47 protein-coding genes and 2 pseudogenes (2 of these 49 running past the window's edge) are annotated in these 57,135 nt (G+C 61.1%); 7 read left to right on the top strand and 42 right to left on the bottom strand.

The genetic code is table 11. The annotated features are described in order from the left end of the window. The 7 genes from DXT77_RS15060 to argH form a co-directional block, all read right to left on the bottom strand. Positions 1–1,122, bottom strand: the 5' portion of a protein-coding gene (locus DXT77_RS15060) for an MmgE/PrpD family protein (RefSeq protein ID WP_119428193.1). It extends 231 nt beyond the left edge of the window; the window shows 1,122 of its 1,353 coding nt (coding positions 1–1,122); the start codon lies at positions 1,120–1,122; the stop codon falls past the left edge of the window. After that, positions 1,119–2,009, bottom strand: coding sequence for a polysaccharide deacetylase (locus tag DXT77_RS15055; RefSeq protein ID WP_119428192.1), 891 nt, complete (start codon positions 2,007–2,009; stop codon positions 1,119–1,121). The genes DXT77_RS15060 and DXT77_RS15055 overlap by 4 nt, the downstream gene beginning before the upstream one ends. Next, positions 2,002–2,847, bottom strand: coding sequence for a polysaccharide deacetylase (locus DXT77_RS15050; RefSeq protein ID WP_119428191.1), 846 nt, complete (start codon positions 2,845–2,847; stop codon positions 2,002–2,004). The genes DXT77_RS15055 and DXT77_RS15050 overlap by 8 nt, the downstream gene beginning before the upstream one ends. A gap of 150 nt (positions 2,848–2,997) precedes the next feature. Beyond that, positions 2,998–3,822 carry an ABC transporter substrate-binding protein gene (locus DXT77_RS15045; RefSeq protein ID WP_119428190.1) on the bottom strand — a complete coding sequence of 275 codons (825 nt, stop codon included), beginning with the start codon at positions 3,820–3,822 and terminating at the stop codon, positions 2,998–3,000. 39 nt (positions 3,823–3,861) lie between these two features. After that, complete coding sequence (locus DXT77_RS15040) at positions 3,862–4,626, bottom strand: amino acid ABC transporter ATP-binding protein (protein ID WP_096821469.1); 765 nt, start codon at positions 4,624–4,626, stop codon at positions 3,862–3,864. A gap of 20 nt (positions 4,627–4,646) precedes the next feature. Continuing rightward, positions 4,647–5,525 (bottom strand): amino acid ABC transporter permease, encoded by an 879-nt coding sequence (locus DXT77_RS15035; RefSeq protein WP_096821468.1) that lies wholly within the window; start codon positions 5,523–5,525, stop codon positions 4,647–4,649. Between the two features lie 61 nt (positions 5,526–5,586). After that, positions 5,587–7,014: an argininosuccinate lyase gene (gene argH / locus DXT77_RS15030; protein ID WP_119428189.1), complete on the bottom strand. Its 1,428-nt coding sequence runs from the start codon at positions 7,012–7,014 to the stop codon at positions 5,587–5,589. Positions 7,015–7,311: 297 nt separating this feature from the next. Between argH and DXT77_RS15025 the strand changes: the two genes are divergently transcribed. After that, positions 7,312–8,277, top strand: coding sequence for a LysR family transcriptional regulator (locus DXT77_RS15025; RefSeq protein WP_119428188.1), 966 nt, complete (start codon positions 7,312–7,314; stop codon positions 8,275–8,277). A 1-nt stretch (position 8,278) separates the two neighbouring features. On the opposite strand, the gene DXT77_RS15020 is transcribed toward DXT77_RS15025, so the two are convergent. The 10 genes and pseudogenes from DXT77_RS15020 to arnB all read right to left on the bottom strand — a co-directional run bounded on the left by DXT77_RS15020 (position 8,279) and on the right by arnB (position 19,270). Beyond that, positions 8,279–8,797, bottom strand: coding sequence for a GNAT family N-acetyltransferase (locus DXT77_RS15020; RefSeq protein ID WP_119428187.1), 519 nt, complete (start codon positions 8,795–8,797; stop codon positions 8,279–8,281). Positions 8,798–8,859: 62 nt separating this feature from the next. Beyond that, positions 8,860–10,458 (bottom strand): glycosyltransferase family 39 protein, encoded by a 1,599-nt coding sequence (locus DXT77_RS15015; protein ID WP_119428186.1) that lies wholly within the window; start codon positions 10,456–10,458, stop codon positions 8,860–8,862. Beyond that, positions 10,453–11,834 (bottom strand): annotated as a pseudogene (locus tag DXT77_RS15010) (UDP-glucose/GDP-mannose dehydrogenase family protein); the annotation flags it as partial. The pseudogene DXT77_RS15010 and the gene DXT77_RS15015, both read right to left, overlap by 6 nt. Beyond that, a complete protein-coding gene (gene arnF / locus DXT77_RS15005; RefSeq protein WP_119428184.1) occupies positions 11,831–12,244 on the bottom strand; it encodes a 4-amino-4-deoxy-L-arabinose-phosphoundecaprenol flippase subunit ArnF in 414 nt (137 codons plus the stop codon). The pseudogene DXT77_RS15010 and the gene arnF, both read right to left, overlap by 4 nt. Beyond that, positions 12,241–12,585 carry a 4-amino-4-deoxy-L-arabinose-phosphoundecaprenol flippase subunit ArnE gene (gene arnE, locus DXT77_RS15000; RefSeq protein ID WP_065257283.1) on the bottom strand — a complete coding sequence of 115 codons (345 nt, stop codon included), beginning with the start codon at positions 12,583–12,585 and terminating at the stop codon, positions 12,241–12,243. The genes arnF and arnE overlap by 4 nt, the downstream gene beginning before the upstream one ends. Next, a complete protein-coding gene (gene arnT, locus DXT77_RS14995; protein WP_119428183.1) occupies positions 12,582–14,231 on the bottom strand; it encodes a lipid IV(A) 4-amino-4-deoxy-L-arabinosyltransferase in 1,650 nt (549 codons plus the stop codon). The genes arnE and arnT (DXT77_RS14995) overlap by 4 nt, the downstream gene beginning before the upstream one ends. Beyond that, on the bottom strand, positions 14,228–15,112 hold the full coding sequence (arnD, locus tag DXT77_RS14990) for a 4-deoxy-4-formamido-L-arabinose-phosphoundecaprenol deformylase (RefSeq protein ID WP_085709968.1): 885 nt from the start codon (positions 15,110–15,112) through the stop codon (positions 14,228–14,230). Before arnD ends, arnT (DXT77_RS14995) begins: the two co-directional genes overlap by 4 nt. Then, a complete protein-coding gene (gene arnA / locus DXT77_RS14985; RefSeq protein ID WP_085709967.1) occupies positions 15,112–17,103 on the bottom strand; it encodes a bifunctional UDP-4-amino-4-deoxy-L-arabinose formyltransferase/UDP-glucuronic acid oxidase ArnA in 1,992 nt (663 codons plus the stop codon). Before arnA ends, arnD begins: the two co-directional genes overlap by 1 nt. Continuing rightward, complete coding sequence (gene arnC, locus DXT77_RS14980) at positions 17,100–18,122, bottom strand: undecaprenyl-phosphate 4-deoxy-4-formamido-L-arabinose transferase (protein ID WP_085709966.1); 1,023 nt, start codon at positions 18,120–18,122, stop codon at positions 17,100–17,102. Before arnC ends, arnA begins: the two co-directional genes overlap by 4 nt. Further along, positions 18,119–19,270, bottom strand: a complete 1,152-nt coding sequence (gene arnB / locus DXT77_RS14975) for a UDP-4-amino-4-deoxy-L-arabinose aminotransferase (RefSeq protein WP_119428182.1) — start codon at positions 19,268–19,270, stop codon at positions 18,119–18,121. Before arnB ends, arnC begins: the two co-directional genes overlap by 4 nt. A 466-nt stretch (positions 19,271–19,736) precedes the next feature. Here arnB and xerC point away from each other — a divergent pair, with 466 nt between their 5' ends. Then, the gene (gene xerC, locus DXT77_RS14970) at positions 19,737–20,582 is read left to right on the top strand and encodes a tyrosine recombinase XerC (protein WP_240789138.1); all 846 of its coding nucleotides are present in this window, start codon (positions 19,737–19,739) and stop codon (positions 20,580–20,582) included. Positions 20,583–20,589: 7 nt separating this feature from the next. Here xerC and DXT77_RS14965 read toward each other — a convergent pair whose 3' ends face one another. The 6 genes from DXT77_RS14965 to DXT77_RS14940 all read right to left on the bottom strand — a co-directional run bounded on the left by DXT77_RS14965 (position 20,590) and on the right by DXT77_RS14940 (position 28,640). Further along, positions 20,590–21,648: an ABC transporter ATP-binding protein gene (locus DXT77_RS14965; RefSeq protein ID WP_119428181.1), complete on the bottom strand. Its 1,059-nt coding sequence runs from the start codon at positions 21,646–21,648 to the stop codon at positions 20,590–20,592. Continuing rightward, positions 21,645–23,240, bottom strand: coding sequence for an iron ABC transporter permease (locus tag DXT77_RS14960; RefSeq protein ID WP_119428180.1), 1,596 nt, complete (start codon positions 23,238–23,240; stop codon positions 21,645–21,647). The genes DXT77_RS14965 and DXT77_RS14960 overlap by 4 nt, the downstream gene beginning before the upstream one ends. 3 nt (positions 23,241–23,243) lie before the next feature. Then, complete coding sequence (locus DXT77_RS14955; protein WP_119428179.1) at positions 23,244–24,257, bottom strand: iron ABC transporter substrate-binding protein; 1,014 nt, start codon at positions 24,255–24,257, stop codon at positions 23,244–23,246. A gap of 199 nt (positions 24,258–24,456) precedes the next feature. Further along, complete coding sequence (locus DXT77_RS14950) at positions 24,457–25,986, bottom strand: glycosyltransferase family 39 protein (protein WP_119428178.1); 1,530 nt, start codon at positions 25,984–25,986, stop codon at positions 24,457–24,459. After that, positions 25,983–27,695 (bottom strand): lipid IV(A) 4-amino-4-deoxy-L-arabinosyltransferase, encoded by a 1,713-nt coding sequence (gene arnT / locus DXT77_RS14945; RefSeq protein WP_119428177.1) that lies wholly within the window; start codon positions 27,693–27,695, stop codon positions 25,983–25,985. Before arnT (DXT77_RS14945) ends, DXT77_RS14950 begins: the two co-directional genes overlap by 4 nt. Positions 27,696–27,986: 291 nt before the next feature. Then, positions 27,987–28,640 carry a histidine phosphatase family protein gene (locus DXT77_RS14940; protein WP_119428176.1) on the bottom strand — a complete coding sequence of 218 codons (654 nt, stop codon included), beginning with the start codon at positions 28,638–28,640 and terminating at the stop codon, positions 27,987–27,989. 326 nt (positions 28,641–28,966) lie between these two features. Here DXT77_RS14940 and DXT77_RS14935 point away from each other — a divergent pair, with 326 nt between their 5' ends. Then, positions 28,967–30,277 (top strand): HAMP domain-containing sensor histidine kinase, encoded by a 1,311-nt coding sequence (locus DXT77_RS14935; protein ID WP_119428175.1) that lies wholly within the window; start codon positions 28,967–28,969, stop codon positions 30,275–30,277. Here DXT77_RS14935 and DXT77_RS14930 read toward each other — a convergent pair. The 5 genes from DXT77_RS14930 to DXT77_RS14910 form a co-directional block, all read right to left on the bottom strand. After that, entirely contained in the window at positions 30,238–30,786 is a 549-nt protein-coding gene (locus tag DXT77_RS14930; protein ID WP_119428174.1) for a membrane integrity-associated transporter subunit PqiC, read from the bottom strand. The genes DXT77_RS14935 and DXT77_RS14930 overlap by 40 nt on opposite strands. Positions 30,787–30,802: 16 nt before the next feature. Beyond that, positions 30,803–32,458 (bottom strand): intermembrane transport protein PqiB, encoded by a 1,656-nt coding sequence (locus DXT77_RS14925; protein ID WP_119428173.1) that lies wholly within the window; start codon positions 32,456–32,458, stop codon positions 30,803–30,805. Between the two features lie 96 nt (positions 32,459–32,554). Then, positions 32,555–33,856 (bottom strand): FAD-binding oxidoreductase, encoded by a 1,302-nt coding sequence (locus DXT77_RS14920; protein WP_119428172.1) that lies wholly within the window; start codon positions 33,854–33,856, stop codon positions 32,555–32,557. Then, positions 33,853–34,941, bottom strand: a complete 1,089-nt coding sequence (locus DXT77_RS14915; RefSeq protein ID WP_119428171.1) for a polyamine ABC transporter substrate-binding protein — start codon at positions 34,939–34,941, stop codon at positions 33,853–33,855. The genes DXT77_RS14920 and DXT77_RS14915 overlap by 4 nt, the downstream gene beginning before the upstream one ends. A 142-nt stretch (positions 34,942–35,083) precedes the next feature. Then, on the bottom strand, positions 35,084–36,442 hold the full coding sequence (locus DXT77_RS14910) for a glutamine synthetase family protein (protein WP_065257395.1): 1,359 nt from the start codon (positions 36,440–36,442) through the stop codon (positions 35,084–35,086). A 162-nt stretch (positions 36,443–36,604) separates the two neighbouring features. On the opposite strand from DXT77_RS14910, the gene DXT77_RS14905 reads away from it, so the two are divergent. Next, complete coding sequence (locus DXT77_RS14905; RefSeq protein ID WP_119428170.1) at positions 36,605–37,510, top strand: helix-turn-helix domain-containing protein; 906 nt, start codon at positions 36,605–36,607, stop codon at positions 37,508–37,510. A gap of 18 nt (positions 37,511–37,528) precedes the next feature. Here DXT77_RS14905 and DXT77_RS14900 read toward each other — a convergent pair whose 3' ends face one another. Next, on the bottom strand, positions 37,529–38,275 hold the full coding sequence (locus DXT77_RS14900; RefSeq protein ID WP_119428169.1) for an anti-sigma factor: 747 nt from the start codon (positions 38,273–38,275) through the stop codon (positions 37,529–37,531). Next, positions 38,268–38,780, bottom strand: coding sequence for a sigma-70 family RNA polymerase sigma factor (locus DXT77_RS14895; protein ID WP_119428168.1), 513 nt, complete (start codon positions 38,778–38,780; stop codon positions 38,268–38,270). The genes DXT77_RS14900 and DXT77_RS14895 overlap by 8 nt, the downstream gene beginning before the upstream one ends. A 154-nt stretch (positions 38,781–38,934) precedes the next feature. Between DXT77_RS14895 and DXT77_RS14890 the strand changes: the two genes are divergently transcribed. Beyond that, the gene (locus tag DXT77_RS14890) at positions 38,935–39,906 is read left to right on the top strand and encodes a metallophosphoesterase (RefSeq protein ID WP_119428167.1); all 972 of its coding nucleotides are present in this window, start codon (positions 38,935–38,937) and stop codon (positions 39,904–39,906) included. A gap of 14 nt (positions 39,907–39,920) precedes the next feature. Further along, entirely contained in the window at positions 39,921–40,229 is a 309-nt protein-coding gene (locus DXT77_RS14885; RefSeq protein WP_119428166.1) for a cupredoxin family copper-binding protein, read from the top strand. 46 nt (positions 40,230–40,275) lie between these two features. Here DXT77_RS14885 and DXT77_RS14880 read toward each other — a convergent pair whose 3' ends face one another. From DXT77_RS14880 to DXT77_RS14825, 12 genes and pseudogenes are all read right to left on the bottom strand, one after another. Beyond that, on the bottom strand, positions 40,276–41,325 hold the full coding sequence (locus DXT77_RS14880; RefSeq protein ID WP_119428165.1) for a hypothetical protein: 1,050 nt from the start codon (positions 41,323–41,325) through the stop codon (positions 40,276–40,278). Positions 41,326–41,355: 30 nt separating this feature from the next. Then, on the bottom strand, positions 41,356–43,173 hold the full coding sequence (locus DXT77_RS14875; protein WP_119428164.1) for a hypothetical protein: 1,818 nt from the start codon (positions 43,171–43,173) through the stop codon (positions 41,356–41,358). 3 nt (positions 43,174–43,176) lie between these two features. Beyond that, positions 43,177–44,469 (bottom strand): annotated as a pseudogene (locus DXT77_RS14870) (hypothetical protein). A 19-nt stretch (positions 44,470–44,488) separates the two neighbouring features. Beyond that, positions 44,489–45,409 carry a hypothetical protein gene (locus DXT77_RS14865; protein ID WP_119428163.1) on the bottom strand — a complete coding sequence of 307 codons (921 nt, stop codon included), beginning with the start codon at positions 45,407–45,409 and terminating at the stop codon, positions 44,489–44,491. Between the two features lie 65 nt (positions 45,410–45,474). Next, positions 45,475–47,844, bottom strand: coding sequence for a hypothetical protein (locus tag DXT77_RS14860; protein ID WP_119428162.1), 2,370 nt, complete (start codon positions 47,842–47,844; stop codon positions 45,475–45,477). Between the two features lie 10 nt (positions 47,845–47,854). Beyond that, positions 47,855–48,997, bottom strand: a complete 1,143-nt coding sequence (locus DXT77_RS14855; RefSeq protein ID WP_119428161.1) for a hypothetical protein — start codon at positions 48,995–48,997, stop codon at positions 47,855–47,857. Continuing rightward, complete coding sequence (locus DXT77_RS14850; protein WP_119428160.1) at positions 48,976–50,421, bottom strand: alkaline phosphatase family protein; 1,446 nt, start codon at positions 50,419–50,421, stop codon at positions 48,976–48,978. The genes DXT77_RS14855 and DXT77_RS14850 overlap by 22 nt, the downstream gene beginning before the upstream one ends. Beyond that, a complete protein-coding gene (gene eboE / locus DXT77_RS14845; RefSeq protein ID WP_119428159.1) occupies positions 50,411–51,643 on the bottom strand; it encodes a metabolite traffic protein EboE in 1,233 nt (410 codons plus the stop codon). Before eboE ends, DXT77_RS14850 begins: the two co-directional genes overlap by 11 nt. Beyond that, positions 51,640–52,524 (bottom strand): TatD family hydrolase, encoded by an 885-nt coding sequence (locus tag DXT77_RS14840; RefSeq protein WP_096821431.1) that lies wholly within the window; start codon positions 52,522–52,524, stop codon positions 51,640–51,642. The genes eboE and DXT77_RS14840 overlap by 4 nt, the downstream gene beginning before the upstream one ends. A 36-nt stretch (positions 52,525–52,560) precedes the next feature. Continuing rightward, a complete protein-coding gene (locus tag DXT77_RS14835; RefSeq protein WP_119428158.1) occupies positions 52,561–53,316 on the bottom strand; it encodes an EboA domain-containing protein in 756 nt (251 codons plus the stop codon). Continuing rightward, a complete protein-coding gene (locus DXT77_RS14830; protein ID WP_119428157.1) occupies positions 53,313–54,203 on the bottom strand; it encodes a UbiA family prenyltransferase in 891 nt (296 codons plus the stop codon). The genes DXT77_RS14835 and DXT77_RS14830 overlap by 4 nt, the downstream gene beginning before the upstream one ends. Next, entirely contained in the window at positions 54,200–56,074 is a 1,875-nt protein-coding gene (locus DXT77_RS14825; protein ID WP_119428156.1) for a 3-dehydroquinate synthase, read from the bottom strand. The genes DXT77_RS14830 and DXT77_RS14825 overlap by 4 nt, the downstream gene beginning before the upstream one ends. Positions 56,075–56,808: 734 nt before the next feature. Here DXT77_RS14825 and DXT77_RS14820 point away from each other — a divergent pair. After that, on the top strand, positions 56,809–57,135 hold the 5' portion of the coding sequence (locus DXT77_RS14820; protein ID WP_119428155.1) for a GntR family transcriptional regulator. 342 nt of this gene lie beyond the right edge of the window; only the first 327 of its 669 coding nucleotides appear in the window; it begins with the start codon at positions 56,809–56,811; its stop codon lies beyond the right edge, outside the window.

Genomic DNA, 57,135 nt, shown 5'->3' with positions numbered 1-57,135 from the left:
GCCATCCTCCGACAGACGCTCATCCACTTCAAGGCGAATGCGCGTCAGCCATTGCGCAATGCGCGGATCGTTGCGCGGCTGTTCATCGTAAGCCTCGAGCCGGCAATGACCATGCACCAGTCGCGCGGCGAGGGCGTAGGGCAGACTCATCTGCGCGGCGGCCAGACTGCGGGTGTCGCGACTGCCGCACATGTCGAGCAGAAACCCGCACAAGTTCACCTGGACGTCTTCCACCTGATCGGCGCCGACTTGCAGTTGCTCCAGCAACAAACCGAGCGCATCGATCGCCGAGTGGGTGCCACGACACGCTGCGTAGGGTTTGATCGAGCAGCGCGCGAGCTTCCAGACCTGTCCCAACCCGGCGTCCAATGCATCCGGTTGCGCGCTACCCGGTGCGAGGGTCTTGAGAAATCCACCCCAGACATCATCAAACAATACCGACGGCCCACTCACACCTTCGCGAGCAAACCGCGCCGCGAGCAAGCCGCCTTCGGCAGCGCGTCCGCTGTGTAGTTTCTTGCTTTGCGAACCGTCGTGGATGAACGCCCATAACCCGCCGCTGAAACTGCCGGAGATGCCCAGCGCCGATACGGTTTGCGCTGCATCCAGGGCAAAGATCCGTGCACAGGCCGCCGCCGCGCCGAACACGCCGCAGGTGGCTGTGGAGTGCCAGCCGGCGCCGTTGTGGGCCGAATAACTGCCGCAGGCTTCCAGCACCCGCCGGCCGATTTCGTAGCCGATCACCACGGCGGTGATGAACTCGCGACCGTCCACCGGCCGATCCACCAGCGACAGCACCGCCATCACCGCCGGCAGCACCACCGCGCCGGAATGATCGCAGCCGCCGGTGTCGTCCAGCTCCAGCGCATGGGCGCCGATGCCGTTGAGCAACGCCGCATGCCCGGCGCCGACACGCAGTGATGAACCCCAGACCAGTGCGGTGCCCGGTTCGGCGCCGAACACCTGCCGCGCCTGAAGCGCCACCGCACTGTCGGCCCCGGCCAGCGCTGCGCCGAAGGTGTCGAGAATGTGCCGCTTGGCTTGTTCCACCAACGCCGGGGGCAGATCTTCAAAGCGGGTCTCGACGCAAAACTGCGCCAGCCGCTGCATGCGTTCAGTCATACGAGGTAGTCCCGATAATGGCGCTCATACACTGACGCCGGGTGATCCTGCGCGACCGGCGCTGCCGATTGCTTCCACCATTGTGCGACTTCGGCGCCGGTGGCGATCCAAACGTCGTCGTGCTGTTGAATGCCTTGCAGCAAATCACGCAATACGCCGATACGCCCCGGCGTGGCGATGATTTCCGGGTGCAGGCGCAACATGTAGCACAGGCCGAAGCGGTGGAATCCGGCAAAGTCCATTTGCAGGTTGCCCAGGGTGTGGCTGTAGGAGGCGATTCGCGATTGCGCCGGCGGTACGGCCGGGCTCAGGTTGAAGGCGAAGTAGGGTTCGTCTTCCAGTTCGTAATGCAGCGGCAGCTCGACCACTTCGGGCGCGGTCGGGTGCAAGAACGGCAGATCATCGCCACGCCATGACGAGGACCAGCGAATGCCTTGATCTTTCAAGGCTTCGATGAATCCTGGGGCACCATTACCGGCAGGAATCCGGAAGCCGGTTGGACGGATGCCGGTCAAGGCCTTAAGCGCCGCACACCCTTTGGCGACTTCCGCGCTTTGCGCTGCCAGATTCAGCGTGTCGTAATCCTGATGGCGGTAACCGGCGCAAGCGATCTCATGGCCGTCAGCCTGGATGGCCGCGATGTGCTGCGGATTTTCCTCGGCGACGATGCCGGGCACGAACCAGCTGCTGTGCACGCCGAGTTCCCTGAACAGGCCAAGCAGGCGCTCGACACCCCGTTGCGTGCCGTAGCGCCACACCGAGAGCGTCTTGTCACGCCCGGCAACTTCCGGGGCCTGAGTGAGAATGCCGTGAATGTCGTTGTAATCGACAGTCAGCACCACCGCGCAGCGTTTGCCGGCGGGCCAGAGATTGTTCGCGTCAGCCATGGTGATGCTCCTTCAGCCACCAGCGGGCGACGTCGCGGCAAGTGGCGAACCACACGTCATCGCGCTGGCGCATGTGCTCGAAGAGTTTCTCCAGCAACAGGATGCGCCCCGGTTTGCCGGTAATTTTCGGGTGAAACAGCGTGGTCAGGCACAGGCCTTCGTCCATCGCGCCGTCGTACTCGCGCTGCCAGTTGTCGAGGGTCAGTTCATAACTGGCGGTGCGGTCGAGCCCGGACGGGAAATTCGGTGCGCGGGTGTAGGCGAGCGAGGCGTAGTCGTCCATTTCCCAACGACCGGGGATCTCCACCAGCCGCGTGTCGTGACCGGGGACGTTGACCAGATATGGCCGATCATCGCCGCGCATGCTGCTGGAATAGATGACACCGTTATCGGCCAGCATCGCCGGGGTTTCGGCGCGCCAGTCGCCGGACGGGGTGCGAAACCCCTCGGCGCGGATGTGCAGGTACTGCCAGAAAATATCGCGAGACTTGTTCATCACGGCCTGCTGCTGGTCCAGCGTCAGGGCGTAGAAAGATTCGTGCTTGTAGCCGTGGTAGGCGACTTCATGGCCGCGTTCGACGATGGGCTGGCATTGTTTCGGCCAGTTTTCCACGACCCACGCGGGGACGAAGAAGGTGGTCGGGATCTTGAAAGCGTCGAGCAGATCCAGCAGACGTGGCAGGGCGCGGTAGGGGCCGTAGCCGCCGAAACCGAAGTATTCCGGTTTGTGCCAGATCGAACCGTTGAGCATCGCGTCGCCGGTCGGGCCATCGAGATCGAAGGCCAGGGCGAGGCAGGCTTTGTGCTGGTCGGGCCAGGTGGGTTGCAAGGAGGACATCGAGGGCGCTCCAACTGTCTGAAGATGGGCACCTGACCTGTGGGAGCGAGCCTGCTCGCGATGACGGATTGACTGGCGACATCAATGTTGAATGTGCCGGCCTCATCGCGAGCAGGCTCGCTCCCACATAGGGTCGCGGTGCCTGCAGGATTACTTGCCCGCGTTAATGGTCACTTCCTTGATCGCACCCAGCTCCAGATCCCATTTCTTCAGGATCGCGTTATAGCTGCCGTCATCCACCATGCTTTGCAACGCCACTTTCACCGCTTCACTCAGCTCAGGTTTCTTCTTGCTCACACCCAGCCCGGTGAACTGCACGGAGATCGGCTGGCCGACCGTCTTGTACATGTCCTTTTCCTGGGTCTTGAGGTAGGACAGGGTCTCGCTGCCCTGCATCGCCGCATCAATACGGCTCTGACGCAGTTGGGCGCGGGCGTCGGCCGAGCCTTCGGTGCCGATCACGTTGATCGCCGGTTTGCCTGCCGCTTCACAGTGTTCCTTGCTCCACGCGGCGATTTCCGCCGGGAACGTGGTGCGACGGCTGGTGCCGACTTTCTTGCCGCACAGGTCGGTGATTTCGTTGGTCGCAGTGTTCTTCTGCAGGGTGTAGAACTGCGGGCCGCTGGTGAAGTAGTCGACGAAGGTCACGCTGGCCTGACGCTCGGCGGTGTCGGTCATGCCCGACAACACGATGTCGACGCGGTCGGTGGTCAGGGCATTGATCATTTGCTCGAAGCCGGTTTCCTGCCACTTGATCTTGATCCCGAGGCGCTCGGCCAAGGCGTTGCCCAGGTCGTAGTCCAGACCGGTGAGCTTGTTGGTGGCCGGATCCTTGAAATCCATCGGCGGATAGTTGGGCATGATCGCGACGACGATCTCGCCTTTTTCCTTGATGCCGGCCGGCAATTCGGCGGCGAAGCTGATGCTGGAAGCCATCAGGCCTGCGAGTACTGCTGGGATAACGAAGTTCTTCATGGACGTTCTCTTATGAGTGTTGTGAAGGCCAAAGGGGCCTCAGGTTCGAACGGCAGAAATGAAGCTTTGGGTGCGCGGGTTTTGCGGACTTATTAGTATTTCTTCGGGGCTTCCAGCCTCCACGATCTGCCCGCCGTCCATGAACACCATGCGGTTGGAAACCTCCCGGGCGAAGCCCAGTTCATGGGTGACGACGATCATGGTCATGCCGGTCTGCGCCAGATCGCGCATCACCGACAGCACCTCACCGACCAGTTCCGGGTCGAGTGCCGAAGTGGGTTCATCGAACAGCATCAGCTTGGGTCGCATGGCCAGGGCGCGGGCAATCGCCACCCGTTGCTGCTGACCGCCCGACAGTTCAATCGGGTAGCTGTCGCGTTTGTCGGCGAGGCCGACCCGGGCCAGCAGTTCCAGGGCTTCTTCGTGCGCCTCCTTGGGCGAACGCTTGAGCACCTGGCACGGGCCTTCGATGATGTTTTGCAGCACAGTCATGTGCGGAAACAGGTTGAAGCGCTGGAACACCATACCGGTGGCCAGGCGCTGACGGGCGATCTGCGACTCGTTGAGCTCGTGCAACTTGTGCCCGACGACGCGGTACCCCACCAGTTCGCCATCGACCCACAGACCGCCCTTGTCGATCTTTTCCAGCTGATTGACGCAGCGCAGCAGGGTGCTCTTGCCCGAGCCGGACGGGCCGATGATGCACAGCACTTCGCCTTGCTCAACCTCGATGTTGATGTCCTTGAGCGCGTGGTACTGGTCGTAATATTTGTTCAGGGCCACAGCCTTGACGATGCTTCTCATGTTCGATTCTCCTGCGCGGCTTACGAGCGCTTGCCGGCGCCGCGAGCGAAACGACGCTCCAGACGGCTTTGACCAAAGGACAGGACGGTGACGGTGGCCAGGTACCAGATACCGGCGACGATCAGCAGCTCCATGACCCGGGCGTTGGCGTAGTAGATGTTCTGGGCGTTGTAGAGCAGTTCCGAGTACTGGATCACGCTCGCCAGCGAGGTCATTTTCACCATGCCGATGAATTCGTTGCCGACCGGCGGAATGATGATGCGCATGGCCTGCGGCAGGATGATCCGGCGCAGCGCCTGCAGGCGCGGCATGCCGATCGACTTGGCGGCTTCGTACTGGCCGGTGTCCACCGACAGCAGGCCGGCACGCACCACTTCAGCGGTGTAGGCGCCCTGGTTGATGCTCAAGCCGAGCAGGGCGGCCACGAACGGCGTCATCAGGCTCACCGTGTCGAGTTCAAACAGGCCGGGAATGCCGATGGTGGGGAAGATCAGCGCCAGGTTGAACCACAACAGCAGTTGCAGAATCAGCGGCGTACCGCGAAACAGCCAGGTGTAGGTCAGCGCCACGTAGCGCAGGATCGGGTTGGCCGACATGCGCATGATCGCGGTGATCACTCCGAACACGATGCCCAGCGCCATGGCCAGCACGGCCATGATGATCGTGTTGAGCAGGCCCCACATGATCGCTTCGGAAGTCAGGAACTGGCCGATGTACGACCATTCGATCTTGCCTTCGGCGAAGGCCCTTACCAGGCCAATGATCGCGATCACAATCAACGTGGCGAAGAAGATCCGCCCGTAATAGCGCCGTGGCACATGCTGGTACTGGGTGATGTCGAACTGGTTTTCCGCCAGTTTGCGCTCCGCCTGGAGTCGTTCTGCCTGAGTCTGGCTCATGGTGTTTCTCCGTACACTGTACTTGTCGATCAACCCCCTCCCGGTGGGAGGGGGACCCGGCTCAGAGGCGGAAGCCCTGGTAGTTTTCGGTCCACTGTTGTTGCACAGCGAGGGCGGTTTTCAGGCGGCCGATCTGCTCGCGCACCTGTTGCGGCGCGGTGCCGCCCCAGCCGCTGCGGGCAGCGATGGCGGCTTCCAGGGTCAGGCTGTCGCGCGCGTCCGCCGTGAGGCGCGAGTCGATCTCGGCCAGCAGCGCCGGCGAGGCTTCCCACAATTCGAGGTTGTGTTTTTCGCAGGCCTGCACCAGCGCCCCGGTGATTTCGTGGGCTTCCTTGAACGGCACGCCGCGCACCGCCAGCCAGTCGGCGACTTCGGTGGCGAGGGTGAAACCCAGCGGCGCCTGACGCCGCAACTCCTCGACGTTGACGGTCATGGTCGCGACCATTCCGGCCATCGCCGGCAGCACCAGCAGCAGGGTGTCGACGCTGTCGAGCACGCCGTTCTTGTCCTCGCTCAGGTCGCGGTTGTACGACAGCGGCAGGGATTTGAGCGTCGAGAGCAGGCCGGTCAGGTTGCCGATCAGGCGGCCGGCCTTGCCCCGTGCCAGTTCGGCAATGTCCGGGTTTTTCTTCTGCGGCATGATCGAACTGCCGGTGGCGTAAGCGTCATCCAGATCAACCCAGCGGAACTGGCGCGACGACCACAGGCAGAACTCTTCGGCCAGACGCGAGATGTTGATCCCGAGCATGCTGGCGATGAACAGGAATTCGGCAACGTGATCGCGGCTGGCCACGGCGTCGATGGAGTTTTCGCAGACCCCGGCATAACCCATTTCCTTGGCCGATTGCTGCGGCTGACGAGCGATCGCGGAACCGGCCATGGCCGCGGCACCGAGTGGCGACAGCGAGGTGCGCGCGTCCCAGTCCACCAGTCGCTGCACGTCACGCAGCATCGATTGCGCGTGGGCCAGCAGGTGATGGGCGAACACGATCGGCTGCGCCTGCTGCAAGTGAGTGAATCCCGGGCAGATGCTTTCGACGTGCTGTTCAGCCTGATTCACCAGCGCCGTTTGCAGGGCCAGCACTTCCACGGCCAGGGTACGCACGTGATCCCGCAGGAACAGGCGCAGATCGTTGGCGGTCTGGTCGTTGCGCGAACGGCCGGCGCGCAGCTTGCCGCCCAATGCGCCGAGGCGTTCGGTCAGCAGGCGCTCGATGAAGGTGTGAACGTCTTCGTCGTCCAGCGTCGGGGCGATGCGCCCGGCAGCAAAATCGGCAGCGATGCCGTCCAGGGCTTCGATCATCGTGCGGGTTTCCTGCTCGTCGAGCAGGCCGGCACGTTGCAGTTCCCCGGCGTGAGCCTTGGAGCCGGCCAGATCGTAAGGCGTCAGGCGGAAATAGCGCTCGGGGCAACGGGAGAGGGCCGCCAGGGCTGCGGACGGGCCGCTTTTGAAACGGGCACCCCAGAGACGGTCGGTGGTTTGAGACATTTGTTGTTTTCCTCGTCGGTAACGCGAACTGAAATCGGTGTGCCGGGCCTTTCGAAAACGCTGAAAAGTCAGCGCGCGGAATCAGGCCAAAGCAGTTTTCAAGAGGGCAGTTGCAAAGAGACAAGAGCTGATCGAAGTGTCAGCTTTTAATGTTTGGCGATCAGTGAGTTGGCACTGATGTTCGGGATTTTTTGGCGGTTGCCAAGGCCTGTTTTCTGTGATCATTATTATTAGTCGGCGATGTTTTTGTTGTTGGACACAGATTGTTGAACATTGCGCCAGAGGTAAATCAGCATTATGGAAACCCCACTTTCCAATTCCGGAAACCCGCCGCTGAAAACGGCTCACCGAGCGCCGCTGTCCCTTAGCGGACTGGATTTCAAACTGCTCAAGGTGTTCAAGGCCGTGGTCGAAGCGGGAGGCTTCAGCGCCGCGCAAAACGAGCTGAACGTGGGCCTTGCGGCCATCAGCAAGCAGATCTCCGACCTGGAAATCCGTATCGGCATGCGTCTGTGTACCCGGGGTCGCGAGGGCTTTCACCTGACCGAGGAAGGGCGTCTGGTGTATCAGGCGTCGATTGACCTGTTCGCGTCGGTCGACAACTTTCGGGATCGGCTTAGTTCCGCGCAAAACGAACTTATTGGCGATCTTGGTGTGGGCGTTATTGATAATACGATCAGCGACCTTAATTCACCGTTAGTTGCTGCGCTTAAAAAGATAAATGAAGAGTCGCCGAAAGTAAGATTTCAACTTCAGGCCACCCAGCTGGATGAGGTGGAAAGAGGCGTGGTAGAAGGGCGTCTGGTGGCGGGAATAGTGCCGGTTTATCAAAAACGGGAAGAGTTTGATTATTACCCGTTATATGAAGAGCGTTCGGAGGTTTACTGCGCTGTCGGCCATCCGTTGTTCGACATGCCGGAAGCACAAATGAACAGCGAGGTGCTGCAGGATTACGAGTGCATCAACCACCGCTACGCGATTCATCGCGACAAACTCAATTTTGCCCGCTACGACAGTTTTTCCGCCTCGGCGACGCAGGTCGAAGCCGTAGCGCTGCTGATCAAGACCGGGCGCTTCGTAGGCTTCCTGCCCCGGCATTACGCGGCCACGCTGGTGGCGGCGGGGCAGTTTCGCGCAGTGCTGCCGGAGCGAATCAACATCGCCACGCCGTTCAATCTGATCCTGCGTCACAACACCGTGCGCAGTCCATTGGTGAAGGCGTTCGCTCAGGCGTTGGGCGTTGATCTGAAAGCGCCGTTGTAATTCAGCCGAGCATCAATCGCATCGCGCAACGTCGCTCACCGGGCAAACCGTGGGCGATTTCGTCGTTGAGTACCTCGATCAAACGCGGCCCGGCATCCAGTTCGTTCAATGGCACAAAACCCATTCGTTGATAGAACGGCGCATTCCACGGCAGGTCGCGGAAAGTGGTCAACGTGACCGCCTCAAGTTGCTGCCGTCGCGCGTGTTCAATCACGCCCAACAGTAACTTGCGACCGATGCCCTGGCCCTGAAAGTGTTGGCTGACGGACAGCTCTTCAACGTGCAACTGGTTGTCGATTTCAACGGCCCTTAAAAAACCGGCAAGTTGTCCGGCAGTATTCTCTGCCACCCATACATGTCCCTGCTCAATGGCCTGTAAATGCTGCGCGGCGTCGGGTACATCGCTGTCGGCCAGCCAGGCCAGTGCCGGGTCGAGGCGGAACAGCTCGGCAGCCGAACGTTCGATGACGGGGAGGGCGGCCGCGTCTGCGGGCCGGGCGGGGCGAATGAGAAATGTCATGCGGGTACTGCCGATGGCTGCGATCCTGGGAAGCTCCGCAAGATCGCAGCCTTCAGCGAGGTCTACAAGGGTTTCAGGTACAACAGCACGTAATCGTTCTTGTCGAAGCGACCGCTCAGTACCGGTTGCAGGCTGGCCAGCGGCGTGCCTTGCAGCGATTGCAGGTCCTTGCTGTCCATGATCAGCCAGGCCGGCCCCTGAAGTGCTTCCAGTTGCTGAACGGTTTCGGTGAACTGCGGTTGCAGGTCCTGCTCGACGTTGACCATGAACTTGATCGCCTTGGCGTCCTTGCCCATGCCGTGCAGCACCAGCGGGGCCGGGTTCTGTTGAACCTGGGCGAACGCCGCACGACTGAAAGAACGGGTGTCATAGAGCGCGCGTTCCACCGGCTCGAACACGGCGGCATAGACCGTCCACAACGCCAGTACCGCGCTCAGGGCCAGCACTTCGGCACGCCAGCGCGACTTCCACAGTCGGGACAACGCCAGCAGTTGCAGCAGGCCCAGCACGATCAGCACCGGCATGACACCGGTCAACAGCTCCGGGAACTTGCGTCGCGCAACCAGCAGGGCAACGATCAGCAACAGCGGCGTCAGCAGCCACAGGGCCTGAATGACCCCGCGCAACCAGGCGAATACCCGACCGTGGGCCACCTGGAACGGATACGCGGCGATGATCGCGGCCATCGGCAACATCGGCAGCAGGTAACGCGCCTTCTTTGCCTGTGGAATCGACAGACCGACCATGACGATCAACCCGGCCGCCGCGCAATATTGCACCAGGCGCAAGGCCGGTCCGCGCTGATGCGGTTTGCTCAGCCATGCCACCGCCAGCACCACAATGGCCAGCGGATAAGCCAGCGCGTAGTTGCCCAGCGAACTGGTGAAGTAGTACAGCGAACCGCTGACGCCTTCACTGCCATCCATGCGCCCCATGAACTGCATGCGGATCACGTCTTGCAGGAAAGCCTCGCCACCGCTGAGCTTGGCCAGCCACAACAACAGGCCGACACACGCCGCGAGCAGGATCGACGCCAGCACACCGAACACGAACAGCCGTGTCCACTGACGGTTGAGCAGGTAATAGCTGCAGAGCATGCCGGTCGGCACCACCAGCCCGATCGGCCCGCGAATGCCGAAACCCAGCAACAGCAGGACGAAAATCAGCGGCCAGCGCCGGCCGGAGCCGAAGTGGTCGTGTGCGTAGCCCAGGTAGAACACCGACAGCGCCACGGCAGCCAGCATCAGGTCTTGCGACACTGCCCGGACTTCGGTGATGAAGGTGCTGGTGAGCATCAGCAGTGCAATGCTGATCAATGCCCAGCGTTGCGAATGTACCGCCAGCAAGCGGTACATCAACATAACGATCACCCCGCCGGCGATGGCGCTGGGCAACCACGCGGTCAGGGTATTGATCGCGCCAAAGGGCAGCGACAACAGCCAGATGAACAGCGTCGAGACGGCCGAATAGTCAGCGTAAGGCTCGCCGTAGGTGGTCGGGAATACCGTCGGCCCGTGTCGCAGCATCTCCTGGGCAAACAGTACAAAGCGTGAATCAAAGCCAATGGGTGCCTGTCCATAAACCCCGGCGATAAACAACAACAGTGCCAGCAGCCCTGCGATCAGGGACTGCCGGCGGATGGCAGGCGACAACGTGATCAAGCGACGTCCGCAGTGTTGGGCCATTGTTGCAGCGGGATCGGCAGCTTGCGCGAGTCCCCACGGCCGATCGGGAAGTACTTGAAGCCATTGCGCGACAGACGATCGGCGTCGTACAGGTTACGGCCGTCGAAGATCACCGGATCCTTGAGGCGTTGCTGGATCAGGTCGAAATCCGGCGCCTTGAACTGCTGCCATTCAGTGCAGATGATCAGCGCATCGGAGCCGGCAAGCACCGATTCAGGGGTGCCCATCAGCATCAGTTTTTCTTCGTTCGGGTACAGATGCTGGGTTTCCTGCATCGCTTCCGGGTCGAAGGCACGAACGCTGGCGCCGGCGGCGAACAGCGAATCAAGCAGAACGCGGCTTGGCGCATCGCGCATGTCGTCGGTGTTCGGCTTGAACGCCAGGCCCCACAGGGCGAAGGTCTTGCCGCGCAGATCACCTTTGTAGAACGCATTGATGCGGTCGAACAGTTTGTGCTTCTGGCGTTCGTTGATCGCTTCGACCGCTTGCAGCAGGTCGCTGGAGCAATGGGCCTGTTCGGCACTGTGAATCAGCGCGCGCATGTCTTTGGGGAAGCACGAGCCGCCGTAGCCGCAGCCCGGGTAGATGAAGTGGTAACCGATGCGTGTGTCGGCGCCGATGCCCTGGCGTACCGACTCGATGTCGGCGCCCAGGTGTTCGGCCAGTTCGGCGATCTGGTTGATGAAGCTGATTTTGGTCGCCAGCATGCAGTTGGCGGCGTACTTGGTCAGCTCGGCGCTGCGCAGGTCCATGAACATGATGCGGTCATGGTTGCGGTTGAACGGCGAGTACAGGTCGCGCATCACGTCGCGCACTTCATCGCCTTCGCAGCCTATGACGATGCGGTCCGGACGACGGCAGTCGGAGACCGCCGAACCTTCCTTGAGAAATTCCGGGTTGGAGACGATATCGAACTGCAGCGCGCGACCGGCCTTGTCCAGCGCGGCCTGGATATGGGCGCGCAAGGTGTCGCCGGTGCCGACCGGAACGGTGGATTTTTCCACCAGGATCAGCGGTTGCTCGCGATGGCGGGCAACGGCATCGCCCACCGACAGCACGTATTTCAGGTCGGCCGAGCCATCTTCGCTGGACGGTGTGCCCACGGCGATGAAGGCGACGCGACCGTGAAGTACGGCGGTTTTCTCATCGGCAGTGAAGTGCAGACGACCGGAATCCAGGCCTTCACGGACCAGGCTCGACAGGCCCGGTTCGAAGATGCTGACGTGACCCTGGCTGAGCAGTTCGACCTTCTTCTGATCGATATCCATGCACACGACATCATGGCCGACCTCGGCCAGAACCGCGGCTTGCACCAGGCCGACGTAACCGCTTCCAAATACTGTGATTTTCATGGAGCACTCCTCAAATCGGGCGCTTGTGCCGGACGAGTGTTGATAGTGATGACACCGAGCATGACCAGTGCCACGCCCAGTGATTTGGTGAAACTGAAAGATTCGTTGAACAGCGGCAGGCTGGCCGCCAACAGATACACCAGCGCATAGCTGATGCTCAGCAGCGAATAGGCCCGGCCCAGCGGCAGGTCGCGCAGGGCGGCGAGCCAGCAGAGCATCGACAGTGCGTAGGCAAAAATGGCCGTGACAACCACCGCCAGCGCCGACAGATCGACGCTGCCGCTGCTCAGGGTCGACAGCCATTGTTCCGGCTGCGGCAGGCGCGTCATGCTCCAGCGCATGCCCAGTTGGGCGCCGCTGACCAGCAAAACGCTGCCCAGTGCAAAGCCGATGCCGCGTCCCTGACTCATGACTGTTGCCCCAGCAGTGCCACGCCGCCGATGACCAGTGCGACGCCGATCCAGTGCTGGCGATCGATCGGTTCGCGAAACACGAAACGCGCAATCAGGGTGATCAGCACAAAGTTGAGGCTGAGCATCGGGTAAGCGATGCCCACTTCAAGGCGTTGCAACACCAGCAGCCAGACCAGCAGGCCCGAACCGAGTGCGAACAGCGCCAGCCACAGCCACGGCGAGCGCAGTTTGTCGGCCCAGGACGAGTCGACACCGCGCCAGCTCTCCACTGCGTACTTCTGTGCAACCTGACCCAGGCATGTCAGCAGACATGCCGTCAGCAACAGCAACCAGCTCATGACGGATCCTTGGGCAGGACGATGATCACCAGGTTGCCTTGCTCATAACGGGTGCCGTCCTTGGGCAGCAGGTCGACTTCATGCAGCTCGTCGTCGCCCTTGACCCGCATGACCACGCCCACCGAGCCGGTGCGGCGGGCATCGCGTACCCACTGCTGGACTTCATCGGTGGTGATCCGCTGTTCCGCGCCTTCCGGATAGCTCAGGCCGTACTTCAGCTCGCCCACGGTGTTGTACAACGCCACCTTGGGTTGCTTCAGGCGCCAGGCCAGTGCCGAAGCGGCACCGAGATCGTTGCTCAGCAGGTGCGTGGTGCCGGACAGTTCGTCGAGGTGATGCAGGATGAACTGGTCCGGAGTCTTGTTGGCTACCACGGATTTCGGCAGCGCCGCCGGCAGCACGCCGATCAGCAGCAGACTGCCGAGCGCCGGAGCGGCCCAGCACTGCAGCGGCAGAAATGCTTGCGCAAGGTTGGCGATGATCCAGCCGATCAGGGCAATGAACACCAGCACCATGCTGTGCAGCTCATGGTCGTACACCGGTTTTTTCAGTTGCAGGTAAACCAGTGCGATCAGCGTGACGACACCCAATACCAGGTTCAGCAAGCCGTTGATGCTCAAGGCCCGGCCCTGTTCCAGACGCAGACGGTCGGCCAGAGCATGACCCAGCAACAGCGCCAGCGGCAGCAGGCAAGGCAGGATGTAGGTCGGCAGTTTGCCGTTGGCGGTGCTGAAAAACGCCAGCGGCATCACCAGCCACAGCAGCAGGAAGGCAATGCCCGGTTGGGTACGGGTCTGCCAGGCTTGCTTGAACGCCGGCACCAGCATGCCGACCCACGGCAGACTGAAGGCAACCAGCAATGGCAGGTAGAACCACCACGGCGCATCGTGCTGGGCGTCGTCACCGGCAAAGCGGCGGATGTGTTCGTGCCAGAAGAAGAACCGCCAGTAATCCGGTTCCTGACTGTGCACGGCCAGCACCCACGGCAAGCTGACGACGATCGCCACGGCAACCGCCACCGGGCCGTAGATCAGCAGTTCACGCCAGCGTTTCTGCCAGAGCATCCAGGGCAGGGCGATCAACACCGGCAGCAGCCAGGCGAGAAAGCCCTTGGTCATGAACCCCATGCCGCAGGCCAGCCCCAAAACGGCCCAGCTGATCACACGCTGCCGGGTGCTGCGACTGTCGACGGCAAACCACAGGGCCACAAGGCTCAGGTTGACCCAGAAGGTGAATTGCGGATCGAGGTTGGCATAACCCGCCTGACCGGCAACCACCGTGAAGCTCATGTAGAGCAGGGCGCAGATGAAGCTTTTGCTCGGCTCGTTCCACAGGCGACGGGCAACCAGGAAGCACAACAGCACGCTCAAACCGGTGCTGAGGGCCGAGGCGAAACGCACGCCGAACAGGTTTTGCCCGAACAGTTCCTGGCCCAGCGCGATCATCCAGTAACCGGCAACCGGTTTCTCGAAATAACGCAGGCCCATGAAATGCGGGGACACCCAGTTGCCGCTCAGCAGCATGTCCTGGCTGATCTGGGCGTAACGGGTTTCATCGGGAATCCACAGGCCATGGGTGCCGAGCGGCAACAGGTAGGCCAGCAGAAACAGTCCGATCAGCAGCGGTAATGCCCAGCGCTTGCTCATGCCCCTTGCACTCCCAGCCAGCCTTCACGGCCTTCGAGGACGCCACGCTGCACACGGCCCACAGGCAATGTGTTGAGAAACTCGGGCAACAGATCGCCCAAAGGCTTGAACTCGATTTCTCGCTGGCGTGCATCGGCCAGCAAACGGCGAAAATCGTCGGCCATCAGAATCCCTTCTACTTCGGCATGAATGGTGTAGTTGTTGAGGTTGTCCGGGCGGAACCGGTCAAGGATGAAGGCGTTGAAGTCCTTCGCCGCCACGGTCGGGCCGACCACCTCGTCGAAGGTCGGCATGTCCACCGGAATCTGCGGCGCCCCTACGGAACCATCGGCCAGCAGTGGTCGAAACAGCCGATTCCCGCGGCAATCGCTGTTATAGCGAAAACCGAAGGTTTCTTTGGCTTCGACCACGCGCTCGTCCGCGCGCCATCCGGCGGCGGCCGAGCACTGGATTTTCTCGCCGATGATGTCGCTCAGGGTGTCGACGCCGCGACGGATCTGCTCGATCAGTTGCGCGTCGCTCCAGGTGCCGGCATTGGCCTGCCAGCCGTGGTGATCCCAGGCGTGCAGGCCGACTTCATGGCCGGCGTCCCGGGCCTGACGCATCAGGTGCCCGAGATCGCGACCGATCGGCTTGCCCGGCCAGGCAGTCCCGGCCAGCAGAATGTCCCAGCCATACAGGCCGGCGGCGTTGGAACGCAGCATTTTCCAGAGGAATTGCGGACGGATCAGGCGCCACAGATGCCGGCCCATGTTGTCCGGGCCGACACTGAAGAAAAACGTTGCCTTGACCTGCGCTTCGTCGAGGATTTCCAGCAACCGGGGCACCCCTTCACGGGTGCCTCGGTAGGTGTCGACATCGATACGAAGACCTGCCTGCATTAACGCTTGTCCGCGATTTCGAGCATGGCTTCACGCAGGAAGAAGTCCAGGGTGTTGCCGATGGTCTCGCGCATTTCCACGGTCGGCTCCCAGTTCAGCAGGCGCTTGGCGTTGGCGATGCTTGGTTTGCGGTGTTCCACGTCCTGGTAACCGGCACCGTAGAACGCCTTGCTTTCCACGTCGCGGAAACCGGCGAACGGAGGGAAGTTGCTGCGCAGCGGGTGAGCTTCGAACTGACGCAGCAGTTCTTCGCCCAGCTGACGGATGCTGGCTTCGTTTTCCGGGTTGCCGATGTTGATGATCTGGCCGTTGCAGACATCGTTGTCGTTGTCGATGATGCGGGCCAGCGCCTCGACGCCGTCGGCGATGTCGGTGAAGCAGCGCTTCTGCTCGCCGCCGTCGAACAGACGGATCGGAGTGCCTTCCACCAGGTTCAGGATCAGCTGGGTGATGGCGCGGGAGCTGCCGATACGGGCCGAGTCCAGACGGTCCAGACGCGGACCCATCCAGTTGAACGGACGGAACAGGGTGAAGTTCAGGCCCTTGGCGCCGTAAGCCCAGATCACGCGGTCCAGCAGTTGCTTGGAAACCGAGTAGATCCAGCGCTGCTTGTTGATCGGGCCGACGATCAGGTTCGAGCTGTCTTCGTCGAAGTTCTTGTCCTGGCACATGCCATAGACTTCCGAGGTCGACGGGAAGATCACGCGCTTGTTGTACTTGACGCAGTAGCGAACCAGTTTCAGGTTCTCTTCGAAGTCCAGTTCGAATACGCGCAGCGGGTTACGGGTGTATTCGATCGGCGTGGCGATGGCCACCAGTGGCAGGACCACGTCGCACTTCTTGATGTGGTACTCGATCCACTCGGAGTGAATGCTGATGTCGCCTTCGACGAAGTGGAAACGCGGGTGGTCGCGCAGACGGTCGATGGCGTCGGAACCGATGTCCAGGCCATAGATCTCGTAGCGGTCGTCACGCAGCAGACGCTCGGACAGGTGGTTACCGATGAAGCCGTTGACGCCCAGGATCAGCACGCGGGTGCGACGTGGCGCACGGCCGGATTCGGCTCCGCGCAGCAGCGAACCGTCGACCAGACCCAGTTCATTGGCCAGTTGCGGGCCGCTCAGGTACAGACCGTTGTCGTTGCGCTGACCCGCGTTGATCACCAGCGAGTCTTCACCACAGGCGATGCGCAGCGGATCGACGCTGATCACACGGCCAGGGGCCTGACCTTCGTTGCCCTTGACGACTTCGGCGCTCCAGACGATCAGCTTGTGCTCGCCCACGGCGCAGAAGGCGCCCGGGTACGGACGGGTCACGGCGCGAACCAGGTTGAACAGCTGCTCGGCCGGTTTGGCCCAGACCAGTTTGCCATCCGCCGGGGTACGACGGCCGAATACGGTGGCCTTGGATTCGTCTTGCGGGGTTTCGGTGATCTTGCCTTGCAGCATGTTCGGCAGGGTGTCGCGCAGCAGGTCGCTGGCGGCAGTGCGCAGTTTGGCGTGCAGGGTCAGACCGGTGTCGCTGCGTTCGATGGCAACGCGCTGCTGGGCAACGATGGCGCCGGCATCGGCGCGCTTGACCATGCGGTGCAGGGTGACGCCGGTTTCGGTTTCGCCGTTGACCAGCACCCAGTTGGCCGGAGCGCGACCACGGTAGCGTGGCAGCAGCGAGCCGTGCAGGTTGAACGCGCCTTTTTTGGCCAGTGCCAGCAGCGGCTCGCTCAGCAGGTTGCGGTAGTAGAACGAGAAAATGTACTCAGGGTCGAGCTTGGCGATGCGCTCGATCCACAGCGGGTGGTTGGCATCTTCCGGGGCGTGGACCGGGATGCCCTTGCTGGCGCACAGCTGTGCAACCGAGGCGTAGAAGGCGTTTTCTTTCGGATCGTCGGCGTGAGTGAACACTGCTGCAATGTCGTAGCCGCTGTTAAGCAGGGCTTCAATGCCGGCGCAGCCAATATCGTGGTAAGCGAAGACAACAGTTTTTGCACTCATGAGAGAACCTGATCGGAAGTGGAATTGGAAGTAAGGCCGTCAACGGTGACCGCAGGTGCCGGGGAGGCCGGCTGGCTGCGCAACACCTTTTCAATGAAGAAGCGCGGGCGGGCGCGCACGTCGCTGTACATGCGTCCCAGGTATTCACCCAGCAGACCCATGCCGATGAACTGGCCACCGGTGAACACGAACAGCACCGCAAACAGTACGAACGTGCCGTCACCGGCCCAGACTGCACCGAACGCCAGGCGCAGGACGATCAGCGCAACGGCGAACAGTGCGCCCAGACCCGCCATCGCGAAGCCGACGATGCTCAGCAGACGCAGCGGCGTGGTGGTCATGCAGGTGACCAGATCGAACATCAGGTTGATCAGGCGCATCGGGCTGTATTTCGAGTCGCCGTGTTCACGCTCGGCGTGGGCCACGACGATTTCGGTGGTGTGGCGGGCGAAGCTGTTGGCCAGGATCGGAATGAACGTGCTGCGTTCGCGGCAGGCGAGCATGGCGTCGATGATGGTGCGGCGGTAGGCGCGCAGCATGCAGCCGTAGTCGCTCATGGCCACGCCGGTGGAACGTTGCACCGCGAGGTTGATCAGCTTCGACGGGTAGCGGCGCAGGGCCGAATCCTGACGGTTGCCACGCACGGTGCCGACGACGTCGTAACCCTTTTCGGCTTCGGCCACCAGACGCGGAATTTCTTCCGGCGGGTTCTGCAGGTCAGCGTCGATGGTGATCACCACGTCGCCCTTGCATTGCTCGAAACCGGCCATGATCGCGGCGTGCTGGCCATAGTTACGGTTGAGGATGACTGCCACGAACGGGCTGTTTTCGCGTCCGGCGGCTTCTTCCAGCATGTTGGCCGACTCGTCGCGGCTGCCGTCGTCGACCAGCACGATTTCGTAGTCATGTTTGAGTTGGGCGCAGGCCGCCTCTGTGCGCCGAAGCAGCTCAGGCAGACTGTCCTGTTCGTTGTAGACCGGGATGACGATCGACACGCATTTAATCGGGTAAGGTCTCACGAGCGTTTGTCCATAAGAGTGGCGATGGCGCCGACAACACGATCCAGATCCTGGTCGGTCATGTCGGGGAACAGCGGAATCGAGCACAGCCGCGCCGAGTTCCATTCGGTGTTGGGCAGGTACAGGTCAGGGTCACGCTGGCGGTACCAGGTGTGCAGGTGGGTGGCGATGAAATGGATGCCGGTGCCGATACCTTGCTCCTGCAGGCCCTTCATGAAGGCTTCGCGATCCATCCCGCAGCGCTCGCTGTCGATACGCAGGATGAACAGGTGCCAGGCGTGCTGCTGGGCGTATTGCTGTGGAACAACCAGTGGCTGCACCGGCAAGCCTTCGAGCTTTTGCAGGTACTGACCGGCCAGCTCGGTGCGGCGGGCATTGATGGCGTCCAGACGCTCCAGTTGCACCAGGGCAATGGCGGCGTTGATGTCGGCCAGGTTGTACTTGAAACCAGGCTCCATGACCTGGGCCTGCGGCTTGCGGCCACCGGTCAGACGGTCGTAGGCATCGACGCCCAGACCGTGGAACTTGAGCATGCGCACGCGGCTGGCCAGGGCTTCGTCGTCGGTGACGAACATCGCGCCTTCGGCACAGGTCATGTTCTTGATCGCGTGGAACGAGAAGATCGCCGTGCCGTGGGCGCCGACGTGGCGGCCCTTGTAGCGGGTGCCGGCTGCGTGGGCGGCGTCTTCGATGACGGCGATGCCGTGCTTGTCTGCTAGCGCGTACAGCGGATCCAGATCGAACGCGGCGCCGGCGTAGTGCACCGGAATGATGGCTTTGGTGCGTGGTGTGATGGCGGCTTCGATGCGGGCGGCGTCGGTCATCAGGGTGTCGCGGTCGACATCCACGAACACCGGCGTGGCGCCCAGCAGGGAAATCATGTTGGCGGTGGAGACCCAGGTCTGCGACGGCGTGATGACTTCATCGCCGGGACCGATGCCCAGGGCCAGCAGGGTGATGTGCATGCCGCCGGTGGCAGATGACAGTGCAACGGCGTGCTTGCATCCCACGTACTGCGCGAACTGTTCTTCAAGTGCCTGGTTTTTCGGCCCGGTGGTGATCCAGCCCGAGCGCAGAACCTGCTCGACGGCCGCAATTTCTTCATCGCCGATACTCGGGCGAGAGAAGGGGAGAAACGCCTGACTCATGGACACCTCATTGCGAAAAAAATGGACAGATCCATCTGTTCATCGGATCCAATCCCAGCGTAGACGCAAAAAACGGGTTTTGCATCAACGAGTTGCTTGGTAAGCATGACGTCGGGGGTTGGTTGACTTTTCAGGCGTTGCCCGGCAGGTTGGGCGGTACCGACTGAGGACCTATCTAGCTAAGGTTATTCCCGATTTTGTGAAAGGAATATGAAAAACCGGTCGGCGAATCGTTTATCTGTAATTCATACAGCCGCTGTTCAGATTTCCGCGGCTTTATCGGAAAAGTCCTACTACAAGACTCTTTCTTACTTCAAGTTCATTGCAGTTGTTAGTTGTTGTGCTGGACTGTTTTTTACTCAAGGCCTTTCGTTTGAGCAGCTTATCCGTTACCTCTTCAGAATCTATCACCAGTAACCCTTTGTCCTTGTATTTGGCGCGTTTGGCACCTTCCAGCCAACTCACCATGCGGTACGTTTTACAAGATGCCGCCGATCGCCTCGGCTTTGAAGACATGAATGTCGAGGACATTCCCTGGCACGCCCTGCAACCCGAGGATGTTGTCGCGTTAGTCGCCGCATTGCGCGCCGACAACTACGCCCCCAACACCTCTTCACTCTATGTAAACGCCATTCGCGGCGTCATGAACGAAGCCTGGCGCATGAGCCTGATCAGCCAGGATCACCTGTTGAAGATGCGCTCGGTCAAGGGCATTGCCGGTACGCGGCTGTCTCAGGGGCGCAACCTGAAGCGCACGCTGATCCATGAATTGATGGAAGTCTGCGCGGCCGATCCGCGTCCGCAGGGGCTGCGTGATGCGGCGGTGATTGCGCTGTTGTACGGCACCGGCATGCGTAAATCCGAGTCGGTGGATCTGGACCTGAACCAGGTGGACTTCACTGAACGCAGCCTGTGCGTCACGGCCAAGGGCAACAAGCAACTGATCAAATACGCACCGGCCTGGGCCTTTGCCAAACTCAATGCCTGGCTGGAGTTTCGCCGTTCAGAACTCAAGGAAGGCGAGAGCGACGATACGTTTCTGTTCAACCGCATCCGCCGTGGCAGCCACATCACCCGGGAGCGCATCACCAAGCACGCGATCTATTACATCGCCCGCCAGCGTGGAACTCAGGTCGGGGTGAAGATCATGCCCCACGATTTCCGGCGTTCGTTCATCACCCGGGTGATCGAAGAGCACGATCTGTCGATCGCCCAGAAACTCGCGCACCACAGCAATATCCAGACGACCGCCAACTACGACGTGCGCGACGACAATGAACGGCGTCGCGCCGTGGATCGTTTCGATCTGTAGTCGAGTGCTACGACGCGTCGAAGACGTGGGCCGCCCCTAGTATCGACAGTTGTACCGCGCTGCCGGCCGGCGGCGCGTGCATTCCGGTGCTGCGAACCAGCAGCGAACGACCGGGTTCTTCATTGGTTGCGGCCCGCAACTCGACCGTCAGGGTGCACGTGTTGCCGCCGAAATCGCGTTCGGTGACCACGGCGTTGCAGCCGTCTGAATCGGCGGGGAGGGCGGGCAGCTGAAGCTGTTCCGGGCGCAGCATGATCTGTGCGGGACCGGAGAAACCGTTGCTGTTCACCGCGATTCGTCCAAGATCGCAATGGGCCCAACCGGCCTCGATCTGCGCTGGCATGACCACGGCTTCGCCGAGAAACCGTGCGGTCTGCTCGTCGTCCGGATAGCGGTAAAGGTCCATCGGATGCCCTGACTGCACCAGTCGCCCGTCACGCATGACGGCCAGCTGATCGGCAAACGACAAGGCTTCGCCCTGGTCGTGGGTGACCAGAATCGTTGTCACGCCGCTCTCTTCGAGCAGACGGGCGACCATTTTGCGCATGGCACCGCGCAGGCCGGTGTCGAGGGCGGAAAAGGGTTCATCCAGTAGCATCAGGCGCGGTTGCTGGGCCAATGCCCGGGCGAGCGACACCCGTTGCTGCTGGCCGCCGGACAATTCATGGGGCCAGCGGCTGGCCATGCTGGCGTTCAGGGCCACGCTGTCCATCAAGGCCTGGATGCGTTCGGTTCTGGCGCTGCCGGTTTCACTCAGTCCGAAACCGATGTTGTCCGCCACGGTCATGTGCGGAAACAGCGCGCCATCCTGGGGAACATAACCAATCTGGCGCTGGTAGGCGGGCACGGCGTGGGTGCTGTCGACCAACGTCTGGCCGTTTAGCGTCAGGCTGCCGGCATCGGGGAACTCGAACCCGGCGATCATCCGCAGCAGCGTGGTCTTGCCGGAGCCGGACGGGCCGACGATCACGGTGCGACTGCCGGTCGGGACGGACAGGTTGATGGTGTCCAGTGCGGTTTGTGCGCCGAAGGATTTACTGAGATTGATGATATCGAGAGCGTTCATCGGCCGGCACTGCGCCTGGATTGGTGATAGAGGATGGCCGTGAGCGGCAGCGAAAGCACCACCATCAGCAGCGCGTAAGGTGCTGCGGCGGCGTAGTCGATTTCGCTGGTCATGGCCCAGAAACCGGTGGCCAGGGTGCGCGTGCCGTTGGGCGCGAGCAACAGGGTTGCGGTCAATTCATTGGTGATCGCCAGGAACACCAGCGCTGCACCCGCCGCCGCACCGGGTGCGGCCAGACGCAGGGTGATCAGCCACAAGGCGCGCAGCGGCGAGCGGCCGAGGCTTTGCGCGATGTTTTCCAGCTCCACCGGCGCCTGGGCGAAACCGGCACGCAGGCTGACCAGCGCCCGCGGCAAGAACATCAGCAGGTACGCCAGCAGCACGGTGATGGTGGTCTGATAGATCGGCCGGGCGAAGTGGATCGTCACGGTGACCAGCGCCAGCGCCACGACAATCCCCGGCAGAGAACTGGTGATGTAGTTGCAGCCTTCCAGCAAACGTTGCAGTTTGCCGGGCGCGCGGATCGACAGCCAGGCAATCGGGATCGCTGCAAGGCTGGTCAACACCGCACCGGCCACGCCGAACGACAGGGTCTGAAGCAAGGCCGGCAACAATTCTTCGCCTTGCCAGACTTCAGCGCCGCCAGCGATCAGCCATCTGCCCAACGTCAGCATCGGAACGCCTAGGGCGAGCAGGCAGGTCAGGGTTTGCAGGCACAGGCCCAGGGCGGCGGTGCCACGCTTCAGGCCTACGGTCCGCTGTTCCCGGGCGCTGCCGGAACCGACCCGGGCATAACGTGCATGGCCACGGGCGGCAGACTCTACGGTCAGCATCGCCAGACAGCACAGCGCCAGAACGCTGGCGAGCATGTTGGCGGCCGGGCCGTTAAAGGTAGATTTGAACTGATCGAAAATGGCCGTGGTGAAGGTGTCGAAACGGATCATCGCGTACAGGCCATATTCGGCCAGCAAATGCAGGCCGACCAACAGTGCACCGCCACAGATCGCCAGCCGCAATTGCGGCAGTACCACCCGGAAAAACACGGCCCACGGTTTTAGTCCGAGGGATTCGGCCACATCTTCGATCGCCGGGTCGAGACGACGCAACGTCGCCGCAATCGGCAAATAAAGGAACGGAAAGTAAGCGATCACCGACACCAGCACACCGGCCGGCAGCCCATTGATCGACGGAACCAGACTGACCCATGCATAGCTGTGCACGAACGCCGGCACCGCCAGCGGCGCGACCGCCAGCACTGACCACAATCGCCGACCGGGCAGATTGGTGCGCTCGGTCAGCCAGGCCAGTGTAATGCCCAGCACAATGCAGATTGGCAGGGTGATCAACACCAGCAGCACGGTGTTGACCAGCAGTTCGGCCACCCGAGGGCGGAAGATCAAGGCTTCGATGGTCGCCCAGCCGGTGTACCACGACACGCCGACCACAAAGCCGATCGGCAGTAACGACAGCAATGAAACACCGATCGCCAGTACGACCACCCAGGGGCTCCCGCGCCCGTTGAGGGCGCGGGACCTGCGTGAAAGGTTGGCGGAGGGCGCCGCAGCGATCCCCGCCGGCAGAGTTTCAGGCATCAATTAAAGCAGTCCCGCCTGAGTCATCAGTTCGACGGCTTTCTTGCTGTCGAGCTTCGATGCGTCGACTTTCGGTGCGTCCAGATCCTTCAACGGCACCAGTTTCGGGTTGGAAGCCGAGTCCTTGCCCACGGCGTACTCGAAGGAGTTGCCGGTGCGCAGCACTTCCTGGCCTTGCTTGCCGGTGATGTACTGGAGGAACTTCTGTGCTTCTTCCTGGTGTTTGCTGGACTTCAGCACGCCACCACCGGAGATGCTCACGAACGCGCCCGGATCCTGATGCTTGAAGTAGTGCAGGGCGGTGTTCTTGCTGTTTTCGCCGGTCTTGGACTGATCGACGAAAGCGTAATAGTGATAGATCACGCCGCTGTCCACCTGGCCGGCGTTCACCGCTTTGAGCACGGAGCTGTTGCCGCGGTAGGCGGTGAAGTTGGCTTTCATGCCCTTGAGCCATTCCAGGGTGGCGGCTTCGCCTTTCTGTTCCAGCACGGCGGCGACGATGGCCTGGAAGTCGGCACCGGCAGGGGACGCAGCCCAGCGACCTTTCCACGCCGAGGTCGCCAGATCCATCAGGGATTTTGGCAGGTCTTTTTCCGGCAGCTTGGCCGGGTTGTAGACAAAGACTGTCGAGCGAGCGGCGATGCCGACCCACTGACCATGGGCCGGACGATAGGCGGAGCCCACTTGTTCAAGAGTGGCCGGTGCCACCGGGGCGAACAGTTTCGCATTGTCCACCAACACCATGGCCGGGGAGTTTTCCGTCAGGAACACGTCCGCTGGAGAGGCTGCGCCTTCCTGCACGAGCTGGTTGCCCATTTCCGTGTCGTCGCCGTTGCGGATCGTGACCGGGATCCCGGTTTCCTCGGTGAAGCCGGCGACCCAGGCCTTGGTCAGGGTTTCATGCTGGGCGTTGTAGACCACGATGCCGACGGAATCGGCGGCAAACACCTGACCGGCTGCGAGCAGCGCGGTTGCCAGAGTAGCGTGCTTGAGAAAGGACGGAAGGGATGGACTCATGACGGAGCAGCTCCTGTTTTTTTAGACGTTATGGGCAAGCATTCGCCGGAAAACTTCAATGCGAATGATTTGCATATGTTGGCTGGCAATGTAGAGAGGCAAATGAGAAAAAAACGTCAAACAAACCGTTAATACATGTCATTGCCATTCAGGTTAGCAGTCACTGGGCGGGGACGCCGGGCGAACCCGGCGTTGTCTTTCAGGAGCCTTGGGGCAGGTAGGCGACGCTTTGATCCTCGCGGCCATGGAACACTTGTTCGCCGCGTGTCGGGGTGGTGGTGATGACCTGATGGTCTTGACCGAGCCTGGAGAGCGGCACGGGTTCGCCGGTGCGGTACTGGGCGACAAAGATCGTACGCTTCGGATCCCAGTGCTTGCCGCTGGTGCGTTCCAGCCATTCGAACATCGCGGCAGCATCGCCATCGCGAGGGAAGTCGCGGGTTTCCGGCACATAGTAGAACGGCTCGCCGCCGGTCTGCAGGTACATCGGAACCTTGTTGTCCACCTCGACCATGACGAAGTGCCATTGGCTCAACGGCGCACGCTGGCTGGCTTGCAGGCGCACGGTCTCGCCGAAACGGATCGCGCCGCCACCGCTGTTGGTCCAGGGGTAGAGCACGCCGAGAATCCCCAGCAGCAACACCGTGGTTACGGCAAAACCGATTTTCAGTCCGCGCCCGCCAAACGGGCTTTCGGCGTTGCGCGCCGCCATGCGCCGGGTGATCCACCAGGCCCCGAGCAGTTGCGCGAACGGCACCAGTGGCAGCACGTAGTAACTGCGCCGGCTGCCGCTGGCGGTGAAGAACAGCATCAACAACCCGAGGCCCTGAATCAGCCAACGGGTGTCGGGCTCGATGTGTTTCCAGTTCTTCGCCGCGACCCACAGGGCAATGATCCAGCACGGTGCCCAGGGCAGGGTGTAGATCGGCAGGTACAGCAAATAGGTGTAGATCGGGCCGATGTTGTCGAACGGCTGGAAAAACCGCACGACGTTTTCCCGCAACACCAGCCCCAGGCCGCTTTCCCCGTAGTTCGGCGCGCCGTATAGGTGCGACAGCAGGAACGGCGTCATGTAGAACGCCCCGGCAATCACCAGCGCCGTGAGCAGGCGCAGGTTCAGGTGACGTTTCCAGCGGCCCTCACTCAGCAGGTGCGGCAGCAATACCAGCCCCGGCAGGATGAAACCGATCAGACCTTTGAACAACGACGTCAGCGACAGCAGAACGCAGAACACCAGATAACGCGAAAACCGCGTGTCGTCGGGCCCTCGCCAATACCACCAGACCGCCGCCAGCACACCGCAGACCGTCAGGATGTCAGCAGTGGCGACCCGCGCCCAGAACACGAAATAGAAGGTGGTCGCCTGCATCCACCCGGCGATCAGGCCCGTGCCTTTGCGAAACAACTGCTCGCCCAGCAGATACACCAGCCAGACACTGAGCCAGGCGGACACCACCGAAGACAGGCGCAGCGACCAGTGATCCAGGCTGCCGGTCAACCAGGCGGTCGCGGTGATCAGCCAGTACGACAAAAGCGGCTTGTCGTAGTAGGGATCACCCTTGAGGTAAGGGTCGAAATAATCGCCGCTTTGCATCATCTGCAACGCGATGTTCGCCCAGCGGGTTTCTGCGCCCCAGAGTTCGCGGCTGCCCAGACCGAGCAGCAACATCAGGGCGCTGGCGGCCAGCAGGAGCAGCAGGGCGCCCCGGTCGTTATTGCGCAAGGTCATGGCTGGCGCTGCGGGAAGATGAAGATCTGCAGATTGCCGCGACGATAATGCTTGCCGTCTACCGGCAGCAATTCGACTTCCTGCTCTTCCTGCGTGCTGTTGACGCGCAAGACCACACCGACCGCGCCTTTCTTCCGCGCTTCGGTCATCCACTGGCCGACGCCGTCCATCGTGACTTTACGTGCTTCCATGGCCGGGTCTTCGAGGCCGTACTTCAGCTCACCGATAGTGTTGAACAGATCCACCTGCGGACGCTTCAGGCGCCATGCCAGCGCGGAAGCCGCGCCCAGGTCGTTGCTCAGCAGCGACGCAGTTTCACTCAGTTCCTGTTGATGCTCGGCAATGAACTGATCAGGCATCTTGCTGTTGACGATCTGCCCCGGCATGGCCGCCGGCAACAACGCCACCAGCAAGCCGATACCCAGCGCGGGCATCGCCCACAACGTCAGCGGACGCAGCACTTGCAAGGCGTTGGCGATGATCCAGCCCACCAGCACGATATAGGCCAGCGACAGGCTGAACATCTCGGTGTTTTCGTAGATTTCCTTGGTCGCCTGCAGATAAAGCAGTGCCACCAGCGCCGCACTGGCGATGACGGTATTGATCACACCGTTCAGGCGCAGGACACGGCCACTGTGCTGATCCAGCCAGTTGACCACGGTCTGCCCCATCAACAGGGCGATCGGCAGCAGGCACGGCATGATGTAGGTCGGCAGCTTGCCGCTGCTCAGGCTGAAAAAGGCCAGTGGCAGCAGGAACCACAACGCCAGGTAGGCGGTTTTGGCTTCACGCTTTTCGCGCCAGGTGCGCAGGAGCGTCGAAGGCAGCAGAACGGCCCACGGCAGGGTGGAGGCAAACAGCAGCGGCAGGTAGAACCACCAAGGACGGGCGTGCTGCGCGGCATCGCCGGCGGCAAAACGACGGATGTGTTCGTGCCAGAAGAAGAATCGCCAGAAATCGGGTTCCCGGTAATGAACCGCCAAGACCCACGGCAGGCTGATCAGCACGCAAACCACCACGGCAACCAGTCCGTAACGCACCAGTTCGCTGAAGCGGCGTTGCCAGATCATGTAGGGCAGGGCGATCAGCACCGGCAGCAATAACGCCAGGAATCCTTTGGTCATCAGGCCCATACCGCAGGCGACACCGAGCAGCGCCCAGCCGCCCAGGCGAGCGCGAGGGGTCTGGCTGTCGATGGCAAACCACACGGCGACCATGCTCAGGTTGACCCACAAGGTGAATTGCGGATCGAGGTTGGCGTAACCGGCCTGGCCGGCAATCAGCCCGAAGCTCATATAAAGAAGGGCGCTGGCGACGCTGATGCGCGGGTTGTTCCACAGCCGGCGAGCTATCAGGTAGGTCAGCCAGACACTGACACCGGTACTCAGGGCCGAAGCGATACGCACGCCGAACAGGTTTTCACCGAAGATCGCCTGGCCGATCGCAATCATCCAGTAGCCGGCAATCGGTTTTTCGAAATAGCGGATACCCATGAAATGCGGTGCGACCCAGTTGCCGCTGAGCAGCATTTCCTGGCTGATCTGGCCGTAGCGGGTTTCATCGGGGATCCACAGGCCGTGGGTCATCAGCGGCAACAGATAAAACACCACGAAAGCCAGAATCAGGCCGGGAATGGCCCAACGCTCGAAAGTCGTGGTGGGGGAGAAATGACGGGCAGCGTGTCGCAGCGGGTTGTTTTCAGACGTCATGACAAAGCCTTGGTGCCAAACGAAGTTCTTGTGTCGATGGCCTGCCCGGCGCGTTCCTGAGCGGGCGGGTCATCGTGTTGAATGAATGCAGGTGTGCGATCGGGAGACGGGCGTTTCCTGTATCCAGAGAACTGCCGAACCTCCAGGCCGGAGTTCTCGCACTATAGCCAAGCTTAAAAAAAACCGTTGTCCAGTAAATCGGGGGCAGATACATCTTTCATTACAAATTAATGAAGTCCGTTCCTGACTAGTTAAAAAGTGCAACCTTGTCGGTCCGCCCCAACTAAAGCATTAATGACTATTGAGTTGAGACCAGGCATCGGCATTCATGATGCCCAACACTTTAAGTTGGCCTTTGTCATCGATGCGAGCAAACAGAGTACTGCCGTATTCGGCGGCGACCGCGTGAGGAAAACCGGTCTGCTTTTCGAAATCGCTGATGCATCCGCTGTGGGTGACCAGCACCAGATTGTGCTTGGCAACCTTGTGCGCCACCACGTCGTTGCGCAGGGAAGAACCGCAGGACTCGAGCCAGGTCTGGGCTGTGGCGTCCTGACCAAACATGGCACGCGCGGTCTGCACGGTACGGGTCAACGGGCTGGTGAACACCTGCGCCTGCTGCATGCCCAGACCCACGAAGCCTTTGCCTACAAGCGCTGCAGAGTCGTTGCCGGCCTGGGTGATGCCATCGGCCGGGCCCATGCAGAGGTTGTCGGAACGGTCGCAACGTTCGGCGTGACGCACCAGTGCCACGATTTCGCCAGCCTGCCAGGCCTGGGTCCAGTCAGCCCGGGCGGCCTTGCCGGCGTTACCCAGGTCGACGGGCGAGCGGGTTACCCAGACGAAGCCGCTGACCAGCCCGATGGCGACCACTACACCGATGCCGGTCAACAGTTTTCCAAGTCCAAGCGTGCGGCGCTGTTTATATGTCGCTGTTAATTGCATCTGTCGCTCCACGGCATGCCCCTTGACGTCGCAGGCGAGTTGGGCCGGCGATTTAACCAACTTTTATAGTTATGTACTTGAATAATGGCTGAACATTACGTTCGTGCACGTCGGGGGGCGGTGAAGAACATGTGAAAATTTCGCGAGAGTCGATAAAACCCAACTAATCCGGTGTTTGATAACCAGACTCAAATACCCTTTTTTTACCGGCCAGTCTTAACAAATGTTTATGTTTGCGGTGAAGCTGCGCAGGTTCGGTCAATATCGCGGTGCTAGCCTGTTTTTGACCGCGAAGTCTGAATTCAGCAGTGGAGTCATCGACCCGAATGGATCTCAAGCAAAGCCTGACGAAACGGATCGTCATCGTGTTCGCTTTGATGAGCGCTCTCGTCGCTGGGGTGTTCGCGCTGGGCATCGTGGCTGCCGTGCATGTCGTCGAGCACCGGCTGGCTACCAGCACCTTGAGCGGCGGTCTGCATCGCCTGCTGGCCATGGAGGACATCAATCGCTGGAGCCATCAGCCGGAAAAGAGCGAGTTGTTTTTCTTCGAGGGCGGCTCTGGCGCGATGGCGCTCATTCCCTCGCTGGCGTCACTGGCCCCAGGTTTTCAGGAAATCAGCTTCGATGGTGATGACTTCTTCGCCATGGTCGAGGTGGTCGGTGGACGCAAATATGTGTTGTTGCGCGATCAGGAGAGCCTCGAACAGCGCGAGCGATTGCTGTTCATTGTGGTCACGGTCGGTTTTGTCCTGAGTGTTCTGTTGGCGGTCGTGCTGGGGCGATTGCTGGCTCGACGGGTGATGGCGCCGGTGATTCGTCTGGCGCGTCAGGTGCGCCATCGAGACCAACTGCTGGTGCTGGCGCCTCCGCTGCACCCGGACTACGCCGCAGACGAAGTGGGCGAGCTGGCGCTGTCGTTCGACCAGACCCTGGGCCGCCTGCGTGAAACCCTGAGCCGCGAAAAACTGTTCACCAGCGATGTCAGCCATGAACTGCGCACGCCATTGATGGTGCTTTGCGGCTCTTGCGAGTTGTTGCTCGCCAATCCATCGCTCGATGCCCGTTCAACCGCACAGGTCAATCGCATCGCCCGGGCCAGCCACGAGATGCGCCAGCTGGTGGATACCTTCCTGATGCTGGCTCGCGCCGAGGACGATACCGGCAGCGACATTTGCGTCACGCTCAAGGACGTCGCGGATGCCCAGAGCGAGATCTGGGGCCGGTTGATTCGTGAAAAGGGCCTGGAGTTTTTCTACGAGGTGGAGCAGCCGTGCATGGAACGCTTCAACCTGACGTTCCTGCAATCGGTCATGGGCAACCTGTTGCGCAATGCCTGGCACTACACCGATCACGGGTTCGTCCGGTTGACCTTGACCGCCAACGGTTTTGTGGTGGAAGACAGCGGCATCGGTATTCCGGAGGAACAGCGTCAGGCAGTGTTCCAGCCGTTCGTGCGCGGCGATGAGGGGCGCGGCGAGGGCCTTGGCCTGGGGTTGTCGCTGGTGCAGCGGATCTGCAAGCGCCAGCACTGGCGGGTGCAGTTGAGCAGCGGCCAGTCCAGCGGCAGCCGCTTCAGCGTGGAATTGAAGCCGGCGGCTCAGGACGGCGGGCAGCTGCGCGCATTGCCGGCGGCCTGACGGATCAGCTCGGCGAGGCGTTTGACGTTGTTCTGCTGAGCATTCACCAGATCGTCGATGCTCGATCCGGAAGGCGTCTGCAGAATCGAGCGGCAGGTGAGCAGGCCGCTGTCGCCCGCATCGGCCGGACGCAGGCGCCATTTCACATCCATCAGCCCGTATTGTCCGGGGATCGAATCGAAACGCTGCACATCGATGCGCACCGATGTTTTGCGCGCAACTCCAGCGTTGCTCAACTGATCCACCAGCGCACTGCGCAGCTCGTCACTGAGGCTCGCGCCCCACCATTGGGTTTCCAGAATTGCCAGCCCGCTGTTGCCCTGGCGGATGACGATTTGCGGACGGTCGACCTGGGGCGGCACGCTGATGCTTTCGATTGCGATGTCCTGTCCTGATCGGCCAGGCATCGGTTGCGCCGGGGTCAGGGTGTGGAAACTGATCGGGTCGCTGCGACAGGCACCCAGCAGCAGGCACGCGGCGAGCACGGTGAACTTCAGCGGTAAAGCCATGGCAAAGCTCCTGTGCTCAATTGCGCGGCGGTCCTTTGAGATCCAGTGGCGCAGCGTTGTCGGGGCGGCCGCGAATCAGCGATTCCGGATGGCGACCGAGGTAATCCGACAGTTCACGCAGCGAACGCGACATGCGCCCGAGTTCGTCGAGGGTCTGGGTGAGTTTCTCTCGCTGCGGCGAATCTTCGGCCAGCGTCGAGTTGGCCGATTGCAGGGTCTTGCTCACGTCCGCCAAAGTGTTCTGGACACTGGGCAAAGTCTTCGCGTTGAACTGGGTCAGGCTTTTGCGCAGTTCGACGAGGTTGCCGTCGAGATTGCCGGCAATGCGTTCCACCGGCAGTTTGTTGAGCTTGTCGACCATCGCCTCGAGTTTTTCCTGCAACTGTTCGAGGCTACCGGGAATGGTCGGAATGACGATCGGACGCGCCGTCGGGTCAAACGCGACTTTTTCGGCTTTCGGGAAAAAATCCAGAGCAATGTACAGCTGACCGGTCAGCAGGTTGCCGCTGCGGGCCTGGGCGCGCAGTCCGTTGTCGACGAAGGTGCCGATCAGGCGCACGGCGGCGGCTTCGTCTTCCGGGTTGTGGTTGAGCACCTTGAGCATCTTTTCGTGGGCCCGTCCGAGGCGTTGCGGGTAGATCACGATGCCGACGTTGACCGGGAAGCTGCGTTTCTTCTCGTCGTAGTCCAGGTTGATGCTCACCACACGGCCGATTTCCATACCGAGGAATTCGACCGGCGCATCGACCTTGAGGCCGCGCATGGCCTGATCGAAACGCAGGCTCAGGTATTGCGGTTTGCCGGCGGGCGGGGCGAGGGCGGTCTGCTGGTCGTCGAACAGATCGAAGGATTTTTCATCCGCTGCCGCCACATCGTTGGGGCTGTAATCCGGTGCGCGGAAGGCAATGCCACCGACCAGCAGGGTCGAGAGCGATTCGGTCTTCACCGCAAAACCATTGGCGCCGACGTTCACGTCTATACCGCTGGCGTTCCAGAACCGGGTGTTCTCGGTGACGAAAGCATCGTTTGGCGCGTGGATGAACACTTCGATATTCACCCCTTTGCCATCGGGATCGAGCGCGTAGGCCACGACCTGACCGACCGGAATCTTGCGGTAATAGACCGGGGAGCCGATGTCCAGCGAGCCCAGATCCGAGGAATGCAGGTTGAAGCGTCTGCCCGGTTCGCCATAGGTGATCGGGGGCGGGTTTTCCAGGCCCTTGAAGTATTTGCCGCGCGAATCGGACTGGCCGATGTCGGCACCGATGTAGTCGCCGGAAAGCAGGGTGTCGATGCCCGAGACGCCGCCGGCGCCGATACGCGGGCGTACCACCCAGAACTTGGAGTCTTCGCGGGTAAAGGTTTCGGCCTGCTTGGCCAGTTTGATCGTGGCGTTGACGCTCTTCTGGTCGTCGGCCAGCTCGACGTCCGAAACCTGGCCGACCACCACGTTGCGGTATTTGACTTCGGTCTTGTTGGCGGTCAGACCGCTGCCGGTCTTGAAGGTGACGACGATGGTCGGGCCTTCCTGCATCAGGTTGTGCACCACCAGCGAAATGCCCACCAGCACCGCGACGATCGGCACGATCCACACCAGCGAAATGCTGAAGCGCCGGGTCTTGACCGGTGCCTGGCCGGGTGCTCGCGGTTGATCGGCGGCTGACGACTCCATCCATGACCTCCAGAGTGTGTTGGGCACTGAGCGTCAGGAACGCAAAAGCACTTCATCAATATAGAAGTGCTTTGCGATAGAGCAAATCGGCGAGCTTCAGCCCAGCATTTCCCGCAGGCGATACCAGAACATGCCCAGTGCCAGCAGCGGCGAGCGCAACGCCGGGCCGCCGGGGAAGGTCATGTGCGGTACGCCGCTGAACACGTCCATGCCCTGGCTGTGGCCGGCATGAATCGCTTCGCCCAGCAACTTGGCGCACCAGTGGGTGACGTTCAGGCCATGGCCGGAGTAACCCTGGGCGTAGAACACGTTCGGGTGCTGCTTGAGCCGTCCGACCTGCGGGAAGCGGTTGGCGGTGATGCCGATCTTGCCGCCCCACTGAAACTCGATGCCCACGTCCGCCAGTTGCGGAAACACCTTGAGCATCTTCGGTCGCATGTAGGCGGCGATATCGGCCGGGTCCCGACCGGAATAATGGCAGGCACCGCCGAACAGCAGGCGCCGGTCTGCCGAGAGCCGGTAATAATCGAGGCCGACTTTCTGGTCGCAGAGCGCGAGGTTCTGCGGGATCAGCTCGGCGGCGCGTTCTTTGGACAAGGGTTCGGTGGCGATGATGTAGCTGCCGGCGGGCAGGACTTTACCGCTGAGTTGTTGCTCGAGTTCGTCCAGATGCGCGTTGCAACCGAGCACCAGACTGCCGGCGCGCACCGTGCCCGAAGCGCAGCGCACTTTTACCGTCGCACCGTGGATGATTTCCAGCACCGGGCTCTGCTCGAAGATCCGCACCCCGAGCGATGCCGCCAGTCGCGCTTCGCCCTGCACCAGATCGAGCGGGTGCAGGTGGCCCGAACCCATGTCGATCAGGCCTCCTTTATAGGCATCCGAATTGACCACTTGCCGGCGCATGTCCTCAGGGCTGACCAGTCGCGTTTCATGGGCATAACCCGAAGCCGCGAGACTGTCCTGTTCAGCCTTGAACGCCTCGAACTGTGCCGGGGTGTTGGCCAGTTCACAGAAGCCCCAGCGCAGGTCGCACTCGATGGCGTGGTCTTCGATGCGTCGGCGCACCAGCTCCACCGAGTCGACGCCGGCCTGTTGCAAGTAGCGCACGCCTTCGGCGCCGACATGACGGGCGAAGCCCTCGACTTCATGGCCGATGCCACGAATCAACTGGCCGCCGTTGCGCCCGCTGGCGCCCCAACCGATGCGCCGGCCTTCGAGCAGCACCACCGAGACGCCGCGCCGGGCCAGCTCGATGGCGGTGTTGACGCCGGTGAAGCCGCCGCCGATCACGCAGACATCGGCGATCAGGTCGGCTTCAAGCGCAGGGTATTGCGTGCTCGCCCGGGCCGATGCGGCGTAGTAGGAGCGGGCGTGTTCCTGGGTGTACTGATTCATTTGTTCGACTTCACTTTGCTCCAGGAGCGGGTCATCAGACGCATGATCGACTGGGGCGGGGTGGTGGAAATATAGAGTTTGTCGAGCACTTCCTGAGGCGGATACACCTCGGGATTGCTGACCAGTGCCATGTCCATGTATTGCTTGGCCGGCGGGTTCGGGTTGGCGTAGCCGACCGCGGCGCTGACCTTGGCGATCACTTGCGGATCGAGCAGGTAGTTGATGAAGGCGTGGGCTTCCTTGGTGTTGGCTGCGTCGGCGGGAATCGCCAGCAGGTCGAACCACAGGTTGGCGCCTTCTTTGGGAATTGCGTAGGCAATGTTCACGCCGTTCTTTGCTTCCTTGGCGCGGTTGGCCGCCTGGAACACGTCACCGGAATAACCGAAGGCCACGCAGATGTCACCATTGGCCAGGTCGGTCACGTATTTCGAGGAATGGAAGTAGGTGATGTACGGACGGATGCTCAGCAGTTTGGCTTCGGCTTTCTTGAAGTCTTCAGGGTTTTCGCTGCGCGGGTCCATGCCCATGTAGTTGAGAACGGCCGGGAACACTTCGTCGGCCGAATCCATCATCGACACGCCGCATTGGGTGAGTTTCTTCAGGTTCTCCGGTTCGAACAGCACGGCCCAGGAATCGATGTGATCGACGCCCAGCACCTGCTTGACCTTGTCGACGTTGTAGCCGATGCCGTTGGTGCCCCACAGGTACGGCACCGAGTGCTCGTTGCCCGGATCGTTCTTTTCAAGCAATGCCAGCAGTTTCGGATCGAGGTTCTTCCAGTTCGGCAGTTGCGAGCGGTCCAGTTTGAGGAACGCGCCAGCCTTCACCTGACGGGCGAGAAAGTGATTGGACGGAACGACCACGTCGTAACCGGTGCGACCGGCGAGCAGTTTGCCTTCCAGGGTTTCATTGGAGTCGAAGACGTCGTAGATCACCTTGATGCCACTGCCGGCCTGAAAGTCGGCGAGGGTGGTCGGCCCGATATAATCGGTCCAGTTGTAGACGCTGACTTGGGGTTGGGCTTGCGCACCGGCACTGCAAGCCAGGGCCAGGGCGGCGGGGATCAGGGATTTCAACAGACGCATATCGACACCTCTTCGAATTATTGGATTTTTCAGGTGATTCTCTGGTGTGCCATCGCGAGCAGGCTCACTCCCACAGCGGGAATGCATTTCAAATGTGGGAGCGAGCCTGCTCGCGATAGCGATGGATCAGTCAATGAAGGTCTCAGACGCTCAACAGCAGGAACTCACGCTCCCAGGAGCTGATCACGCGCTTGAAGTTTTCATGCTCGGCACGTTTCACCGCCACATAGCCGCGCACGAACTTGCTGCCCAGGTACTCGGCGACGGTGTCGCACTCTTCCATCTGGGTCAGGGCTTCTTCGATGGTGATCGGCAGGCGCAGGTTGCGGCGCTCATAGGCGCGGCCTTCGACGGCAGCGCTTGGCTCGATGCCCTCGACCATGCCGATGTAGCCGCACAGCAGGCTCGCGGCAATCGCCAGATACGGGTTGGCGTCAGCGCCGGGCAGGCGGTTTTCCACGCGCATCGCCTCAGGCCCGGAGGTCGGAACCCGCAGGCCGACGGTGCGGTTTTCTTCGCCCCATTCAACGTTGACCGGCGCCGAGGTATCCGGCAGGAAGCGGCGGAACGAGTTCACGTTCGGTGCGAACATCGGCAGCACCTTCGGGATCAGCTTTTGCAGACCACCGATGTGATGGCGGAACAGGTCGCTCATGCTGCCGTCGGCATTGGCGAAAATCGGCTTGCCGGTGGCGATTTCTACCACGCTCTGGTGCAGGTGCATGGCGCTGCCGGGCTCGTCGCCAATCGGCTTGGCCATGAAGGTTGCGGTGACGTTGTGCTTGAGTGCGGCTTCGCGCAGGGTGCGCTTGAACACGGTGATCTGGTCGGCCAGATCCAGCGCGTCGCCGTGGCGGAAGTTGATTTCCATCTGCGCCGGGCCGTCTTCGTGGATCAGCGTGTCGAGGTCCAGGCCTTGCAGTTCGCACCAGTCGTAGACGTCTTCGAACAGCGGATCGAATTCGTTGGCCGCATCGATGGAAAACGACTGACGACCGCTTTCGGCGCGACCGGAGCGTCCCAGCGGTGCCTTCAACGGCAAGTCCGGGTCTTCGCAGCGCTGGGTCAGGTAGAACTCCATTTCCGGCGCCACGATCGGCTTCCAGCCCTTGTCGGTGTACAGCTGCAGGACTTTTTTCAGCACGTTGCGCGGCGACAGTTCGATCGGGTTGCCGAACTTGTCGAAGGTGTCGTGGATCACGATGGCCGTCGGTTCGATGGCCCATGGCACCACGTACACTGCATCGCTCACCGGTTTGCAGACCATGTCGATGTCGGCCGGGTCGAGCAGGTCGTAGTAGATGTCGTCGTCGACAAAATCCCCGGTTACCGTTTGCAGCAGCACACTTTCCGGCAGGCGCATGCCTCGCTCATGCAGGAACTTGTTGGTCGGTGCAATTTTGCCGCGGGCGATGCCGGTCAGGTCGCTGACCACGCATTCCACTTCGGTAATCTTGTGATCTTTCAGCCATGTGAACAGCTGATCGAAAGGGGCATTCATAAAGACCTCGTCGTTGGTTTTATTGACGCGGGGGAAGTGCGATTTCATCTTTCGCAGGCTTCCCCTGTGGCGCGTTGACGACTATCTTGGGCGGGCCTTGCCGTTCCATCTATCCACTTTCAGCAGCACCAAAGCGCACCAAAAGAGTGCGCAAGGTCTCCCATGACAACGTGTAATCCGCTACAGGTTCAAGCTTTCAACACCGCCGATGTCGCCGAGCAGATCCGTGCGACACCAGGCTGGGTCCAGCATTACCAGCAGATGTCGCCGGGGCATTTCGCCGGGCAAATCCGCTATCTGGACCTGGAGGGCGTGGAGGTTTACGAAGAACAGATGAACACCCGTGTGGAGCAGAATTTCAGTGCACCCTCGGGGGCTCTGGCGTTCTGTTTCGATCGCAGTGACAACGCGCTCTATCTGCTGAACGAAGAGAGCCGGAACATCTGGATCACCCCGGAGAACTACCAGGAAATCGCCGTGGTGTTCGGTCCGGAGTTCGTCCGCCGCAACGGTCTGGACGTGGCCCGGCTGGAAGGTTTGTTCATGGCGCCCCTCAACGGCGCGCAGAATGCGCTGTTCAGCCGCTGGTTAAGTTCGACCCTCACGAAGCTGTCGCAAACCCTTGATCAGCCAAGCAAAGAAGCATTGACCCAGCAGTTGCTGGAGGATTGCCTGTTCATTCTCGACAACGCCCGAGTGTGTCTGGACAGCGGTGGTTTGCAGCGCCGCGCCGAAGAGCGGCAAACCATGAAACGCGTGGGGGAGTGGGCAGCGGATTCGCCGGAAGAAACCCTCAACCTGCTGGAGCTGGCTCAGGTGGCCGGGGTGTCGTTGCGACAATTGCAGCAGACCTTCAAGGCCTACACGGGGATGTCACCGACCCAATGGTTGCGTTTGCGCCGGCTCAACAGTGCCCGCCGGGAACTGCTCAAGGGAGCCGCTTCAGGCACCACGGTGGCCGAAGTGGCGATGAACTGGTCGTTCTGGCATCTGGGGCGGTTTTCCAACAGCTATCGGGCGCTGTTCAATGAGTTGCCGAGTGAGACATTGAAACGATCGTGCCGCTAACGGACGGGATACATCCTTTCAAACGCCGTTCCTGAGCAACTGGCCGAGCGCCTCCAGTTCACCCTTCTCCACATCGGAAACCAGCACGAAACGCATGTGGCCAGCCTGCCAGGAAACCACGTTGAAACCGCGAATCGTCTGGCTCTGCGACGGTTTGTCGGCCTCCGTCGTCGGCAGGATGAACACATTGATGATGTGTTTGGCCCGGCCGTAACTCAGGGCGGCGGCGGTCTGGTGTTGCAGGTAATCCAGCCGCCCGCCTAGCAATGGAAAACCCTGTGCCGAGTAGTCGACGACGGGGGGCGAGAAGTCGAGTTTGCCGGTGAACCAGGGTTTTACGGTGTGACGGTCGGACGACACCACATCATTCAGATGAGTCCCCATCAACGAGCGCACGTGGCTGGAGACGGCCTCGTCCATCAACGGCTGTTCGCTGCCCGGTGTTGCCACGTAAAGCACCATCGCCAGGGCCAGGGCGGCTGCGGAGAATGCTGGAGCGAGCCATTTTCGCCAGCGCTCGAACGGGCTCGGCGAAGCCGGAGCAACGGCGGCAAGCACGCTGGCCGTCAATGATGCCGGCGCGGAGTAATACGGCGCATGGCGCTTCACACTGACCTTCAACAGTTTTGCCTCATCATGCAGCCGCGCGCAGTCAGCGCAGGTGGCCAGGTGCGCAGCGACATCCGCCGCCATCGCCGGATCAAGTTCCTGATCCAGATAGCCATGCAGTTGCGTCTGGCAAGCCGTACAGTCGAGTTCATTCATCGTCGTGCCACTTCAGTAGTTCGAGCTTGAGCATCGCACGGGCCCGGGCCAGCCTCGACATGACAGTGCCGATGGGAATATCGACCACCAGGGCAATGTCCTTGTAGGGCAAGTCTTCGAGGTCCTTGAGCACAATGACCTCGCGAAACGCCGGCGGCAAGGCGCTCAGTGCCTGCTGGATCAATGCTGCGTTTTCCGTGTGAATGGCCAACAGTTCCGGGCTTTGGCCGTGACTCAGTGCGCCGTCGATATCACCGGTTTCGTCATCGATGGCGACCCAGTGACGGCCGGCCGAGGCCTTGAGCCAGGTGTAGCTTTCGTTGCGCACGATGGTCAGAAACCAGGCCTTGGCGTTGCCGTCGGCGAATCGCTGCAAAAACCGGTAGGCACGCAGGGCGCTTTCCTGCACGACATCCCGTGCAGCGGCGTCGTTGCCCGTGATCCAGCGCGCGAGGTTGTAAGCCGCGTCCAGGTGCGGTGCAATCAATTCCTCAAAACGCTTCATAGTGATTTCCGCACCGTCACACCCCTATAACTGTGATGGGTCGTGTTTTATTCCCTGAAAAATATTTGTTTTGTGGCGTGGAATAAACCTTCGTCCCGCAAGGTTCTTCCTGGTGTCAGCTACATCACTGTAGTCCGCCAGCGAGGACCTACCGATGGACAATCAAACAAAACATCCACTGCGCACCGACGGCTTGCTGAGCAACCCGGACCGGCGAACGCTGCTCAAATGTTCGGCGTGGGCCGGGGCCGGGGTCCTCTGGGCCCTGAGCGGCGGCGTTCCCAGAGCCTTTGCGATGGATGAGGCGGGCAACGTCAGCGATCCCAAGGCGTTGGCCAGCACCTTTCACTTCGTGCAGATCAGCGATTCGCACATCGGCTTCAACAAGGAAGCCAATCCGGAACCGGTGAAAACCCTGCAAGTGGCGATCGACAAGGTCATCGCACTGCCGAAACGGCCGTCGCTGATCCTGCACACCGGCGACATCACGCACCTGTCCAAGGCCGAAGAATTCGACACCGCGGCGCAAGTGCTCAAAGGCCTGCCGTCCACCGTGCATTACATCCCCGGCGAACACGACACCCTCGACGAGGGCGGCGGCAAGCTCTATCTCGAACGCTATGGCAAGGGCACCAGAGGCAACGGCTGGTACAGCTTCGATGACCACGGCGTACATTTCATTGCGCTGGTCAATGTCTTCAACTTCCAGGCCGGACATGAAGCCAACCTCGGCGCCGATCAACTGGCGTGGCTGGCCGATGATCTGCGCGCGGTATCGACCAGTACGCCGATCGTGGTGTTCACCCACATTCCGTTGTGGACGATCTATCAGCCCTGGGGCTGGGGCACCGAGGATGGCGATCAGGCGATTGCGATGTTGCGCAAGTACGGCTCGGTGACGGTGTTGAACGGGCATATCCATCAGGTGATCCAGAAGGTCGAAGGCAACATCACCTTCCATACCGCCCGTGGCACGGCCTATCCGCAACCGGCGCCGGGCGCGGCACCGTCGCCGGGGCCGATGACGGTGGCAGCCGATCAGTTGCGCAACTATCTGGGGATCACCGAAGTGCGGGCGACACAGGGCGATCATCCGTTGGCGCTGATCGATTCGACACTGGTTTAGGGGAGGGCGACCCAATGAAAGCGCGTCTGTTGGCAGTGCTGTGCCTGTTTTTGTCGATGCCGGTCTGGGCACAGGAAGTAAAGGTCGATATCAAGGAGTTCATGTTCGGCCCCAAGGACCTGACCGTGGCCGTGGGGACCAAGGTGACGTGGGTCAATGACGACCAGATCCCCCACACCGTGGCCGAAACTCACAAGGTGTTCCGCTCGGGGGCGCTGGACACCAATGACAGTTTTTCCTGGGTGTTCAATACGCCGGGCGAGTTCGAGTATTTCTGCGTGCTGCATCCGCAGATGATCGGGAAGATAGTGGTGACTCAGTAAACAGAGGGCGCGGCTCTCACAGGGCCGCGCCTTTTTCCATCTGTTTTCAGAGCTGCACCCGACGCAGCCTGCCGCTCAACGCAACCACCGTGTTATCCGGCGTGGGCAAGGGTCGCCCGGTTAACCCCATGCCTTCGCTCACCAGTACCGCATCCTGTACCAGACACAGGTTGGACGGGGTATCCAGATCTCGGGCGAGCACGGTCACTTCGCCGGTTTGCAGGTTGCAGCTCAACAGTCGTCCGCTGAATCGAGTGAAACCGCCATGCAGTGTTTCGCCATTCCAGTCAGGCGGCAGCGGTTGTTGCAGACGGCTGCAAAGCTCCAGCACCAACACATTTCCTTGCGGACACAACGCCAGTCCGGTGGGCAGTTGCAGGCCGCGAATCAGCACTTCGATCCGGCCGGTGTCGGGCCAGACCCGAATCACCTGGCCGGCCTGATCGTCAAAGTCGATGCCTTTACGGGCCGGGTCGCTTTGCAGCTCCCCGGAAAACAGGCTGATCAGCACCGCGTCTGTCGTCGGTTCGTATACCAGCGTGACGGGCACGGCTTCCTGGCCCATGTCCAGATCGGGTAACTGCACCAGTACCTGTTCATCCTCGCCGCGGCTGAATTCCACCAGTTGGTTGGTATCGGGTTTGACGGCCAGCCAACTGCGGCGGGTCGGGTGATAACACAGCGCATTCAGATTGCCCCGGCTGTGAAACACCGGCTCCGGCGGGGTGTATTGCAGGTCCAGCAGTTTCGAGCCCGCGACATAATCGGTCTGGCTGACCAGGCAGCGTCCGTCACCGCAGGCAATGTCCGACAGGCCCATGATCTCATCGCGCAGCATGCGAGCCTGCATGTTCATCGAACGGAAGCCCTGAGCCAGGGTTTCCCGGGCAAGCCAGGCACCGGGGTGGAGCGGGTCGGGTTGCAATCGGCTGATGCGGCCGCTGAACGTCTGGTCCGGCAGGCCTGAGCCGGCCTCGATCAGCAGCAGGCTGCCATCGGCTTGCAGGCAGGCGCCACGCGGGTTCAGCAGGCCTTCGGCGATGATGTTGCTCGGGCGCAGCGTCTCGCGGGGGCGCGCAGGAATATGAACAGTCATAGGTTTTTCTCCATGGGCTGAGGGGCGCGATTACTGCGGTGGTTGCCACGGCTCGCCCGTGAGATAGGCCCGCAACAGCGCCCGCTGACAGGGCGACATCGACCTCACCACAGGCATGAACAGCGTGGTGCCTTTGTAGGCATCCGAGGTCCGGGCGAGGATCGGGTTCTTCGCGCCCATGATCGCGTCCGGCTGATTCAGCGGGATGTAGCGGGACATGGCCGGGAAGGCCAGATAGTGAAAACGCAGGACGTTCGGGTACATCTGTTCCCAGGTGATGGCGGTGCCCCTGGGAATGCCGAAGTCGGTCTCGGCGTATTTGCGGAAGTTGGTGAAATACGTGCCGCTGTCCTGACCGTTGACGGTGTAGGTCAGGGCGACGAAACCGGCGAGGGGAGCCGCCGCGGGTTTTACGTTGACGGAGAACGTGACGGACAACTGGCCGGGGCTCACCGTCAGAGCAGGGGGAAAATAAAGGAAGTCGCAGTAGCGCTGTTGCGTGTAATACGGCCCCGAGGGCGCGGCAGTGAGATCGATTTCGGTTGTGCTGGGCACCGCAGCCCCCAGATACCGGACCTGCAGCGTAATCGACAGGCCCTGCGGGTAGTCCTCGGTATAGACACTGCGCTGATCGGCGTAGATCCGATAGACAGACTCCGTGGCCTGCAACGTAGTCCCGGCGACCGTGCCGGGGGCGCTGATGCCCAGCGGCGAGGATCTGACCGCCGACTGTTGAGTCGTATTGAGCGGCAGATCGACAATGCCGCCATACACGTAATAGTCGAACAGGGGACTGCTGGTCGGATCGAGTGTGCCCAGGGTGGTCTCGCCGGCTGCCACGGTGACAGTGCCGTAATTGCCGTTTGGTCCGATAGGGCTGGTGATGTCATCCCGGACGGCCCTGAACGTCTGTTTCGGAATGATATTGACCATGTCGACGCTCAGCATGGCCGGGTTGCTCAGGTCCGCATACCCGGTGCCGCCCGTGCCCTGATTGACGATCTGACGGCCCGCCTGACAGTCCAGCGGCTCATTGGCGAACGCCGGCGCCAATGTACCGATGACCCGGCCGATGCTCGGGTTCGGGGTGTCTCTGCCGGCGGCATAATCGGCTTGCAACTGGGGCGTGGTCATCGTCGGGCACATTTCGAACATCACGAAGCGCAGGACGATCCCGGTGGCACCGGGTGCCTGGATGATTGATCGCAAACCGGCGCTGTTCTGGTTCCAGCTGACAATGCTGCTCAGCGGGAAGGTCAGCTGGAAGGTGCCACTGATACGGCAGGAACCGGGTGCATCCAGCTCCTTCGGCGTTGGCTGCAGCACCCGTTTGCCCAGATCCTGGCTGCTGCAGACTGCATTGTCGTGAATCAGCAACTGGATGTTGCTGCTGCCACCGATTTGCAGGCCACCGACAAATATCTGGGTGGTGGTGGTCGAGGTGGGGTCGAGGTCCACCATCATCGGGCCTGAAACCGGCTTCTGTCCGGTCACCGGGTCCACGGAACCCAGCAGATAGACTGGCTGGCCCACCATATCCCCGGTGGTACTGACGCTGCCCGGGCTGCCCTGAGAACTGATCAGCGCGTTCTGCATGTCGACGACATGCTGCCCGTAATGATTCCAGCCACCGGCGGTGTAGTAGTCGCCCGTAGGCGCATTGATCATCCTGTTCAACTGATCGTCGGTATAAGACCGGGCCCCCGATGCCAGGGTTGAAGTGGTCAGGTCAAAGATCGGCCAGTTGTCATCGCCGTCATAAGGAATGGTCGGTGAATTGTTCGGCAGGCTGACATCCGTGCGGATGCCTCCCCAGAAATTCAGTCGCGGGCCGTTGAGGATGCTCATGATTTATTTCCCGTCCTTGATGGTTTTGCCGAGCGGCGAATTGGCGAATTTGAACAGGTAGGAGTAATCGGACTTGTAGGGACTCTTGACCGGCGTCGCCATGGAATGGCAGTTCATGCAGCTGCTGTTGGGCTGGATGTAGCTTTCCATGGTCACGTTGGCCGAGAGTGCCGGCGTCGGCTGGCCCAGCGGGTTGCCGGGGTTGTCAGGCATCAGCGGGCGCTGGGTGGTGATGAGCTGGTAGTACTTCAACACGCTGTTCTGCAGCCCCGGATCGGCCTGGTAACTGGCGTTGATCTGGTTGGTGATGTCGGCGATCGGCGTGACCCGGTTCAGCGGGTTCGGGGTCTGGAACGTGGTGCCGGGTTTGGGCACACAGATCTGATGCGGGCCCTGGGTCTGCCAGTCGCACGGTGAATGGTTGAGGGACGCGGCGGGCGCAGCGGCGTTGAAGTAGGAATAGGCCGTGCCCGCGACTGGCTGATCGACCCATTGGCCGTTCACCAGTGCCTTGGGCGGAACGTTGTCGACCTGTTCGAACGTCGACCAGATCCACTGCGGATAACCGTTGGCCTTGGTGATGATGTGCAGGCCGACCAGCCCCAGAAACGCCTCGGTGACACCGTTCTTCTGGCCCTGCTCATCGAAGGTTGCCACCCGGGCGAGCAGGGTCAGGTAACGGCTGGCGTTGTCATGGGGAGTGAGGATGCGCCAGCTCGACTTGATCTCGATGACACCCCACGGGAACGTGATGTTGTTGGCCTTGGAGACGACGTCGGCGTTATAGAAGTTGTTGTTGACGATGTAGTTGTAGGACGTCTCGTTGGCCGAGATATCGTAGTAGGTCGGGTTTTTCGCCTGATCGATCAGCCAGCCACCGACCGCCTGATCGACGGCGTTCACCTGAGCGCTGTTTTTCAACGAGGCGATGTTGATGATGTTGAAGCTTTTTGCGATTTGCGGGGAATTCCACGGCCCCGGATTGCGGGCGTTCGGCAGAAAGATTTCCCCCACGGTCTTGTAGGTCTGCCAGACGGTGTAGCCGGCCGCACCGGGCTGTTTGGTGCAGTCGGGATTGCCGCGCTGCCCGCTCTTTGCCGGCTAGCTCAGGGCGATGAACATCTGCCAGCTGTACTGATCGAATTGATCCTGTCCGGCCGTGGCGGCCGGTGCAGTACTGGGCGGCTGGCAGTTCAACTGGCTGGCCTGCACCGACGGCATGGCTTGCTCCCTGGCCAGCGCCGGCAGGCTGGCCAGACCCAGCAATATCATGGAAAAACAGAGTGTGGTTTTCATGGCGGTCCTTCGTCGTTGATCACGGTTTGCGCTGCATGAGCTTGTTCCACTGCGCCTTCTGGCCGTTGCTCTGCGAAGCCGGCGGCTCGAACAACTGGCAGGGCGGCGGGTTAGACGGGCACATGGCGGCGACCTGCGCCCAGGTCTGTTTCGGGTCCGGTTTGGCGATGCGGAAGTCGGTGTAGTTCTGGCTCACGATCGGTGCGTTGGCGACGCTGGTATCGCCGGAAAAGAAGAACGATTGCGGCGGCCGGTAGGGCGGTTGCCCCGACATCTTTTTGTAGAAGGCGTAGCCGAACAGGATCGGTCCTTGGGGCGAATCCAGATCCAGGGCGTAGGCCTGCACGCTGCCATCGAGATTCTTGCTGCGCTCGGCGCTGTAGGGCAGGTGTTCGATGAAATCCTGCCGTGGCGGATGATTCATCGGCGAAAACATGCAGCAGGCGGGCATGTCTTTCGGGCGATCTTGCGGATAGGTGAGGAAGTACGCCTTGTTGCCCAGAGATACGAACGAGCAGGTGTAGTTGTTGTTCTTGATCGGGAAGATCGGCAGACAGTATTTCTCGTAGTGCTCCATCATCGCGCCGAAACCGTCGCCGTCCGGCGGGATGTAGGTGGTGTCGTAATAGCTGGTCCCCCGGGAGACGGTGTAGTCCGCAGGCTTCAGGGTCGTTGGCGGATTGCTGTAGGGCGGCGGGTTGTTTTCGTAGTTGTGCATCACCCGGTACATGGTCCAGTTGCTGATCCAGAACGCCGGAAAGAACGGGTCGGAAGGCTCACCCGGATTGCGTTTGGCGATGCAGTTGCCGTTCTGTTCATTGCACCCCAGCGTGTTGTGTACGCCATTGGTGAAGTAGACGGCGCCGCTGTCCTGGGCGAAAGCAGGCGGGCAAAACAGCAGGATCAACAGCAACAGACGGTTCAAGAGGCTGACGTTCATGGGTCACTCCCTGGCAAGGCGCACTGCGGGCGCGAAGCCCGCAGTGGCTCATCTTTCCTGATGGATCAGAGGTCGTCGTAATCGCTCATCTTGAGTTGCATGGGCGGGAAGTTGCGCTTGACCAGTTTCTGCGCCCACAACTCCAGCACCGCGCGCCGGCTTTGCGACAGGTCGCGGGTGATGGGCATCGCGAGGGTGCTTTCTTCCTGGTACTCCTTGCTGATCAGCCGGATCAACTGATCGACAGCGCCTTCCACCCGCGTGCGGGAGTTGAGCGGCATGAACTTGTTCATGATCGGGTACAGGTAGTAGAAGGTCTTGAGAACCCTTGGGTAGATGAAGTCATCCCAGATCGCTTCGGGCGCATCCTTGTTCTTGTAGATCTCGTTCCAGTAGTTGACGAAGTCCTGCTGCAGCTGCATGTCCAGAGGCAGGACGCGAAGGGGGGCGAGGAAGTCGGTCTGGGCGTCCGTGAGCGCGAAGCTGAAAGGGATGTCCGGGTCGCTGGTGTCTTCCTTGACGATGAAGCGCAGCGTAGGGAAACCCGGGGCCACAGCCTTGAAACTCACCTGGGCGATGCCGTTGGCGTCGGTGGTGGTGGCGACGTAGGAGTAGTCCACCGTCTGATCGTTATCCAGCGTTCCGCTGACGTAGACGCCGGCGTCGAATTGCAGGCAAGGGGTCAGGGGGACCGTGATCGGTTTACTTGAGCCATTCATGAATGACTGATAACTGACCTCAACGCCCACCGGTTTGTCTTTGGTTTCCAGATTGACCAGTCGACGACCGCTGCCGGTGGCCAGGTAGTTCGCTACAGGTGCCGTGCCCTTGAACTGTGGCAGGTTGGCGGTGTTTTTGTTGCGGTCTGCGTTGTCGTAGAACAGCGTGAAGTCGGGGTTATTCAGGAACGTCAGGTAGTAGTCGCTGGTGGTCACGTTGTATGGGTTGCCGTATTCCACCACCCAGAGTGTGGTGTTGGCAGCCGGTTGACCATTTTTCTGCACCATGATGTTCAGCGTCTTGTGATCGTTCACGTCGACGAAGGTGCCGCTTTCTACCACCTCGGCGGTCCAGACTTGCTGAACGGCGGCTTTCACGGGGCCTGATGAAGTCTGTTGCTGCAGCTCCAGCGGGCCGGATTGCAGGGTGGTCGCTTGCGTGGCGCTGAGGGGGATATCCAGCAGGCCCGAGCGTTTGTCGAATGCCGACTGCCGATACTGCTCGAAACCGAAGTCGACCACCGGCACGAAATTCCCGTTCTGCGATACGCCCAGCTTGTAGTCGCCGGCCTGGAACTTCTCGGCCGTCAGGACATCGGCGTTCTTGTCCAGCGGATAGAACGGAAACGTGTTGGCCAGATCCAGCGACAACGTGTTGTTGGTGATCTGCACCGAGGTCACCCCCAGATTGGTGCTGGTCGGCTCAGACATGCCGGGGCGAGTGACCATGATCTTCTGGTCGGTGACCAGACGCGGGCCGGCGGGCGCCGTGGGGTATTCGTGTTCGAACCAGAGTCCCAATGTCGCTGCGGTCCGGTTGTAGGCGGGGTTGAAGAAAATATCGGAAACGTTGTCCAGCCCCTTCTGATACATCGCCTTCAAACGAGCCTGCGCCGATGGGACATTGTCGCGGGTGTCGACGTACGGGAAGTCGTTGAACACACCGTTCCTGTCGTAACAGGTGAGGTATGTGGCGAACCTGAACATCAGGCCCTGAGCATTTTGAGCCTCCATCTGATGCTGGAGATTGCTCAGCAGGACGGAATCGCCAATGACCCATTCCAGATTGTCCCGGGGAAAGCAGGTCTGCCAGGTGGTGGTGACATGCACCAGCCCACGGAAGTCGCCGGCCCAATTGAACGTCAGGAAGCGGTCGAGCATCCGGTATTGACGGTTCAACGTCAGGCCACAGGTGGCATCTCCCAGCTGCAACTTGTCGAAGTACAGCGCCGTGAAGGTGTTCTGCCACGGGCTGATATCGACGAAGCGGGCGGCGGTCGGGGTATTGCTGCCAAAGGGATTGCCGAGCAACTGGAAGTCCCTGCCGACCAGCGCGTCCTGAGCAATGTAGGTGTTGGCCTGCAACTCGCCACCAATAATGGTCGAGCGGGTACTCTGGTAACTGACTGTCCCGCAGGCGTTGTCGCCAAACAGGTCCCATTCGGCGGGTATGAACGGGAAGGTGTTCGGGCCTCCGTTGCCCGGAACCTGCTGCACATAGGGCGGCAGATCATTCTGCTCCAAGGGTGAAATGATCCAGGGCATCAGGGTGGTGGGAGCGTTGTCCTGAGTGATGTCGTAGTAGCGGGTGAACGGCCAGTTGATATCCATCTTCACCGCGTCATACAGCGGCAGCACGTCGTTGTTGTTGGCCGTCGGCGGGTTCCAGAACATATGGCCGTTGAGGTAGATCCGGGGGAAGTTCAATACGCTCATGTCATGCTCCTTAGCGTTGCCACTGGGCGCGTTTCAGCGACCAGACAAAGTCCAGTTTTTTGTAGCCTTCGAAGTCGGAGGCCGGCAGCGGAGTGGTCGGGTAGACGATGCCGCCATCCTGTTTCATGGCGAAGTTGTAGTAGCCCTTGTCGTTCGAGTAGGCCGCAGTGCCGTGGCAGGCCAGGCAGGACGAGGTGTTCTGGAACGCCGACTCCAGTTGCGAGTTGGCCAGCACCTGAGTGACGGGCTGGAACTCGACCCCGATCAGTTCGTACTTCGACAGCGTCGGGTTGCTCGCCTGGAAGCTGACGTTCACCGGTTTGGCGGCCGGAGTCGGCCCGGTGGTGTTGGTCATCGGCGTCGGTGTGGGGGCGTTGGTCACCGTGTATTTGCTGTTGTTGACGTTTTCGAAGGTGGTCCAGACCCAGTTGGCGTCCAGCTTGTTGACCACGTGCAGCCCGCTCAACGCCGCATAGCCGACCTGATAGGTGCCGTCATCCTGCTCGTAATAAGCCTGGCCAATGTAGTAACCGTCGTTGGTCAGGGTTTGCCGATAGGTGGTGTCCGAGCCGATCCACAGCCACGCCGCCTTCAACTCCCACGCGGTGGCCGGGAAGTTCAGGTTATCCGGCAGCGCAGCCTGACCGTTCATGTTGTAGACCTGACGCTGCACGATGTAGTCGAAGGTGTCCTGGCCCATCAACAGTTGAAAACGCACCGGGTTGCCTTTCTGAGAAGCAGGCACGGCGCCGCCCATGTGCAGCGCCAGACCATCGACCTGTTGCGTGGCATTGATGTTGTGGAAGGTCCGGTTCAGATCCATCCCCAACGTCCGGGCCTGTGTCAGCACCTCGGTCGGCGGCGGCACGGGACTGGCGTAGGCGCCGGGCGCAGCGCCATCGGGCAGGTAGACCTGATCCGAAGGCTTCATGGTTTCCCACACCCGGTTGCTGGCCTGGGTGGGGCTGAACTGGTTCAGACAGACAAACCAGTTCCAGGCCATGGTTTCGGGACTCTGCTGGAACGCCGCCCGGGTCTTGGCAATGTCGGTTCCAAACTTGAGGAATTGATTGCAATCGAAACTGTTGGTGTCCTGTGCCTGAGCCAAACCGGCCAGTGCACTGAGAACGGTTAAAGAAATGGCTCGCCGCATGGAAGCTCCTTGGCATTGGCCGAGTGGTGGTAGAGGTGCCCCAGGAAATGCTGAAGGAGCAGTTGTTTCACTGCCGTGGCCGCCAGGGTTTGCGGCAGCGGCAGATCGCAATTGGTGATGAGCAGCGGCCCGGTTTCCTCGCGTTCGGGCAGGCGGCCGTGACTGCCACGGACCAGTCCGGTGTCCAGTGGAATCAGGTCCATGTAGTAGCGAAAACCGAGTTTTTTCTGCAGCAGGCGCCGCGCGACTCGCAGTTTCGGGAAGCGAATGGCCGGGTCGATGAACAGCTCCAGCGGGTCGTAACCCGGCTTGCGGTGGATGTCCACGGTGCGGGCAAAGTCGGGGGCCTTGCGATCGTCGAACCAGTAGTAGTAATCGAACCAGTAACCCGCAGCGGCCACTGCCACCAGTTCGCCGCTGCGCGGGTGATCCAGCGCAAAGGCCCGTTGCTCGGCCTTGTCCAGCACCTGCTCGATACCGGACTGGCGCTGCAACAGCGCTTTGACGCGGGGAATGTCCCGGGCGTTTTTCACGTAGACATGGGCGATCTGATGATCGACTACGGCAAAGGCTGCACTGGCGCCGGGGTCGAGCAGTTCCCAGGTCAGCGATTGGCGTACTTCCAGCAAACCTTCCGAGCGCAGCACGCGGTTGATGGACACCGATTGGCTGACCGCGTCGATGCCGTATTCCGACAGCAACATCACCGCCGCGCCTTGCGCCTCGGCGAAGGCCAGCAGACGCCCGACTTCCTTATCGATGGCCCGCACCTCATCGGCAATCGACGGATGATCGGGACCCACCCGCTGCAGGCTGTAGTCGAGGTGCGGCAGGTAGATCAATTGCAGGTCGGGCCGGTCGAGCTGGAATTCGGCGATGGCGCAATCGACGATCCAGCGGCTCGACGCAATGCCCGCCGCCGGACCCCAGAACCCCGGAAAGGGAAACTCGCCGATCTGCCGTTCGATGGTTTCGTGCAACGAAGCGGGAGACGAATACAGCCCGAACAGCTTGCGGCCATCGGCGGGGTAGTGCGGACGCGGGGTGATGGCGGCATCCACGTCGGCGTACATGTTGTACCACCAGAACAACTGGCTGCAGCGAAACCCGGGGATCTCGCGCTTGAGCGTTTCCCAGACCTTTTCCCCCTGGATCAGCGCATTGGGCTGCAGCCAGAACTTCACTTCGGCCTGATCGCGAAAATACCAGCCGTTGCCGACGATGCCGTGTTCGGACGGCGGCCGCCCGGTGAGAATCGAAGCCTGCACCGACGACGTGACCGCCGGGAATACCGGTTGCAGGCTGGCCATTTTTGCGGTTTTGAGCAGGGCATTGATGTTCGGGGTCGCGTCTCCCAGCAACCCCGGCGTCAGCCCGACCACGTTGATCAGCAGCAGCGGTTGGCGTGGTTGTTCAGAGGGCATCGGCGTACGTCTCCTGCGCTTGTGGCTGCAACAGTTGTCGCTGGCGCAACTGCTCCTCGACCCATTGCAGTTCCGCCGCGATGCCCTGCAACTGGGCGTGTTCGGTGGTCGGGCGCAGTTGGGCGGGGAGGACGCCCCAGCTGTAGGTTTCCACCTCCAGCACGGGGCGAAACTCCCGATGGTCGGCGAGATAGTCGAAGGTCTGCGCCAGGGCGATCTGACTGCCGCTCAGCTCGGGCAACACCAGTTGTTCGCTGAACAGCGGGATATGGAAATGAATACGCAACTCGGCATGGCGATCCGGATGCTTTGCGCAATCGTCGAGGGCGGCGGGCAGATCGGCCCAGGCCACCAGACGGTCCTGTGCGTCCAGCGCCTTCACCTGATGCAGGTAAGTGGTTTCGCAAAAGTCGCGCAAGGTCTTGAGGACCCGTTCACGACGGCTGTCGTCCGCGGTAGGCAGGCGACAGACCAGAGCATTGGACAGCTGGATCTTGCCGATCGGCACCCGCGCCTGCCGCAGCCTGACCAGCGAGCGATAGCAGTCTTCGAACATCACGGCCTGGTGGCAGACGTCAAAACACAGCGCCAGATACTCATGGTGTGGATCGGTGATTTGCCAGCGGCGGAAGAAGGCGATGGTCTGATCGGTGTTTTCCAGCACGCAGTCCGGTTCCATCTCCAGACAGAACACGATTTTCTTGCCGGTCTCCCGGTGCAGCCTGGCCAGTGAGGTCGTGAGTTCGCGCAGTTGAAACTCGGCACGTTGTTGCAGCGTCGGGCTCCAGGTGGCGGCGTACCCCAGTGGCACGGTGGAAATCACCCCTTGATGACAGTCCGCCGGCAACGCCTGCGCGAGGATCTGCGCCAGTTCGAGGCTGTACGCCAGGCGCTTCGGCTCGGCCCAGCTCGGCAGGTAAACGGCAGCTTTCACCGCGCCCTCGTGAAACTGCCCATAGGGGAAACCGTTGAGCGAGGTCAGTCGCAATCCACTGCGTTGCAGCAGACCGAGAAACTCCGCACGCGCGGTTTTCTGCTGCAACCCGGTGGCGGCGAGGGCGCTGATCCACAGTCCACTGTCCTGTTGTTTCAGCCCGCGTTGTGCGCGCACGCCCTGAAAGTGCTGTTCGATGGAGGCCTTCAGCCTGGCCAGGTCATGGGTCGGGTGCACGTTGCTGCAATACCCGACCTGCGCGGCAGCCCAACCCGTACTGGCACTCATTTGATCACCGGCTCCTGCCCGCGCAGGGCAGAGTTTTCCTGCCATTGCCGGCGCTGATCGATGGGCAGCGGCGTGCTGATCAGGGTTTTGTCCAGCTGACCGCTCTGGGCGAAAAAATCCACCGGATTATGGAACAGCACTTGTTCGACCTGGGCCTCGCTGAAGCCCGCCGCCAACATCGCCTGACCGGTTTTCGGCACTTTGAGCGGATCGCTGATGCCCCAGTCGGCGGCGCTGTTGACCACCATTTTCTCGGTGCCGTACTGCTGGAGCAGGGCGACCATGCGCTGTTCCGACATTTTGGTGTTGGGGTAGATCGAGTGGCCGCGCCAGCAGTCGCTGTCCAGCACCAGCGGCAAGGTCAGTTCGTTGAGGTGATCGATGATCACCAGATTCTCATTGATCCCCACCTCGCGAATCACCGCCAGCGTGCGCTTGGTGCCGCCGATCTTGTCGCGGTGCGGCGTGTGCACCAGCACCGGCAAGTTGAATTGTCTGGCCAGTTCCAGTTGCGCGGCGAGAAAGCGGTCTTCCTCGGGCGTGATGTCGTCGTAGCCGATTTCACCGACCGCCACCACGCCGTCCTTCACCAGATAGCGCGGCAGAATCTCCAGCACTTCATTGGCCACCGACAGGTCATTGGCTTCCTTGGGGTTGAGACCGATGGTGCAGAAGTGATGGATGCCGAACATGCTGGCGCGAAAGCGCTCCCAGCCCAGCAGGGTGTCGAAGTAATCGATGAAGCTGCCGACACTGGTGCGGGCCTGACCCTGCCAGAAGGCCGGTTCGATCACCCCTGTGATACCGGCGGCGGCCATGTTCTGGTAGTCGTCGGTGGTGCGGCTGACCATGTGAATGTGCGGATCGAAATACTTGGGCATGGTGAATCCTCGTCAAGGGAAAGGAGACGTTGGGTATCAGTTCAGGTGACTGCGCCATTCCGGCGGCAGGCGCTGCTGTTGGTCCAGGTCGAGCAGTCGCTGACGCTGCGCCAAGGTGAGCTGGTCGAAGGCAATCGCCAGGGGCAAGCCGACGGACACCGCCCGGTCAGCCGCGAGTTGCTCTTCCAGCAGGTCGAGGGCCAGTTGATTGAGGGTGAGGCTGTGTCGCTGGCACAGGCCGGTCAGGCGTCGCACATCGAGCCCCATGCCCAGCGCTTTCAGCACCAGTTGGTGGAAGGCCCGTTCCGGGTAATGCCGAGACGGGTAGGGTGTGTCGAGGGCGAGGGCGGCAAACACCTGGCTGTTGCTGGTGCGCCCGGCCTGCAACGCCAGTTCCACGCATTGCCCATGGCTGTCGAGCCAGTCGAAGGCTTTGAGAGTGGCGATCTTTTCCTGATCGTCACCCCACAGAAAAAGCTGGCGCAGCAAGGACAATTGTCCGCCCTCGGAGGACTGTTCAAGGACCTGTGCCAGCAATAACGCACGTGCCAACTGGATCAGATTCCAGTGGCTGTCGGGCAGTGCCCGGTCACTCAAGTGACGTTTGCACTGGCCGCTCAGGAGCGATGCGGTATTGGCGTCCGGTTGCCGGGCCAGTTGTTCCTGTGCCTGACGCCACCAGTGCAATTCGCTGTCATCGAGTTGCCGGCTCAGGGCCTGATGGTGTTCGGCAAGGCAATCGCGGCGCATGCCGAGGGCCGCCGTCGGCGGCGCGGTGACGTCCATGTTCATGTCGGTTTGATCCAGCGTTGGAAGTGTGGGAGCAGGAAAAACACCAGAACACACAGCAGGCTGCCCAAAGGCTGGTTGGCCACGGCCATCACCAAGGCATCGAACAGTGGCAGCGCCGCGAGACCGGCCCCGATAAAGGCGCGGACCTTGCGCTGCTGCGGGTCGGCAAGGTGCTGCCGGTAATGCCAGCCCAGCCAGCCGAGCCAGAGCAGCAGCACCGGCCAGAACCACAGGTTGTCGGCGTAGATCGCCAACGCGAGTGGACTCAACATCAAGAGCAAGGGCAAGCGACTGAGCAACTGGTTGTTGTGCTCATTTCGCGCCAGGTAAGTCAGCCCGCTGATATAGACGCCCAGCAAAATCGCGCAGAGCCAGATCGGCTCCGGCGGCACCGCCAGGCTGGCGGCTGCCGTGAGGTACAACGCCGAGCGACAGGCGCCCATCAACCACACGCTGTGGGCGTATTTTTTGTGCAGCACGTTGTAGCCGATGATGCAGCCCACCAGCAGGGTGACACTGGCCAGCAGCCAATGCGGCTGATCGATCAACTGGCTCAGGCCCAGCACCGACGCTGCCGCCAGTGTCAGCAACAACACGGTGGCGAGGCGCACCTGCTGGCGGCTCACCAGCCCCAGTGTGATGGGCCGAGAATTGTGGTGTTGCTGGTCCCAGTCGGCATCCAGCAGATCGTTCAGCAACATGCCGGCCAGATACAGCAGCGAAAGGGTGAACAGCAACAGAATCCACACCAGCCACGAGGGCGGCGCCAGGGCACCGGCGCTGCTGGCCAGCAGCGCGGCGGCCAGGGTGTTGGTCCACACCGTGGGCAGGTTGGACACCCGACCGAGGGTCAGCCAGGTCTTGAGGCTTTGCGGGGTCTGGCTCATTTCGCGAAGCCCTCGCTCAGGTCGAGCACCGGGACGCTGCGGGCGGACAGCTTCTGCAGCGCCCGTTCCATCCGCGCGTCGTCGATCTCATGCAGGTCAACCGACTGGCCGATTCCGCTGAGCATCGGGATCGAGAGTTGTCCGCCGAGGTGCTGGCGGAATTCCTCCAGCCCGAGCAACACCGGTGAGCGACCTTGCGCATCTTTGAGGGTCAGTTCCGGCGGGCACAGGTTGAAACCGAGTCGGGTCAACAGGCTCATCACCCGTTCACAGTCGATATCGCTCAACAGCCCGAGGGCATTGGCGTAGAGCCCGTCGAGGGCCATGCCCACCGCGACCGCTTCGCCATGGCGCAACCGGTGATGGCTGAGGTTTTCCAGTTTGTGCGCGGCCCAGTGCCCGTAATCCAGAGGTCGCCCGTTGCCGCGCTCGAAGGGATCGCCGGCGCCGATAATGTGCGCCAGGTGCAGTTCGGCGCAGCGGCGAATCGCATAACGGCTGGCCGGGTGATCGAAGCGGGCGAGGGCGTCGGCCTGTTGCTCCATCCATTCGAAGAACGTCCGGTCCTTGATCAGGGCCACTTTCACCGCTTCGGCCAGACCGGCGATCTGGTCGCGACGGGTGAGGCTGGTCAGCAACTGGAAGTCATTGATCACGGCGGTGGCGGGGTAGAAGGCGCCGAGCAGGTTTTTCTGGCCGAAGGCATTGATGCCGTTTTTCACGCCAATGCCGGCATCGTTCTGCGCCAGCACGGTGCTTGGCACACGGATCAGGCGGATGCCGCGATGGAAGGTGGCGCAGGCGTAGCCCACGGAGTCCAGCACCGCGCCGCCGCCCAAGGCCAGCACATAACAATGCCGGTCCAGCCCGTGTTTCAGCATGTCGGCGTAGAACTGCTGCAACACCTGTGAATCCTTGCTCAGTTCACCGGCCGGAACGGCAATCGGCGGCGCCTGCAAATGCAAGTCCGCTGCATGGTCGGCAAAGTAGCCATCGATCTGATCCAGCAGGTGCGGCGCGCTTTTCAGCAGTTGCTCATCGGCGAACACCATCACCGTCACCCGGCCGTTTTGCCGGGCGGTGAGTTGTTGATGCAGGCAGGGGTTGGAAGCGTCGAAGAGGTGATCGGTGAACACAACAGGGTAGTCGTAACTGACCTCGAACCGCCCGTGCAACGTTTGCTCGGCAGTGTGTTTGCGCAAGGCCTTGAACAGGCTGTAGCCGGCAATGAACAGCCCCGGCAACACCATGCTGGCGAGGATCGTCACCAGCAAGGCGTTCTCTTCGACGAGGAATGTACCGATGGCGCTATAGGCCAGTGCCAGCCCGGCGTTGGCCAGGGTGGTCACCAGCAGGAATGCGCGCAGCGGGTAACGCTGCATGCCGGCGGCCACCACCGAGGTTTCCGCCAGTACTGGCACGCCGCGCAGGCAGATCAACGACAGCGTGCCCAGTCGATAGGCCATTTGCCCGGGCTTGCGTTGATGCAGGCCGAGACGACTGGACAGCATCCGGAAATAACCGGCACCCAATGCGTAACCCAACCCGGCGCCCAGGCACAGGCCAATGAAGATCACCAGATAACCGCCGACACTGCCGAGCATGGCCACGGCCAGCAGCGCGACCACACTGGAGGGCACGGGCAACACGACGTCCAGCGCAAACAGGGCGATCAGCAAAAGCGCCAGGTTGAGCTGTTGGGTGGGGGAAGAGGGCTGGTACAGATCGAGATGATTGAGGAAGTCCTGGATCTGCTGTTCGAACAACAGAAAACTGACGACCACAAGACCTGCAAAGCAAAACAATGACAGCCAGAAGTGTCCGGCCGATGCATTTTTCGAGAGCGCACGATACCAACGGCTGTGCTTCATCAAGCATCCCTCTTGATTGTGATGACTGAGTTCCGTTCAGCAACTAACGCAGCGTCTTGTTTGTTTCAGAAGAATGAACGCTCCCGCCGGGAGGGCTGTTTTTATTATTCGATTGATAGCGCTTGCGAAGATATTCATGAACCTAGACGGTTGTTGTGGTTTTGCAAGTCGATTGGGTGATGGCGTTTTTCAGCGGGTGTTTAGTGGGTGTGAGAGTGTCGCGAGGTGTCGGGACTTGTCCTTAGGTATTCTCAGATTATTCAACAAGATGAGAGCTTTTGTTGAAGTGTTTTAAATGATGTTTAAATTGCCAGATGAGAAATAATTTCAACTGGTTTTGTTAGCAAGCTACTTAGATGGTGGCTAAGTGGCATTATATTTTGTTATTTGAGTTATTGCGGCTGGCTATAAGTGTTCTTGATAGTTGAGTGAATTACTCGGTTAGTTGGCCTTTGAACTTGCAAGTTAACCTTGAAAGAAAGATCCGGATGAAAACCAATTCGTTAAAGCCCATGCCGCAGACCGTTACCGTTCTGCACCTTTCCGGACCTCGCAATGAGCCAAGAGGTAGCACATCCCGATTTTCTTGCCGGCAACTTTGATGGTTGTGCACGGCGCAATTTCTCCATAATTCATTCGAATCAAACGCTTGGCGCGTTGTTGCAGGTTCTGGCACGCATTCTGCTTTTATGTATCCGTGGATAATTGGATACAAAAAGACAAAAGGTGCCGCCATGCAATTCGCTCCCGCTTACGATCAGCGCAAACCGATGACCGCCGAGGAGGAGGCCTACAACTTTCTTCTGGAAGGCATCTGCGGCGGTCGTTACCGCAAGGGTGACCGGCTGATCGCCGAGGACATCGCCGGTGAAATCGGCATGAGCCGGATGCCTGTGCGTGAAGCCTTTCGACGTCTCGATGCACAGGGGCTGGTGACGCTCAGGCCCAATCGCGGTGCGATTGTCAGCGGCCTGAATGTCGAGGAAATGCACGAAGTCTTTGAGATGCGCAGCGCGTTGGAAGGGCTGGCGATTCGGGTGGCGGTGCCGAAGATCGGCGAG

This window comes from Pseudomonas sp. 91RF (genome assembly GCF_003576265.1).
In the GTDB taxonomy this organism is placed as follows: domain Bacteria; phylum Pseudomonadota; class Gammaproteobacteria; order Pseudomonadales; family Pseudomonadaceae; genus Aquipseudomonas; species Aquipseudomonas kribbensis.
This window is presented reverse-complemented; position numbering and strand designations above follow the sequence as displayed.

What these genes read in the sequence shown, in the direction of transcription:
- DXT77_RS15055 (WP_119428192.1), bottom strand. Translation starts at nt 2,009, where the DNA reads ATGGCTGACGCGAACAATCTCTGGCCCGCCGGCAAACGCTGCGCGGTG.
- DXT77_RS15050 (WP_119428191.1), bottom strand. Translation starts at nt 2,847, where the DNA reads ATGTCCTCCTTGCAACCCACCTGGCCCGACCAGCACAAAGCCTGCCTC.
- DXT77_RS15045 (WP_119428190.1), bottom strand. Translation starts at nt 3,822, where the DNA reads ATGAAGAACTTCGTTATCCCAGCAGTACTCGCAGGCCTGATGGCTTCC.
- DXT77_RS15040 (WP_096821469.1), bottom strand. Translation starts at nt 4,626, where the DNA reads ATGAGAAGCATCGTCAAGGCTGTGGCCCTGAACAAATATTACGACCAG.
- DXT77_RS15035 (WP_096821468.1), bottom strand. Translation starts at nt 5,525, where the DNA reads ATGAGCCAGACTCAGGCAGAACGACTCCAGGCGGAGCGCAAACTGGCG.
- argH (WP_119428189.1), bottom strand. Translation starts at nt 7,014, where the DNA reads ATGTCTCAAACCACCGACCGTCTCTGGGGTGCCCGTTTCAAAAGCGGC.
- DXT77_RS15025 (WP_119428188.1), top strand. Translation starts at nt 7,312, where the DNA reads ATGGAAACCCCACTTTCCAATTCCGGAAACCCGCCGCTGAAAACGGCT.
- DXT77_RS15020 (WP_119428187.1), bottom strand. Translation starts at nt 8,797, where the DNA reads ATGACATTTCTCATTCGCCCCGCCCGGCCCGCAGACGCGGCCGCCCTC.
- arnF (WP_119428184.1), bottom strand. Translation starts at nt 12,244, where the DNA reads ATGAGTCAGGGACGCGGCATCGGCTTTGCACTGGGCAGCGTTTTGCTG.
- arnE (WP_065257283.1), bottom strand. Translation starts at nt 12,585, where the DNA reads ATGAGCTGGTTGCTGTTGCTGACGGCATGTCTGCTGACATGCCTGGGT.
- arnT (WP_119428183.1), bottom strand. Translation starts at nt 14,231, where the DNA reads ATGAGCAAGCGCTGGGCATTACCGCTGCTGATCGGACTGTTTCTGCTG.
- arnD (WP_085709968.1), bottom strand. Translation starts at nt 15,112, where the DNA reads ATGCAGGCAGGTCTTCGTATCGATGTCGACACCTACCGAGGCACCCGT.
- arnA (WP_085709967.1), bottom strand. Translation starts at nt 17,103, where the DNA reads ATGAGTGCAAAAACTGTTGTCTTCGCTTACCACGATATTGGCTGCGCC.
- arnB (WP_119428182.1), bottom strand. Translation starts at nt 19,270, where the DNA reads ATGAGTCAGGCGTTTCTCCCCTTCTCTCGCCCGAGTATCGGCGATGAA.
- xerC (WP_240789138.1), top strand. Translation starts at nt 19,737, where the DNA reads ATGCGGTACGTTTTACAAGATGCCGCCGATCGCCTCGGCTTTGAAGAC.
- DXT77_RS14965 (WP_119428181.1), bottom strand. Translation starts at nt 21,648, where the DNA reads ATGAACGCTCTCGATATCATCAATCTCAGTAAATCCTTCGGCGCACAA.
- DXT77_RS14960 (WP_119428180.1), bottom strand. Translation starts at nt 23,240, where the DNA reads ATGCCTGAAACTCTGCCGGCGGGGATCGCTGCGGCGCCCTCCGCCAAC.
- DXT77_RS14955 (WP_119428179.1), bottom strand. Translation starts at nt 24,257, where the DNA reads ATGAGTCCATCCCTTCCGTCCTTTCTCAAGCACGCTACTCTGGCAACC.
- DXT77_RS14950 (WP_119428178.1), bottom strand. Translation starts at nt 25,986, where the DNA reads ATGACCTTGCGCAATAACGACCGGGGCGCCCTGCTGCTCCTGCTGGCC.
- arnT (WP_119428177.1), bottom strand. Translation starts at nt 27,695, where the DNA reads ATGACGTCTGAAAACAACCCGCTGCGACACGCTGCCCGTCATTTCTCC.
- DXT77_RS14940 (WP_119428176.1), bottom strand. Translation starts at nt 28,640, where the DNA reads ATGCAATTAACAGCGACATATAAACAGCGCCGCACGCTTGGACTTGGA.
- DXT77_RS14935 (WP_119428175.1), top strand. Translation starts at nt 28,967, where the DNA reads ATGGATCTCAAGCAAAGCCTGACGAAACGGATCGTCATCGTGTTCGCT.
- DXT77_RS14930 (WP_119428174.1), bottom strand. Translation starts at nt 30,786, where the DNA reads ATGGCTTTACCGCTGAAGTTCACCGTGCTCGCCGCGTGCCTGCTGCTG.
- DXT77_RS14925 (WP_119428173.1), bottom strand. Translation starts at nt 32,458, where the DNA reads ATGGAGTCGTCAGCCGCCGATCAACCGCGAGCACCCGGCCAGGCACCG.
- DXT77_RS14920 (WP_119428172.1), bottom strand. Translation starts at nt 33,856, where the DNA reads ATGAATCAGTACACCCAGGAACACGCCCGCTCCTACTACGCCGCATCG.
- DXT77_RS14915 (WP_119428171.1), bottom strand. Translation starts at nt 34,941, where the DNA reads ATGCGTCTGTTGAAATCCCTGATCCCCGCCGCCCTGGCCCTGGCTTGC.
- DXT77_RS14910 (WP_065257395.1), bottom strand. Translation starts at nt 36,442, where the DNA reads ATGAATGCCCCTTTCGATCAGCTGTTCACATGGCTGAAAGATCACAAG.
- DXT77_RS14905 (WP_119428170.1), top strand. Translation starts at nt 36,605, where the DNA reads ATGACAACGTGTAATCCGCTACAGGTTCAAGCTTTCAACACCGCCGAT.
- DXT77_RS14900 (WP_119428169.1), bottom strand. Translation starts at nt 38,275, where the DNA reads ATGAATGAACTCGACTGTACGGCTTGCCAGACGCAACTGCATGGCTAT.
- DXT77_RS14895 (WP_119428168.1), bottom strand. Translation starts at nt 38,780, where the DNA reads ATGAAGCGTTTTGAGGAATTGATTGCACCGCACCTGGACGCGGCTTAC.
- DXT77_RS14890 (WP_119428167.1), top strand. Translation starts at nt 38,935, where the DNA reads ATGGACAATCAAACAAAACATCCACTGCGCACCGACGGCTTGCTGAGC.
- DXT77_RS14885 (WP_119428166.1), top strand. Translation starts at nt 39,921, where the DNA reads ATGAAAGCGCGTCTGTTGGCAGTGCTGTGCCTGTTTTTGTCGATGCCG.
- DXT77_RS14880 (WP_119428165.1), bottom strand. Translation starts at nt 41,325, where the DNA reads ATGACTGTTCATATTCCTGCGCGCCCCCGCGAGACGCTGCGCCCGAGC.
- DXT77_RS14875 (WP_119428164.1), bottom strand. Translation starts at nt 43,173, where the DNA reads ATGAGCATCCTCAACGGCCCGCGACTGAATTTCTGGGGAGGCATCCGC.
- DXT77_RS14865 (WP_119428163.1), bottom strand. Translation starts at nt 45,409, where the DNA reads ATGAACGTCAGCCTCTTGAACCGTCTGTTGCTGTTGATCCTGCTGTTT.
- DXT77_RS14860 (WP_119428162.1), bottom strand. Translation starts at nt 47,844, where the DNA reads ATGAGCGTATTGAACTTCCCCCGGATCTACCTCAACGGCCATATGTTC.
- DXT77_RS14855 (WP_119428161.1), bottom strand. Translation starts at nt 48,997, where the DNA reads ATGCGGCGAGCCATTTCTTTAACCGTTCTCAGTGCACTGGCCGGTTTG.
- DXT77_RS14850 (WP_119428160.1), bottom strand. Translation starts at nt 50,421, where the DNA reads ATGCCCTCTGAACAACCACGCCAACCGCTGCTGCTGATCAACGTGGTC.
- eboE (WP_119428159.1), bottom strand. Translation starts at nt 51,643, where the DNA reads ATGAGTGCCAGTACGGGTTGGGCTGCCGCGCAGGTCGGGTATTGCAGC.
- DXT77_RS14840 (WP_096821431.1), bottom strand. Translation starts at nt 52,524, where the DNA reads ATGCCCAAGTATTTCGATCCGCACATTCACATGGTCAGCCGCACCACC.
- DXT77_RS14835 (WP_119428158.1), bottom strand. Translation starts at nt 53,316, where the DNA reads ATGAACATGGACGTCACCGCGCCGCCGACGGCGGCCCTCGGCATGCGC.
- DXT77_RS14830 (WP_119428157.1), bottom strand. Translation starts at nt 54,203, where the DNA reads ATGAGCCAGACCCCGCAAAGCCTCAAGACCTGGCTGACCCTCGGTCGG.
- DXT77_RS14825 (WP_119428156.1), bottom strand. Translation starts at nt 56,074, where the DNA reads ATGAAGCACAGCCGTTGGTATCGTGCGCTCTCGAAAAATGCATCGGCC.